A 56,142-nucleotide genomic window follows, 5' to 3' on the forward strand; every position below is an offset into this window, starting at 1 on the left:
CGGCGCCTCGAAATAGCGCAAGAGATTGACGGTCGCGAGCTCCGTCCCTTTCGGTGCGACGCGCACCGCGCGATAGTCGATGTCTCCGTGACCGCGTTCCCCGCGAGCCACGTCGATCCGCCGCGCGTCGCGCTGATAACGCGTGGCGAGAGCCGCGATGCCTTTCGGCATCGTGGCCGAGAACAGTAGCGTGCGCCTTTCCCGGGGCGTGGCCTCGAGAATGAATTCCAGGTCCTCCCTGAAGCCCAAGTCGAGCATCTCGTCGGCTTCGTCGAGAACGACGGCGACGATGCCTGTCATATCCAATCCGCCACGCTCGATGTGATCGCGCAAACGTCCGGGCGTTCCCACGACGATATGGGCTCCCTCCGCCAATTTGCGGCGCTCGAGGCGCGCGTCCATGCCCCCGACGCAAGCGACGACTCGCGCCGCGGCATGCCCGTAGAGCCAACCGAGCTCCCGATCGACCTGCAAGGCGAGCTCGCGCGTCGGCGCGACGACGAGTGCGAGGGGCGCTCGCGGCGCGGCCAGGCGTTCGGCCTCGCCGAGAATCGTCGAAGCGATGGCCAAACCGTACGCGACCGTCTTTCCCGATCCCGTCTGGGCCGAAACGAGAATGTCTCCGCCTTGCGCTTCGGTGGACAGCACCGCCGCTTGAACCGGCGTAGGCCAAATGTAATTGCGCTCCGCCAAGGCTTTGGCGAGCGGGGCTCGGGCGTTCAGGAAGGTCACGGGTGAATTTGCCTGGAGGGTGGGCGAAGCAGAGCGGCAAGAGGATCGACGCGCTCGGTTTGGTCTCGAAGGAGCCATCAGCTCCGCGGAAGATCGGCCGATCGGGGGCTGCCGGAGCGCAGTTTGGTCGAAGCGACGTCACCCCGCTAGATGACGTCGTCGATCTCCTCGATCTCGTCGTCCTCCTCGATCGGTTGAGGGACGCTGTCGTCGGTTTCTGCTTCGTCCGTTTCTGCTTCGTCCGCCTCTGCGTCCGTCTCCGCCGACAAAACGTCGTCGCTCGAAGTTTGGTCGTCGCCGACGCGCGCGTCGCTCTGCATTGGGCGATACGGCCCCCTCCGCGGAGCAGAGCGAGGCAACTCCACGACTTGAAAAACCGTGGCGCACTTCGGACACACGATCGGCTCGCGATTGAGATCGAAAAACGCCGCGCCACAGCTCAGGCATCGGCGCTTTGCGCCAAGATCGGCTTTCGCCACGACCTTCTCCTCATTTGTGATCGCCACATACATTACCGCGCGGCTGATTTGGACCAGCGCCCGTGAGCGATGACGAAAAGTCGCGATGCGGCCCAAATCCGCTTGACGGCTTTGCCCCCGTCCTCAGCCTCGTCCCCGCCGCCGGTACATCCACGGTCGACGGGAACGAGGTGAGAACTCAGGCCTTACGCCTCGACCTGCAGCTGGTCGGCCGAGGATTTTCCGCTGCGTCTGTCGACGACGGTCTCGTAGGAAATCTTCTGGCCTTCCGCGAGTCCGCGAAGCCCCGCGCGCTCCACCGCGCTGATGTGAACGAACACATCCGCCCCGCCGGAATCCGGCTGGATGAAGCCGAAGCCCTTCTGCGAGTTGAACCATTTTACGACACCGCTTTGCATGAGTTTTTCCTTTTCCTCTACGCATGAGGCAGTTTGACGGTCGCGCGCACGCGATCGCATGAAGATCGAAGCTCTGGGGGAAAGTCGCACGCCGACGCGCCTGAAAAGGCGGGAAAGCTCGTCCGTTCGGCCGAAACTCGATGAATATGAGATATAGGGCGTCGAAGCAAAAAAGCAACAGAGCACGAAAACCGAGCTCCTACGGACACTTGTCGCCGCTGCGGGCGTAGAATCGGCGGCGGCTGGCGTTCGCAGTTTTATACCGAAGTGGCGCACCCGGCACGATTCGAACGTGCGGCCTCCACCTTCGGAGGGTGGCGCTCTATCCAGCTGAGCTACGGGTGCAGAAATTCGCCCGCTCTTCAACTACCTCGAGCGCGCGCCGTCCGCAATCGCGACTTCGGCGCGAGCGCTCACAATTCGAGCCGGCGGACGACCAGAACCGCATTGATCCCGCCGAAGGCGAAAGAATTGGACATCGCCGCCCGTATCGGCGTGCGGCGCGCCTCGTGCGGCACGGGGTCGATCGGACATTTGGGGTCCGGCCCCTTGAAGTTGATCGTCGGCGGCGCCGTCTCCTCCCGCAGCGCGAAGATCGTCGAGACCAGCTCCAGCCCGCCGCTCGCCCCGAGCGCATGGCCGTGGATCGGCTTCGTCGACGAGACCGGCAACCGTCGCCCGCGCTCGCCGAACACACGCAAAATCGCCTCCGACTCGGTGATGTCGTTGGCGTAGGTGCCGGTGCCATGCGCGTTGAGATAGTCGATGTCCGCGGGCTCGAGCCCGGCGTCCGCCAGCGCCTGCGCCATGGCGGCGGAGGGCCCGTCGACATTGGGCCGCAGCGCGTCGAAGGCGTCGCTGGTCGTCCCATAGCCGGCGAGCTCGCACAAGGGCGCGTGGCCCCGCGCCTCCGCCGCCGCCAGGGTCTCCAGAACGAACACGGCCGCGCCCTCTCCGAGCGTCATGCCGTTGCGGCCGATCGAGAAAGGCCGGCAGAGGTCCGGCGTCAGCACGCGCAGCACTTCCCAGGAGCGTATGGAGCCGTTGACGACCGCGGCCTCGGCGCCGCCGACGATGGCGCGGTCGGCCGCGCCCGAGCGCACCATCTGCAGGCCGACGCCGATCGCCTGCGTCGCCGAGGAGCAGGCGCTGGCGATGGTGAAGGTCGGCCCGTTGCAGGAATAGCGCATGCCGAGCATGGTCGGCGCGGCGGAGGGGATGAGGCGCGGCACGGTCAGCGGATCGGCGCGCCCGTTCAGCGCATAGGCCTTGTAGGCCTCGTCGTCGATCGTCTTGGAGCCGCCGATGCCGCTGCCGATCACGACCGCCGTGCGCGGCCCGGCGAGGTCCTTGCGGGCGAAGCCGGCCCGCGCCATCGCCTCGTCGGCGGCCGTCACCGCATATTGGGTGAAGGGATCGCAGAAAGGGAGGATCTCCGGCTCGAGATGCGCCGCGGGGTCGAAGTCCGGAACCTGCGCGGCGATCTTGATGCGGCCGCCATAGGGCCGCTCGAGCCGCAGGGGGCGGATCTGGCTGCGTCCATCCCGCGCGGCCTTCCATAACGTTTCGGCGCCGAGACCGGCCGCGGAGACCGCCCCCATTCCCGCTATCACTACGCGCCGTTCGTTCTCCGCCATTGCAACGCTCTCGTTCGTCCGCGCCTGATGATCGGCCGGCCGAGCCGACGACGAACCCGTTTTGACCGCCTCTCGCCGCTCATGCAAGCGTGCGGCCGCCTTTTCCCCGGAAAGGAACGCGTCAATCGGCCGCAGCGGGCGCCGCGGATGACGGCGCCGCGCCGCCGTGCTAAGCGCCCGCCATGCTCGAAGGACTTCCGCCCAACAACGCCAGCCACGGCCTGCGCCTCGTCGCCGACGAGACGCGCGCCCGCGCCATCGCCGATCTCGTCGTCGAGACTTTCGATCCGGCCGAGACCGCCGCCGCCGCCTTCGAGGAGCCGGGCGGCGGCGCCTGGGCCGTGGAGGTCTATTTCGCCGCCGCGCCGAACGAAGAGGGCGTGCGCGCGCTGATCGTCTCGGCGGCGGGCGAGGCGGCGGCGGAGGCGGCGCAATTTTTCGAGATTTCGCAGAAGGACTGGGTCGGCGCGTCGCTCGCCGGGCTGAAGCCGGTGCGCGCCGGGCGCTTTCTCGTGCACGGCGCCCATGATCGCGCCGCCGTCGCCGCCAACGACGTCGGCCTCGAGATCGAGGCGGCGCTCGCCTTCGGCACCGGCCATCACGGCACTACGCTCGGCTGCCTGCGCGCCCTCGCCGGCGTCTGCGGGCGCCGCCGCCCGCGGCATGTTCTCGACGTCGGGACCGGCACCGGCGTGCTCGCCATCGCCGCCGCGCGCCTGCTGCGCACGCCGGTCGCCTGCGGCGACGCCGATCCTGTCGCGGTCGCCGTCGCGCGCGAAAACGCCCGCGCCAATGGCGTCGGGGCCCTCGTGCGCCCGGTCGTCGCCCTCGGCGTGCGGCATGAGAGCCTCTCGCCGGCGCGCTATGATCTGATCCTCGCCAATATTCTGGCGAAGCCCCTGCGCCTGCTCGCCCCCTCGCTCGCCGCCGTGGCGGCGCATGACGCCGAGCTCGTGCTCTCCGGCCTTCTCGCCCGCGACGTCGCCGGCGTGCTGTCCGCCTATCGCGCCCAGGGCTTCGCGCTCGCGCGGCGGCGCGACATCGACGGTTGGGCGACGCTCGTCCTGCGCCGCGGCGGCGCGGCCGCTCGCCCAGCGCGAGCGTAACAGCGAATTAACCACCCCTCGCCATAGTGCCCCTACGCACCGGGAGCTTCGCTTCGCCGCGCGGCCGCCGGACCGGCGTGTGCGCTTTTTCAGGGCCGACATGGACGAGATCATCGAAACGGTCGTCATCGGCGCCGGGCCCGCCGGGCTCACTGGCGCCTATACTCTGGCCAAGCACGGCCGCGACGTTCTCGTCCTCGAACAGGACGCGACCCATGTCGGCGGCATCAGCCGCACGGCGAGCTACAAGGGCTTCCTGTTCGACATCGGCGGCCATCGCTTCTTCTCGAAGTCGAAGGAGATCGTCGATCTCTGGGACGAGCTGCTGCCGCACGACTTTCTGGATCGGCCGCGCCTCTCGCGCATCTATTATCGCGACAAATTCTACGCCTATCCGCTGAAGGCCTTCGAGGCGCTGAAAAATCTCGGCCTCGTCGAGAGCGCGCTCTGCGTCGCGTCCTACGCCTGGGCGAAGGCCTTTCCGGTGAAGGAGCCGCGCTCCTTCCATCAATGGGTGCGCAATCAGTTCGGCGAGCGTCTGTTCGGCATTTTCTTCAAGACCTACACCGAGAAAGTGTGGGGCATGAGCTGCGACGATATCTCCGCCGATTGGGCCGCGCAGCGCATCAAGGGGTTGAGCCTCGGCGCCGCGGTCGTCGACGGGCTGAAGCGCTCGCTGCGCCGCGGCAAGCGCGCCGCTTCGAGCGGAACCGCGAAGACGCTGATCGAGTCCTTCCGCTATCCGCGCCGCGGCCCCGGCATGATGTGGGAGGCGGCCGCGCGCAAGATGCAGAAGCTCGGCGGGCGCTTGGCTATGGGCCGCAAGGTCGAAGAGCTCGCCTATGACGAGAATGCGCGAGTCTGGACCGTCTCGGTCGCCTGCGCCGACGGGACCAGGGAGAGCTTTCGCGCGCGTCACATTCTCTCCTCCGCGCCGCTGCGAGAAGTCATGAACGCGGTGGAGCCGAAACCGCTCTCGCTGTTCAACGCGCGCGCGTTGACCTATCGCGATTTTCTCACCGTGGTGCTGATCGGCCGGCCGCGGCAGGAGCTCCCCGACAATTGGGTCTATATTCACGACCCGTCGGTGAAGGTCGGCCGCGTGCAGAATTTCAAGTCCTGGTCGCCGGAGATGATCGCCGACGGCGTCTCTACTTGCCTCGGCCTCGAATATTTCTGCTTCGAGGGCGACGGCTTGTGGAATGCGGCCGACGGCGATCTCGTCGCTCTCGCCAAGGCGGAGATCGACAAGATCGGGCTCATGAAGGCGGAGGATGTGTTCGACGCCTGCGTCGTGCGCCAGCCGAAGGCCTATCCCGTCTATGACGAAGCCTATGCGGAGAATGTGAAGGCGATCCGCCTCGAGATCGCGACGCGCTTTCCGACGCTGCATCCGATCGGCCGCAACGGCATGCACAAATACAACAACCAGGACCATGCGATGATGACCGGCATGCTGACCGCGCTCAACATCGTCGCCGGCCGCACGGTCTATGACGTGTGGGGCGTGAACGAGGACGCCGAATATACCGAGCAGGGCGTCTCCGGCGCGCAAGAAGCGCTCGCGAGCGAGCGCCTCACGCCGAAGCGGGTCGCCTGAGTGCGTCCGCCCTTCGCGTTTTTCGACGCCGCCCGGCGCCTCGTCGGCGACCTCGTCAAATACGGCCTCGCGAGCGTCGCCGCGCTGGCGCTCGATTACTCGTTGCTGCTGCTCTGCCATCTGGCGCTCGGCCTCTCTTACCCGATCGCCGCGGCGATCGGCTTCTCGAGCGGCCTCGCTCTCGTTTATCTCCTGAGCATCCGGTTCGTGTTCGAGGATCGCCGCAGCGTTCGCCCGGGCCTCGAATTCTCCGCCTTCGTGGCGATCGGCCTCGCCGGCCTCCTTCTCACCGAAGCGCTGATGCATGTGTTCGTCGAGCGGCTCGGCCTGACGCCGGCCGTCGCGAAGATTCCGACCGCCGGCTTCGTCTTCCTGTTCAATTTCGCCGCGCGTCGCGGCCTCTTGTTCTCCGGCCCGTCGCCGCGCGTCAGGGCGCCCGCGTGAGCGCGGCGGCCTTCGAGCGGGCGGCGCGCCCGGCCGCCCGCGCTTTTCCGCTTTGGCCGGCGATCGCCTCGGCCGCGCTCGGCGCGACGCTTCTCGCTCTGCCCCGCGCCCGCGCGGTCTGGGCCACGGGCGAGTTCTTCGATTCCGACGACGCCATGCGCGCCGTGCAATTGCGCGATCTGCTCGCCGGCCAGGGCTGGTTCGACATGAGCGCGCATCGCATCGATCCGCCCGCCGGTCTCTTCATGCATTGGACGCGGATCGTCGACGTTCCGCTCGCCGCGCTCGATCTCTTCTTTCGTCTGTTTCTTTCGCCCGAGGCGGCCGAGCGCACGACGCGTCTCGTCTTCCCGCTCGCCTGTCTCGCCGCTCTGCTCGCGCTCGCGGCATGGGCCGCGCGCATTCTCTGCACGCAAACCAGTCCCCTCGCCCCGAGGAGTCCGCGCAGCAGGCGTCTCGAAGGGCGCCGCGTCCTGGAGCATCCTTCGAGGCTTTTCGCCTTCGGCGAAAAGCGCCTCGGGATGAGGGAGCCGGATGTGGAAGCGGACACGACGGCTTCGCATGATGCGGCGAGCTTCGCCGCCGTCTGGCTGGTCTTTCTCTCGGCGCCGAGCTTCGGCCAATTCGCGCCGGGACGCATCGATCATCACGCGCCGCAGATCGTGCTGCTGATGGCGACGCTCGGCTTCTTCTCGAAGGGCCTCGATTCCGCGACGCCGCGCGCGCTGCTCGCCGCCGCCGCGGCCATGGCGCTCTCCTTCGCCATCAGCCTCGAGAACCTGCCCTTCTTCGTCGCGTCGATCGGCTCGGTCGCACTGCTCTTCGTCCAGAAAGGCGAGATGGCGCGAGAGCGGATCGCCTGCTTCGCGCTCGGCTTGTTCGTCTTCTTTCCACTGTGCTTCGCCGCGGTCGTCGCGCCGTCGCGCTATGCGCTCTCGGCCTGCGACGCCTTCTCCGCCGTTCACCTTTACGCCGTGCTCCTCGGCGCCGCGGGGCTCGGCGCGCTCGCGCTCGCCGCGCCTCGGCTCACGACGGCGAGACGCCGCGCCCTCGGCCTCGCGCTCGCCGGCGCGCTCCCGCTGGCGACGATCCTGCTCATGACGCCGCAATGTCTCGGCGACCCGCTCGGCGGGCTCGATCCGCTGCTGCGCGATCTCTGGCTCTCGCATGTGAACGAGGCGAAGCCGCTCGCGGCCTTCGCCGGCGATCCGGCGACTTTGGGAGCGACCGCGATTCCGGTTCTGCTCGGCCTCGCGGCGGCGCTCGGCTTCGCCCGGCGCGAGCAAGGCGTCGTGCGCCGGCGCTGGGCGACGCTGGCCGCCATGATCGCCATCGGCTTCGCCGGGGGGCTGTGGCAGATTCGCGTCTTCTCCTCGGTGACGCCGCTCGCCATGGTCGCGCTTGCCGGCGCCGTCGCGGCGGCGACGCGGCCGCTCGGCCATTCGACGCTGCTGCGCGCGCTCGCGGCGAGCGTCGCCGCGCTCGCCGTCTCGCCCATGGGCCTCGCCCTCGCTCTGCATTCGAATAGCGGCGTCGCGACGCACCGCAGCGGGCGCGCCTGTCTCGATGCCGCCGCCCTCGCGCCGCTCGCCTCCCTCGCGCCGGCGCGGATCGCCGCGCCGATCGACATGGGCGCGCATCTCCTCGCCTTCACGCCGCATTCGGCGTTCGCCGCGCCCTATCATCGCGACAATCATGGCGGCCGGATCGTCGTCGACGCCTTTCTGGCGCCGCCGCAGCAGGCCGAGCGCCTGCTGCGCGAAGCGGGCGCCGATCTCGTGCTGTGGTGCGGCGAGGGCGAGACGGCCGCCGCGCTGCAATCGCGCGCAGGATTCGCCGCGGCGCTCTCGCACGGCGACGCGCCCCAATGGCTCACGGAAATTCCGCTCCCCGGGACGCCCGTCCGTGTTTTCGCCTTGCGGCCGGCGCAATAATATCGCGCCTCTCGTTCTCGTTTGCCTCTTACAGGACTATCATGCTGTCCCGCTCATTCGACCGCCGCCGGCTGCTCCTCGCCGCGTCGGGCCTTTGTCTTCGAGGAAGCGCCTTCGCTCAAGTCCCGCGCGAGGCGGACGACGATCTGCAGGTGCGCATCGAGAACAGATCTGCGCCGGAGCTCTGCGCCGAGAAGGACAATATCGAGCTCGATTTCGTTTCGCCGCGCCTGCGGGCCATGCGCGTGCAGGCGATCCATCCCTCCTACATCGGCATGATCGGCTCCGACCGCTGGGCGCCCGATTGGACGAGCTGCGATCTCTCGCATGATCCGAAATTCGCCGCGAATGCGCGCCGCCTCACTTTTTGGGAGACGCCGGAATTCTGGCTGGTCGGCTACACATTCCCCACCTTCTGGCGGCCCAACGACGTGCCCGTGCGCATCGGCGAGAGGGTCGAGAAGGGCTTTCATCTCGTGCAGCTGTGGATGCTCTATCGCGAGCGCGCCGAGGAGATTCTCGTCTTCTATCCGCCGGACGGCTATTGGCGCGCGCGGCCTCTGCCCTTCGAGGACATGCGCTGGACGGCCTATGGCTCGTCCTTCCTCATCGGGCCGGTGGAGGCGCAGGAGCGCCCGATCGTCTCCTTGAAGGAGGTCGTCTTCGATCCGCAGACGCGCAGCTTCACATTGCGCTTCAAGCGCGGCGGCGAGGCGCGGCTGCGGCTCGCCTCGATCGATCAGGACCGTATCGTGCTCGATGTCGCCTATAGCGAGGCGATGCCGGACGGCCTGCCCTTCGCGTCGCTGCGCTCGATGTACACGACGCAGTCGATGAGCGATGCGGCTCTGGTCGCGTGGCGCACCAAGCGCGGCCACGGCTGGCAGGAATCGCCGGTGATCGGCTTTCCCGGCGCGCCGGCCACGGAGATCTGGGTCGGCCGGCACATGCCCTCGCGGCACAATCTCTCGGCGCCCGACATGGTGTTCGGCCGCTTCCGCGCCGCGGCGACGAACGGCAAATGACCCGGCGCCTCGTCGCGCTCGACGTCGCGCGCGGTCTCGCCGTCGCGGCGATGTTCGTCTTTCACTTCACCTGGGATCTCGGCCACTTCGACTATATCGATCCGGCCATTCCCTATTCGCCGGCGTTCAAGCTGTTCGGCCACGCCATCGCCGCGACCTTTCTGTTCGTCGCCGGCGTCTCGCTCGCGCTCGCGCATGGCGTCTTCCGCCCCCGCGCTTTTTTTCGGCGACTGGCGCTTATTGCCGGAGCCGCGCTTCTGGTCACGGTCGCGACCTGGCTCGCCTTTCCCTCGGCCTATGTGTTCTTCGGCATTCTGCACTGCATCGCCGCCGCGAGCCTCGTCGCCCTGCCGTTCCTGTTTCTGCCCGCTCCGGCCGCGCTGCTCGCGGGGGCGGCGCTCGTCGCCGCGCCTTTCGTGGCGCGCAGCGCTTTCTTCGATACGCCCCTGTGGTGGTGGACCGGATTGTCCACCTTCGAGCCGCTGACCAACGACTATCGCCCGCTCATGCCCTGGGCCGGCGTTCTGCTCATCGGCGTCGGCGCCGCGAAGCGCGTGCGCTCGAAGACGAGCGCCGCGATCGCCGAAACGCGGCCGGGAGCGGCGACGCGCGGCCTCGCCTTTCTCGGACGCCACAGCCTCGCGCTCTACCTGCTTCATCAGCCCGTGTTTTTCGCCGGTTTTTCTGCGCTCGCGCTCGCGCTGCCGCAGGAGCGCCCGGCGAATTTCGCGCAGGCCTGCGTCGCGCGATGCGTCGCCTCGGGCGCGGAGGAAGCGGCCTGCCGCGCGGCCTGCGATTGCACGGCGCGCGAGATCGAGCGCCGCGACGCTCTCGCCGGCGCGACGAGCGACGCGGAGCGGCGCAGCCGCATCGACGCCGTCGCCCGCGCCTGCGCGGCGCGATAGGCCGCCCGCCTCAAGGGCGCGGGGAAAAATGCGACAGGCGGAAAAAGGCCGAGACGAGCTTCACCAGAAGGCCGACGAAGCCCGATCCGCCGTAGAGAGCGCCCTTGTTGAGCTGGGCATAGACATAGGCCGGCGTATTCGAGCGGTTGGTCATCTCGCAGACGAGGACGCCCTCGCGCGCGCGGACGGACTCGAGCAGAATGCGCGTCGCGGCGATCCACTCTCCCCAGGCCGCGCGCAGTCTGGTTTCGTCGCCGTCCGAGACCGCGCCGCCCGCGACGCATGTCCCGGCGTCGTCGTCGTCCGGATGGCAGCGGCTGGTCGGCCTCAGCTTCGAGTCGATATTGGCGGTCGCGGCGATGACATTGCCCAGGGCGAAATCGCGGCTCTCGCCCGGCTCCAGCCGCTCGCGCCACACCATGGTGCGGCCCGAGAGGCAGAGCACGGCGGAGTCGGCGCGCGCGTCGAGCGCGCCCGTGGCGTAGACATAGGGCGCGCGCGCCCAGCTCATGGTGGCGGCGTCGCAAGGGACGGAGCGGATGGGGACATCGGCCGAGGAACAGAGATAGGCGGGCTGCAGAAACTTCAGCGACGGCGCGCCCTCACGCGCGAGCTCGGAAAGATCGATCTTTTCGACGACATTGCCGTCGCCGGCCGAGAGTAGAATTTGCCGCTGATGGGCGATGGTGGCGACGCGGTTGAGCCGCACGTCGCCGCCCCCGCAGAAGATTTGCAGGAAGGCGCGCAGTTCGTTGGCCAGGACCGAGCGCCTCGGCAAGGGATGCGGGCTCTGGCGCGGGATCGTCTTCACGCCCGGCCAGCGGCAGACGGAGCGATTGGGCCGATCGAAGAAGAAGGCGTTGGGGCCGAGGGTGACGACGAGGCCCTCGCAGCCGTCGAGCGGGCGGAAGTCGCTCTCGCCTTCGGAAAGATGCAGACGGTCCGGGCCGAAGAAGGGGTTATTGGCGATGCTGCGTAGACCGAGATCGAGGAAATAGGTCGGTGAGAGATACATGCGGACTATCCCTTTCCTCTGCGGAGTTGGCCGAAAACGGAAACAGCCGAGGCTTTGCGCGGGACTGACGGCCCGGGATTATGGATAGCGCCGATGACAGGACGATCAAGCTTCGGCGCTCCCTGAGCCGCTCGGGGGCGTAGCGGAGCCGCGCTCTTTCCCTCCATGCGGCTGTGAGGGGCTCCCGCGAGCGTCGGCGATCCCGAGCCGTCTCTCGACGCTGCGGTATGAGAGAATACACCACTTTCGCCCATTTGCTTTGCACGCGCGCGCCTATAGTTTGAGGACCGCTTTCGCCCCGCCGGGCGGCCGATTCGGGCCGTCCGCGACCCAAGGACCCGACATGCGCGTGCTCGGCATCGAAACAACCTGCGACGAGACGGCGGTCGCCGTCGTCGCCTCGCGGATCGGCGGAGACGGCGGCGACATCCTCTCCAATGAGGTGATGAGCCAGATCGCCCAGCACGCGGCCTATGGCGGCGTCGTGCCCGAGATCGCGGCGCGCGCTCACATAGACGTGCTCGGCCGCCTCATCGCCCGCGCCCTCGCCAATGCGGGCGTGGACATCGCCGGCGTCGACGCCGTGGCGGCCTCCGCCGGCCCGGGCCTCATCGGGGGCATTCTGGTCGGCCTCACCGCCGCCAAGGCTCTGGCGCTCGCCGTCGACAAGCCGTTCATCGCCGTCAATCATCTCGAGGCGCATGCGCTCACCGGCCGCCTCGCCGAGCGGCTCGATTTTCCTTATCTCGCCCTGCTCGTCTCCGGCGGCCACACCCAGCTCGTCGCCGTGCAGGGCGTCGGCGATTACCGGCGCCTCGGCTCGACCGTCGACGACGCGGCCGGCGAAGCCTTCGACAAAGTGGCGAAAATGCTGGGGCTTCCTTATCCCGGCGGGCCGCAGGTCGAGCGGGTCGCCGAGACCGGCGACCCGCGGCGCTTCGACTTTCCGCGGCCCATGTTCGGCCGGGAGGGCGCGGACTTCTCGCTGTCCGGCCTCAAGACCGCGGTGCGGCAGGAGATCGCCCGGCTCGGGTCGCTCTCCGAGCGCGACGTCGCCGATCTCGCCGCCTCCTTCCAGGCGGCCATCGTCGACGTGATCGTCGACCGGGTGCGCTCGGGCCTGCGCCTCTTCGCCGAGAGCGGGGCGCGGCCGAACGGTCTCGTCATCGGCGGCGGGGTCGGCGCCAATGGCGCGATCCGCCGCGCGCTGACGCGGCTCTGCTCGGAGGCGGGCCTGCGCTTCGTCTCGCCGCCGCCGGCGCTCTGCTCGGACAATGGCGCCGTGGTCGCCTGGGCCGGGCTCGAGCGTTTCGCCCGCGGCCTCACCAATGACCTCGATTTCGCCGCGCGCCCGCGCTGGCCGCTCGACGCGGAAGCCGGCAAGCTCCATCACGGCAAGGCTTGAGCGCGCCATGATCCGCTCGAGGAAGCTCGCGTGAGGCGGCTCGTCCTCGCGGCGGCGGCGAGCCTGTTCATTCCGCCGCCGCCGGCCGGGCTGCTGGCGCAGGAGCCGCTGGTCGCCGCCGTGCGCGTATTCTACGGGCCGAGCGAGGGCTTCGACACGGTCGACGCGCGGCTCATCGCCGGCGCGAAGACATCGATCGACATGGCGGCCTATGTGCTCACCGACCGCGCTCTGGTCGCTGCGCTCGGGGCGGCGGCCATGCGCGGCGTGCGCTTGCGCATCTATATCGACGGGGAGGAGACGGGCCGCGCCCGCTCCGCCGTCGACGCCATCGCCGCGACGCCCAATGTCGAGATCCGTCGCAAGGGCCGCTCGCGCGATCTGATGCATCTCAAGTCCTATCAGGTCGACGGGCGCGTGCTGCGCTCCGGCTCGGCCAATTTTTCCGTCTCCGGCGCGGAATTCCAGGACAACGACCTCATATTGATCGAGAGCCGGGCGGCGGTCGCGCAATTTACGGCGGCGTTCGAACGGCTGTGGGCGCGCGCCGACAATCGGAAGATCGGATCGAGATGAGCCGGGCGACATGAAAGAAGAGAAGATCGCCGTGCTCGGCGCCGGCGCCTGGGGCACGGCGCTCGCCAATGTCGCCGCCTCCGGGCGCGCGGACGTCGTGCTCTGGGGCCATGACGCAGCGCATGTCGAAGCGCTCGCGCGCGACCGCGAGAATCGCACTTTTCTGCCGGGCCTGCCGCTCGCCGAGGGCGTCGCGCCGTGCGCCGATCTCGAGAGCGTGGCGGACGCCTCGGTCGTGCTCGGCGTCGTGCCGGCCCAGGCGATGCGCGAAGTTGCGAGGCGGCTTCGCCCGCATCTCGCCGCGGGCGCCGTCTTCGTGATCTGCGCCAAGGGAATAGAGCGCGGCACGCGCCGCTTCATGAGCGAGGTCGTCGGCGAGGAGCTGCCGCGGGCGCGCGTCGCCGTGCTGTCCGGTCCGAGCTTCGCCGCCGACGTCTGCCGCGGCCTGCCGACCGCGGTGACGCTCGCGGCTGAGGAGGAGGAACTCGCACGGCGGCTCTGTGAGCTCTTGTCGACGCGAAGCTTCCGGCTCTATCGCTCGACCGACCCGCGCGGCGTGGAGCTCGGCGGCGCGGCCAAGAATGTGCTGGCCATCGCCGCCGGCATGGCCGAGGGGCGCGGGCTCGGCGCGAGCGCGAGGGCCGCGCTGATCGCACGCGGCTTCGCCGAGCTGATGCGCCTCGGCAAGACCTTCGGCGTGCGACAGGAGACCCTGATGGGCCTGTCCGGCCTCGGCGATCTGGTGCTGACCTGCGGCTCGGCGCAGTCGCGCAATTTTGCGCTCGGCGCGGCGCTGGCGAACGGCGAGGCGCCGCTCGCCGCCACGCATGGCAAGCTCGCGGAAGGCGCCTTCACCGCCGCAGCTCTGGTCGAGATGGCGAAGGAGCGCGGCGTCGAGATACCGATCGCGGAAGCGGTCGACGCCATTCTCGCCAAGCGCTCGGATGTCGATCAGGCGATCGAGGCGCTGCTGATGCGCCCGCTGAAGGCGGAGGCGTGAACGAACATCGCACCCGGCGAGGCGCGTCTCGGGCTGGAAGGCCGTCCGAGGCGACGACCGCGAGCCAGGAGACCTTGCCTCGGCTCATCAGGAGGCCTGCCGTGATCGACGTCGGCGCGCAGCCGGTCGTTTCCGCCCACCGTGTCGAGAAAGGGCTCGGCAAATCGTCTTCCGCCATTATTTCCTCGTCGTGCGCTTGGCGGCTCACGACGGGCAATTTCGTCGGCGGACGGCAGGAAACGGCAAACTCCTCCCACCCCGGCAAAAGCCGGGGGGAACTTCTCTTCGTTCGAGCAGCGCATTTCGAAGAGCGAGCCCGAAGGCTCGCTCCCGAGCGCCGTCAGAACAGCAGGTCCTTGCGCATCGAGTTCCAGGTCGAGAAAGCGTCCGGGATTTCCGGCAAGGTCTCGACGCTGAATTGCGCGAATGGCGACGCGTCGCCGACGAGGATCGAGGCGAGCGCCGCCTCGCGCGCCGGCATGATGTGGCGCGGGACGCTCGAGCCGATCACGAAAGCGTCGTCGAAGGGACGCAGCGCTTCGACCGCCTCGGCGACCGGCGCGCCGTCGAACAGCCACGCGACGCGATCGGCGACGCCGAGGCGCTCGAGCGCGTCGGCGCCCGCCGCTTCGTCGGCGACGACGACATGGCGCCAGCCCGCGACCGAGAGCGTCTCCAGAGTATCGAGCGCGCCATCCGCGAGCCGCCAGTCCGGCTCGCGTCGCGCGAGGGCGTCCAGCGCCCAGAACAGCAGCTTGCTCATCGAGCCGCGGCCCGCGTCACTCGGCGGCGGGCCCGGCCTTTTCCTTCGCCTTGGGCTTGGTGTCGATGCGCTCGGCGATGCGGGCCGACTTGCCGCGGCGGTCGCGCAGATAATAGAGCTTGGCGCGGCGCACCTTGCCGCGGCGCACCAGCTTCACCGAATCGACCAGCGGCGAATGGATCGGGAACACGCGCTCCACGCCCTCGCCGTAGGAAATCTTGCGGACGGTGAAACTCTCGTTGAGGCCGCCGCCCTGGCGCGAGATCACGACGCCCTCATAGGCCTGGACGCGCGTGCGGTCGCCTTCCTTGACCTTGACATTGACGACGACGGTGTCGCCGGGACGGAACTCGGGAATGGTCTTGCCGTCGAGGAGGCGGGCGGATTGCTCGGCGTCGAGCTGCTCGATGATGGAGGGCATGAAATCGACTCCTGCCGTTTCGCCTTCGCCGCGTCGAACGGCCAGGCGAGCGTTTCGGGACGCTGTTTTGATTTGGACGCGCCGCCATACACGAGGCGGAGCCGGTTGTCGAGGGACAGAGCGCGGCGCGAGGACCTTCCGGTCAACCGCGTCCGCGGTAGGACGGCACGCCCTGGTCCGGCAGCCACAGGCCCTGCGGCGGCGCGCCCGTCTGCCAGAACACGTCGATCGGAATGCCGCCGCGCGGATACCAATAGCCGCCGATCCGCAGCCAGCGCGGCGCGAGCGCCGCGACGAGATCCTTCGCGATCCTCACGGTGCAATCCTCGTGAAAGGCCCCATGGTTACGAAAGCTGCCGAGATAGAGCTTCAGGGATTTGGATTCGACCAGCCACTCGGCGGGCGCATAGTCGACGACGATATGAGCGAAGTCGGGCTGCCCGGTCACCGGGCAGAGCGAGGTGAACTCGGGCGCGACGAAGCGCACGAGATAAGTCTCGGAAGGGTGCGGATTGGCGACGAGGTCGAGCTCGGCCTCGTCGGGCGAGGCGGGAAGTCGCGCCTCGCGTCCGAGCAGCGCGGCGCCTTTGTGCGTCTTGGTCATGCGCCGGTTCGATCCGAAGGCGGCCGCGCGGTCAAGAAAAATCCGCGCGGCCCGAATTTTGATGCGGCTTCGCGCCGGAGTATAGTTCCGGAACCCAAGCGGAAGAGAAATGGCATGACCGAGAACAAGATCGACGCCCTGCTGGCGCTGCGCCGCGAGGGACGCTTCCTGGTCGGGCGCGATCGAATCAAGCTGCTCGAAGCCGTCGCCGAGCACGGCAGCATCACCAAGGCGGCCAAGGCGGTCGGCTTCAGCTACAAGACCGCCTGGGACGCCGTGAACTCGATCAACAATCTGTTGCCGAGTCCGGCCTTCGTGACCAAGGCCGGCGGCCGCTCGGGCGGCGGCGCCGAGGTGACGGCTGAAGGACGCAGGCTCATCGCCACCTTCCACCGCCTCGAGGAGAGACTGTCGCACATCTCCTCGCTCATCGCCGAGGAGGGGCTCGAGGATCAGGACGACTTTCTGCTCTGGAGCGTCGGCCTGAGGATTTCCGCCCGCAACGTCTTCCAGACCGAGGTGACGCAGGTGAGGCGCTGGCCCGTCGACGTGGAGGTCACGCTGCGCGTGTCGCCCGAGGCCTCCATCCTCGCCATCGTGACCAATGACGCCGCCGACGAACTGGGCCTCGAGCCCGGGCGCAAGGCGCTGGCGCTGATCAAATCCTCCTTCGTCGGCCTCGCGCCGGCCGACCTCGCCGTCGCCGAGCAGCCGAAGAGCAGCATGCGCAACCGCTTCGCGGGCGTCGTTCGGCGGCGCATCGACGCCGAGCGCAACAGCGAGGTTCTGCTCGACATCGGCTCGGGCAAGACGATGAGCGCCGTCGTCCCGCGCCAGACCGCCGAAGATCTGGCCATCGCCGAAGGCGACAAGGTCGTCGCCACCTTCAACCCCACGGATGTGATCCTCGCCGTCGACTGACATGCTCTCGGATGAGCAGTTCGCCGGCATTACGGGCGCCCATGTCGATTGACAGGGCGGCGGCGGTCGCCTTATCTTTTCGTTATGAAGTTCGAACACATAGCGATATTTCCCCGGCCCAGCCGGCGCGCCCTCCTCACCGGGCTGCCCGCCGCGCTCGGCGCCGCTCTGCTCTCCCGCGAGGCGCGCGCCGCCGGCGAGACTTTGGTGGTCGTCACGAGCTTCCCGGAAGAGCTGACCACACGCTACGAAGCCGAATTCGAAAAGGCGAATCCGGGCCTCCATGTCCAATTCGTCTGGAAGCAGTCGCGCGACGCGCTCGCGCTCCTCGGCCGGCCCGACCAGGGCGGAGCCGATGTCTACTGGGCTCCGTCTCTCGGCAATTTCCCTATATTGCGAGACCGCGGCGCCTTCCGCCCGCTGTCGGTCGATCGCGCCGCTCTGCCGGGCCGGCTCGGAGACCAGCCCCTGTCCGATCCGCGGGGCATGTTCGAGGCTTACGACATCGCCGGCTACGGGATCGTCTATGATCCGGCCGCGCTCGCCGCCCTCGGCCTCGCCGCGCCCCGACGCTGGCGCGATCTCGCCGCGCCGGCCTTCGCGGGTCGCATCGCCATGCCCCTCGCCGGCAAGGTCGGCTTCTCGCCGGCGCTCTACGACATCATTCTGCAGGCCGAGGGGTGGGAGCGCGGCTGGGCGCTACTGTGCGAGATCGCCGGCGGCGCGGAGATCGCCGGCTCCGGCCCGGGTCCGACCGGCGCGGTGAAGGAGGGGCGCGCCGCGCTCGGCCTCACCATCGATTTCCTGGCGCTCGGCGCGCAGGCCAATGGCGCGAACATCGGCTTCGTCTATCCCGAGCGCACCGCCTTTCTGCCCGGCCATATCGCGATCACGGCCGGAACGCGCCGCCCCGAGGCGGCGAGGGCCTTCGTCGATTTCGCGCTTTCGACGAAAGGACAGAAGCTGCTGATGGAGGCCGACAGCAGCCGCCATCCGGCGCGGCCGGACGCCTATGCCGGCAAGGCCGAGCGGATCGTCGATCCGTTCTCGCTGCCGCGAGATTCGTTCTTCGGCTATGACGCCGAGATCGGCCGGCGGCGGCCCGGCCTCGTCAGCGTATTGTTCGACCTCGCCATTGCCGAGCGCCACGCCGAGGCCGTGGCGTTCTGGCGCGGCCTCCGCGCCGCCGAGGCCCGTCTCGCCGCGGCGCCCGACTCCGTGGCGGCCGAGATCGTCGCCGAGGCGCGCAAGCTCGCGGGCTTCGTCCCCGTCTCCGCCGGCGAAGCGTCGGACCCCGCTTTGCTCGACCGATTCGGCGGGCGCGAAATCAAAGACGCGGAGCGCGCGTCGCGCTGGCGCGCCGAGATCGCCGCGGCTCGCGCCGAGGCGACGCGGCTTCTCGCTTCCCTCGATGCGCGTCTGTGAGATCTATCCTCGCTCTGGCGGCGCTGGCGCTCCTCTCCGCCGGCGCCCCTTACGAAAACTCCCGGCTCGACGGCGAAGTCTTCTCGCGGCCTCTTCCCGGCCTCGACGACGCTTTCTTGCGTGTCTTCCGCGAGGGGAGCGGCCTCTTCCGCCGAGCCTGGGTCGTCGGCCCGTCGCTCGACTCGTCCGAGCTGACCGGCCTCGGCCCGCTCTACAACCGCCTCTCCTGCATCGCCTGCCACGTGAAGAATGGCCGCGGCCCCGCGCCGGATCCGGAAAACGGGATTGCACGCGCGATGGTCGTGCGCCTCGGCGTCGAAGGCCGTGACGCGCATGGCGGCCCGCCTCCGCATCCGATCTATGGCGCGCAGCTCAATCCCGAAGGGATTCCCGGCGTCCCCGGAGAAGGCCGCGCCATCGTCGATTTCGAAGAATTCGAGACGCGCCTCGACGACGGGGAAACCATGGCGATGCGCCGTCCCCGTTTCTCGTTCCGCGATCTGGCATATGGACCGATCGGCGCGGAGACGAAGACGTCGCTACGCAATGCGCCCCCCGTCTTCGGCCTCGGCCTCTTGGAGGCCGTGCCGGAAGAGGAGATTCTGACCCATGCGGCGGGCCCGGGCGGCGGTCGGCCGAACCATGTCTACGACATGGCGGCCGGCCGCGTCGCGCTCGGCCGCTTCGGCCTCAAGGCCAATCAGCCCGATCTGCGCCAGCAGATCGCCAACGCTTTCGCCGAGGACATCGGGATCGGCTCCGCGCTGTTTCCGGCGGCCGGCTGCGCGCCCGGGCAGACCGCCTGTCGCGCGGCCGCGGGCTCGGATATCGAATTGTCGGCAAAAAGGCTCGATGCGACGCTCGCCTATATGCGCGGTCTCGCCGTCCCGGCGCGGCGCAATGCCGACGATCCCGGCGTGCGGCGCGGCGAGGCGCTGTTCGCCGAGCTCGGATGCTCGTCCTGCCATCGCGAGACGCTGCGGCTCGGCGCGGTGGCTTTCGCGCCGGCCCTGAGCGGCGCCGAGATCCACCCCTATACCGACCTGCTGATCCACGACATGGGCGAAGAACTCTCCGACGGCCGCGAGGATTTCGAGGCCGGCCCGCGCGATTGGCGCACGCCGCCGCTCTGGGGCCTCGGCCTCGCCCGACGATTCATCGCGACAGGCCTTCTGCACGACGGCCGCGCCCGCAACGCCGGCGAGGCGATCCTCTGGCACGGCGGCGAAGCCCGCGAATCGCAGCAGCGCTTCCGCGCCCTGCCGCGCGCGGAACGGGAGGCGCTGCTCGCCTTCCTCGATTCTCTCTAGAAGCTCGACGACCAATCGGGGGGATTGGATGATGACGCACGACACGACTTATATCGCGACCTTGGCCGCTGTGAGCGTCGCCGCAATGGCGACGGGAGCCCGCGCCGCGGAGCAGCCGCAGCCCTTCTATCTCGGCGAGATCCATGTCGGCGCGCAACGGACGAGCGCGCCGGAGAAGAAGACAGACAAGAAGAAGGACGACGGCCCCGCCCCGGCGCAGACGACCGATTCCTTCGGCGGCAATGTGCTGAGCAACCGGCAGATCGAGACATATCAGCGCGACTCGCTCGACCGCGCGATCAATCTCGCGCCCGGCGTCGTCAGCCATTCGACCGGCGGCTCGCGCAACGAGCAGAACATTTATGTGCGCGGCTTCGACCGCTGGCAGGTTCCTCTCACCGTGGACGGCGTCCGCGTCTATCTGCCCGCCGACAACCGGCTCGATTTCGCCCGCTTCCTGACGCCGGACATCGCCGCCGTGCAGATCGCCAAGGGCTATGTCTCGGTTCTCGACGGTCCCGGCGGCATGGGCGGCCAGATCAACCTCGTCTCGCGCAAGCCGACCCGGGAGATCGAAGGAGAATTGCGCACGGGCCTCGAGTTCGGCCGCGACGGGACCTATGAGGGCATAAAGACCTACGGCCTCATCGGAACCAAGCAGGAGAATTACTATCTCCAGGTCAGCGGCGCCTGGCGCGACCTGCGCGGCTGGATGCTGCCGGAGAGCTTCACGCCGACCGCCAATCAGGGCGAAGGACAGCGCGGCAATTCGCAAGCCTATGATTGGAACGTGAACGCCAAGGCGGGCTACACGCCGAATGCGACAGACGAATATTCGCTGAGCTTCATCCGCCAGGACGGCAAGAAGGGCGCGCCTTTCCACATCACCGACCCGATCGCCAGCCAGCGCTATTGGAGCTGGCCCTACTGGCGCGTACAGAACCTCTATTTCCTCTCCAACACCAAGCTCGGCGATGATTTCTATCTGAAGACCAAGGCCTATTGGAGCAAGTTCGACAACGGCCTCTTCTCCTACAACGACACCGATCTCACGATACAGAGGACACAAAGGGCCTTCCGCAGCTATTACCAGGACTATGCGCTCGGCGCCGACGTCGAGGCGGGCGCCGAGATCGAAGGCGTCGACACGCTGAAGATCGCCGGCCATTATCGTTTCGACGAGCATGCGGCCTGGCAGGATTTTTACGGCGTGAACGCCTCCGGCGGATCGGCCGGCTGCGAGACCAATATCGTCTGCTTCACCCAGCCGATGGTCTATGCGCAGGAGGACACCTACTCCCTCGCGATCGAGAACACGTTCCATCCGACCAAGGACATCGACCTCGTGCAGGGCTTCGCCTACGACTGGCGCCATCTGCGCAAGGCGGAGGACTATGTCGTCGGCTCGGGCGTCTTGAACTATCCGCTGAGGGACATGACGGCGCCCAATTTCCAGGGCGCGGCGATCTGGCGCTACAACGACACGGACAAGGTCTATTTCAACGTCTCCGATCGCGCGCGCTTCCCCACGCTGTTCGAGCGTTTCAGCACGCGCTTCGGCGGCGCCACCTCCAATCCGAGCCTCAGGCCGGAGCGCGCGATCAATTTCGATCTCGGCTGGTCGAGCGAGTTCGCGCCGGGCGGCCGCGTGTCGGTGGACATCTTCCACAGCATCGTCAGCGATCTCATTCAGAACGTGCCGGTTCCCCAATATGGCGCCGGCGTCACGCAGAGCCAGAATGTCGGCGACGGCCGCTTCTGGGGCGGCGAAATCTCGGTCGACTACGCGCCCGCGGACAATTTCTCGCTCGGCGGCAATCTCACTTTGATGCGCCGGAGCGTCACTGCGCCCTATATCGCCAATTTCCAGCCGATCGGCGTGCCCGACGGAAAAATGTTCCTGTTCGCGGCCTATCGGCCGATCCAGGAGCTCACTTTCACGCCGAATGTCGAAATGGCGAGCAATCGCTGGACGTCGAACACGAGCGGCTCGATCTATTATCGGACCGGCGCCTTTTTCCTCTTCAACATGCAGGCGGACTATCAGGTCCACGAGAATGTGAAGCTCACCGCCGGCGTGCGCAATCTGTTCGACACGGCCTATACTCTGACCGACGGCTTCCCCGAGCCCGGCCGCAGCTTCTACCTCGGCGCCAAGGCGACATTCTAGCGCGTGGACGACTCCGCGATGGGAGGCCGAGAGTTGCGAATGTCTTCGCGCTCCAACGGCCTCCCTCCGCCTCCGCCGCCTCGGGCTGTCTTGCCAGGACGCGCCGCCCCCTCGATAGTCCGGCTGACCGAGACGGGACCGAAGAGCGTCGGAAAATGTTGGGCAGCAGCAATATCCATGCGTCGGATAGTTTGCGCATCGACTATTTCTGGAACGACGAGAACGGGCGCGACAAGCTCGCCTTCGTGTTCAGCGGGCGCGGCAATCGGATACTCGGCGGCAATAGTTTCGGAGGTGACTTTCTCCTGGTGAACGGCTTCGACGTCATCGCCTTCAAGTCGAGCGCGGACGACTGGTTCCAGGAGACGCCCTTCGAGATTTTCGCGACGATCGACGCGCTCTGCGCCGAGAAGGGATACGAGTCGCGGGTTTCTATGGCGAACTCCATGGGCGCCTATGCCGCGATCGCATTCTCGAAGCTACTGAAGCTCGATAAAGTCGTCGCCTATTGTCCCCAATACAGCGTGCAGTCGTCCTTCGACAAGCGCTTCGCCGCGGACCCGGCCATAGACTGGCGCTATGTCATCTCGGGCGAGACGATCGGCGAGACCTGCAAATTCGTCGTCGTCTACGACAAGCGCGATTTCGACCGCCTTCATGTCCGCCGGCTGAAGGCGATCATTCCTCCGGAGAATTTCGAAGAGCTGCTTCTGCCTTACGTCGGCCATGGGGTGACGACCTATCTCCACGAGATCGGACGGCTCAAGGAGACGACGTTGAGCCTCCTGCAGGGCCGGCGTCCGAGCCTGCGCGATCTGCGCGCGGATCGGCGCCGCTCGGGCCAATATCTCACGATGCTGACCGAACGGCTGGCGCGCCGGAAGAAATACAATGTCTTGGCGGCCCTCGCCCAATATTCCAATCATCGCCTGATGCAGAGAAACCACGAGGCCATCTTGCACGAGGCGGTGGCGCGGCAATATCGCCTGCTCGTCGAACGGATGACGCGGCCGGGCCCCGTGACCGCGTGGGCGCTGTCGAGCCGTCTCTATCCGATCGTAAAACTGTTCGAATGGCTGGAGATCGCCCGCCTGAAACGGCTCGGTTTCGACGAGACCTTCTATTCGCGGAAGAATACGGACGTTCTGCAATATCGGGGCCGGCCGATCCTGCATTTCGTCCGCCATGGCAGACGCGAAGGCCGGCTGATCCAATTTCGCGGATGAGGGGCGAGGCCGCCGATGGTGGGGGAAGGCCGATGGTGGGGGAAGTAGGACTCGAACCTACGAAGGCATAGCCAGCGGATTTACAGTCCGCCCCCTTTGCCGCTCGGGACATTCCCCCAGAGCCGCGCGCGCCCCGACGAAACGGGGCGGACGAGCAGGGCGCATATGGGGAAATTGCCTTCCCGCTGTCAACTCGAAAATGGCTTCGGCCCGGGACGGGCGAGGTCAGAGCGTGCGTTCCGCCAGCAGCCGTTCATAGACGGCGAGCGTCGCGGCGCACATGCGCTCGATGGAGAAATGCGCCTGCACGTGACGCCGCGCCCGCGCCGTCAGGGCGTCGCGCTCGGAGGGCCGCAGCTCGAGCGCGACACGGATCGCCTGCGCCAGAGCCACGCCGTCGCCGGCCGGAACGCGCCAGCCGGTCGCCTCCGCCGCCGGCGCCTGGGGCGGAGCGAGCACCGTCTCGACCGCGGCGCCGCAATCCGAGACGACCGCCGGCGCGCCGAGCGCCTGCGCCTCGATCGCAACGCGGCCGAACGCCTCGGACCTGATGGACGGGGCCACGGCGACGGCGGCGGCGAGATAGGCCGCCGGCATGTCGGCCCAATAGCCAGGCGTCAGGACGACGCCCTCGAGCCCTGCGCGGGAAATCTGCGCCGCGACGCTCTGCGCGAAGCCGGCGTTCGGCGCATCGCCGACGCAGACGAAGCGCACATCCGTCACGCCCTCCGCGACGAGGCGCCGGGCCGCCTCGATCAACACCGGATGGCCTTTGCGCGCCGCGAGCCGCGCCGGCAGCAGCACGACCCGATGATGCGGCGCGACTCCCCAGGCGGCGCGCGCCCGCTCGACGCGGGCGGGCTCGACGGCGGCCGGCGAGAAGGCGCGCAGATCGACGCCGCGGGCGATCACGACCACGCGCTCCGCCGCGCCCGGATAGAGCTCGGCGATGTGGCTCGCGGTGAAAGCCGAATTGGCGATCACCGCGTCGCCCGCCGCCATGATCGAGTTATAGCGCTGCTTGATCGCCGAGGATCCTCCATAGACGCTGTGGTAGGTGGTCACGAAGCGCGCTCTCGCCCGCCTCGCGGCGTAATAGGCGACCCAGGCGCAGGCGCGCGAGCGGGCGTGAACGATGTCTACGCCCTCCTCGCGCAGGATGCGGGCGAGGCGCGCCGAATTGAGCGCCATAGCGAGGGGATTTTTGGTCGCCGCGGGAAAGGGCAGCCAGACGCCGCCCTTGGCCTGCAGCTCGCTCACCATCCGGCCGCCGGCGGTGGCGACGAGCGCGCGCGCGCCGGCCTCGTGCAGCGCCTGCGCGATGTCGATCGCGGCGCGTTCGGCCCCGCCCGACTGCAGGTCGGGGACGATCTGCATCACGGTGCGGCCGGCGAGAGCGCGGCTGCTCGAGGGAAAGGCGGCGATATCCTGTAGCATGCGGCGTTCGAGCTGGATAAACGAGACGGTCGGCGCGAGGAAGGCGAAGTCGGCCCCGTCTTCGACCGAAAATTGGGCCGAGAGTATGGCCCGCGGCGAATCCGTGCGGGTCGCAGGGGTTCGCCCTGTCGCGCGAGCGGGGTCGGAAAGGAGCGGGCCATGCAGGACGCAGAGGACGAATCGCGCTTCTTGGACGTCATCCCCGCGGAGGGCGCTCCGCGCCGCATCGCATTTCGGCGGCGGCTGCCGCACGGCGCGAGCGCGCTGCGGCCGGGAGTCGTGTTTCTCGGTGGTTTCGCCTCCGACATGCAGGGCTCGAAGGCCATGTTCCTGGACGAATGGGCGAAGCGCGAGGGCCGCGCTCTGCTGCGCTTCGATTATTCCGGCCATGGCGAATCGGGCGGGCGCTTCGAGGACGGGACGATCGGCGCCTGGCTCGAGGACAGCCTCGCCGTGTTCGACGTCGCGGCGAAGGGGCCGCAGATCCTCGTCGGGACCTCGATGGGCGGCTGGATCGCGCTGCTGCTGACGCTGAGGCTGGCCGCAACGGGGCGGCGCCCGCACGCGCTCGTGCTGATCGCTCCCGCCGTCGATTTTACCGAGGAGCTCTTGTGGAAATCCGCCGGCGAGACGGCGCGGCGCGCCATTCTCGAGCGGGGCGTCTGGCTGCGGCCCTCGCGCTATGCGCCGGAGCCGACCCCGATCACCCGCGCTCTGATCGAGGACGGGCGCGCGCATCTCCTGCTGGGCGCCCTGATCCGCACCCATGCGCCGGTGCATATTCTGCAGGGAATGCAGGACGAGGACGTCCCTTATGCCCATGCGCTGCGCCTCGTCGACCGCCTGTCCGCCGACCCCGTCACGCTGTCGCTGATCGTCGACGGCGATCATCGGCTGTCGCGGCCTCGGGATCTCGACCATCTCGCCGCGACGCTCGACGCGCTCGGCTGACCCGCCGGGCCTTCGGCGATTGACGAACGCGCGGCCGGCGCGCTACCGCCCTGCCTTCGATCCCCGCCAGAGCCGCCCGATGTTTTTCATTCTCTCGAAGATCGCCGCCTTCTTCTTCTCTCCTTCCAACGCCGTCGTGTTCCTGTTGGCGATCGGCGTCGCGCTGCTGTTCACGCGCTACGCGAAGATCGGGCGGAGGCTGGCGACGCTCGGCGTCGTCGCCCTGCTGGTCGCGGCGCTCTCGCCGATAGGCGGCGTTCTGATGATCACGCTCGAAAATCGCTTCCCTCCGCCGCCGGAGGACGCGCCGGCGCCCGACGGCATCATCGTGCTCGGCGGCGCAATGGACGAAGACGTCACCTTCTCGCGCGGACGCGCCGCCTTGAACGACGCCGGCGAGCGGCTCGTCGCTTTCGTCGAACTCGCTCGCCGCTATCCGCAGGCGCGCCTCGTCTTCACCGGCGGCTCGGCCGCGCTGACGGACGCGAGCCACACGGAAGCGGAGGCCGCGGAGATCTTCTTTCGCGAGATCGGCTTCGATCCCGAACGCGTCATCTATGATAACCGCTCGCGCAACACTTGGGAAAATGCGCTGTTCACGCGCGAACTGGTGAAGCCGGCGCCGTCCGAGCGCTGGCTGATCGTCACCTCGGCCTCGCATATGCCGCGCGCCATGGGCATATTTCGCCGCACCGGCTTTCCGGCGACCGCCTTTCCGGTGGATTATCGCACGGTCGGGAGCCGAGGCTGGAGCCTGCGCCCCGACCGGCGCATCGGCGACGCGCTCGCGTTCTTCGACGCGGCCATGCACGAATGGATCGGTCTCGCCGTCTATCATTGGACCGGCAAGACCGACGCTCTGTTTCCCGCGCCCTGATCAGTCGCGCGGTGTCTTCTTGGAGCGGCTGGGACCCGGCGCGTCGACGGCGCGGCCCGTCGGCGACGCGGCCGTCCAGGAACCGTGCTTCATCTCCAGGAAGAGGGAGATCGCCTGGGCGCGATTGCGCACCTCGAGCTTCTCGAACAAGTTCCGCAAATGGAATTTGATCGTATTGATCGAGACGCCGAAATCCTTGGCGAGCTGATTGTTGGTGTGGCCGGAGCCGAGCGCGGAGAGGAGGCTGCGCTCCCGCAGGGTCAGATTCTCCAGGGGATCGGCGCGCATCTTGCGGATGTCGACGAAGGGGAACACCATGTCGCCGGCGGCCACCGAAGCCAGCACGTCGAGCAGCCGCTCCGGCGGGGCGCGCTTGCTGACGAAGCCGGCGCCGCCGAGCTGCAGCGTCTCGGCCGGAGCGGCGGGGTCGTTGGTGCCGCTGTAGACGACGATCTTGGGCGCGGAGGGCTGGCGCGAGAGGGCCCGCAAAACCTCGCGCGCGTGCAGCGTCGGCAATTGCCAGCCGATGATCGCGATCTGGAACTGATGGAGCTTGGCCGCGTCCAGGAACTCCTCGCCGTCGGTCACCTTCAGCACGAGGTTGAAGCGGCGGTCGGCGGCCAGCAGCGTCTCGAGCCCGGCGAGAATCAGCGGGCTCTTGTCGGCGATGGCCACGTCGATCGGAAAGGCGCCGCCCGACTCCCTGCGATCCGCCCCTTCGGACGGGGCGTCCGCCGCCTTCTGTCGCAGGGCGGGCCTGGGACTGTCGACGCTCGATTGGGCGGCGGGGCCGGCACGACCGGCGACTCGCGTTCTTTCATCTCCGAGCTTCGTCGAAGACGTCGAGGCCATGGACCACTCCAAAGAAAACGCTGCGCCGGCAGTCGGGACCGCCCTCGGTCCAACGCATGCGGGCGGCCCGCCACCGAGCCCGAGGGCGAGACCTCGAATATATATGTTGTGATTCCGGTTGGAAAGCCTGGCTGCCGACCGATTCCGGGCAATCGGTGGAAAGGCCACAGCGCTCGCTCTCATGCCGAGGCGCGCGGTTGCGAGCCGCATCCTCGAAGCACGAGGGCGAACTCCCGGGTCGCCGGGTAATTCCCGTGCTTCGAGACGGCTCCTTCGGAGCCTTCTCGGCATGAGGGAAACCTTCACCCGATCACACTGGCCGACCGATGGGGTGGAGGATATCCGCCGGCGGAGCGCCGCTTGCGGGACCCTTTGAGGTCGTGCAGGCGGGGAAACGCCGCCCGAAAAGCCGGCGCGGCGCATCGACCGTCGCCGACACGCCGCGCAGATGCACGGATCCGTGACCGCTGGTCAGTCGCTGAGGACCCAACGGGCCGCGAAATAAGCCGCCGCGCCGATCGCAATGATCGCGACCATGCCGACCGGGGTCGCCGCATAGCTCGTCAACTCGAGAATAGCTCCCATAACGCTTCCTCCTCCTGTCACGCCCGAGGTTGGTCGGGCCACCAGCCGCGCTACGATATCACTGATGACAAGCGGAGTCTCGCCGTCACACGCGAATCGCCCGGTGGATGTCGATCGCCGGCTCATGCGGACGACCCGAACGGCTGAGGCGCGCCGGCTTTCGACGTCGGCCTTGCCCTACGCGTCGGTCCACCGGTCTGAAGCCCAATGTCGGACGAGCCGATCGGCGCCGCGATCCACGGTTGCGGCGCTGGGTGGGCATTATTGTAGGCGCCCTTCCTTGTCAAGAAGCCCCCGCGCCGCCTCCAGGCCGTCGGCTACCGCAAGAGCCTGTTTTCGCGGCCGCCGCCGCGGTCGCGCAGCGACGCGATGCTGGCGCGATCCAGAACGAGGGCGATCGATTCGCGAACGTCGAGCATGATGTCGCGGATCGCGCAAGCGTCCTCGTCGGGGCAATCGGCGCAGCGCTGATAGGCCGTCTTGCTGGCGCAGGCGATGGGGGCGAGAGGGCCGTCGAGAATGCGGATGATCTGCCCGACCGTGATCTTCTCCGCCGGCCTCGCCAGCAGATAGCCGCCGTTTTTCCCCTTCTTGCTATTGAGAACGCCGGCGTTCCTGAGCTCCACCAGAATGGCGTCGAGAAACTTGCGCGGAATATTGTTGTCTCGCGCTATGTCGCCCGCCAGGCACTGCCCTTCGGCGCTCGCCAGATGGATCAGCGCCTTCAACCCATATTTGGCCTTGTTCGACAGCATGACGGAAGATCATTCCCCTCGGCGACGTCAGGACGAGAAATCGGCGCCTCGATCTTATCTCCATTCGCCGATATTTCCTACCGGTCCTCTGGAGCGCCCGCCTCCGCGGCGGTCCTCCACCAGCAAGATTCCATCGGCGCCGTTCCCCTGCTCCAGCCCGCGCTACGGCGCGGGCCTCCGGCTTGCGCCGCCGCTCTTTTCATCGCCGGGGAAAGAAGGCGAGCGGCCGAACGGCAGGGCGCGGCGGCGAGAGCGGCGCCGCGCCGCCAGGCGCAGGACGCGTCGGCGCTCTCACCAGAAGCTCTGAGGATCGACATCCACCGTCACCCGCACGCCGCCGCGCTCCTTCGGCGCGGCGGCGAGCATGGCGCGCAGAAAGGCCTGGAGGTCGGCGCTGCGCGGCGCCTTCGCCAGCAGACGGAAGCGATAGCGGCCGCGGATCAGCGCGATCGGCGCCTCGGCCGGGCCGAGCACGACGATCTCGCCCTCCTCCGGCAAGCCGCCTGCCGGTGCGACGCGATAGCGCTCGGTCGCCGGCAAGCCGTGCGCCGCCTGGACCAGCGCCCGCGCATGGGCCTCGGCGGCACCGGCGTCCTTGGCCGACACGATCAGCGCCGCGAGCCGGCCGAAGGGCGGGAGCCCTGCGCGCTCGCGCAACGCCGTCTCTTCCTCGTAGAAGCGCTCCGCCTCGCCCGAGAGGAGCGCGCGAACGACCGGATGATCGGCCTGCCAGCTCTGAATCAGCGCCCTGCCCGGCTTGTCGCCGCGCCCGGCGCGGCCGGTCACCTGGTTCAAGAGCTGAAATGTGCGCTCGGCGGCGCGCGGATCGGAGCTGCCGAGCCCCGAATCCGCGTCGATGACGCCGACCAGCGTGAGATAAGGAAAATTATGCCCCTTGGCGACGAGTTGCGTGCCGATGACGATGTCGAAGGCGCCGGCCGCGATCTCGGCGAGCTCGCCCCGCAGCCGCTCCTGCCCGCCGGGAAAATCCGAGGACAGCACCAGCACGCGCGCTTCTGGAAATAGGACCGCCGCCTCCTCCGCGAGGCGCTCGACGCCCGGCCCGCAGGCGGCGAGCGAATCCTCCGCCTCGCATTCGGGGCAGACGCTCGGGCGCCGCTCGACATGGCCGCAATGATGGCAGACCAGCGCGCGGCGGAAGCGGTGCTCGACGAGCCAGGCGTCGCAATTGGGACAGCGGAAGCGATGTCCGCAGCTGCGGCAGAGGGTCAAGGGCGCATAGCCGCGCCGATTGAGGAAGAAGAGGACCTGCTCGCCGCGCGCGATGGTCTCGGCCGCCTCCTGTACGAGGCGCGGCGCGATCCAGCGGCCGCGCTCCGGCCCGGCCGAGCGCATGTCGATCGCTTCGATCCGCGGCATGGGACGGGCGCCGGCGCGGGCGGCGAGGCGCAGATGGCCGTACCGCCCGCTCCGGGCGTTGACGCGCGTCTCGATCGAGGGCGTCGCCGAAGCGAGCGCGATCGTCGCCCCCTCGAGCCGCGCGCGCACCACCGCCATGTCGCGGGCGTGATAGGCGACGCCGTCCTCCTGCTTATAGGCGGCCTCGTGCTCCTCGTCGACGACGATGAGCCGCAGATCGGAAAAGGGCAGGAACAGCGCCGAGCGCGCGCCGGCGACGACCCGCGCCTCGCCCAGAGCGACGCCGCGCCAGAGCCGCGCGCGCTTGCGCTGCGAGACGCCGGAATGCCATTCGGCGGGCCTCGCGCCGAATCGGGCGGAAAAGCGCTCGAGAAATTGCGCCGTGAGCGCGATCTCGGGCATCAGCACCAGCGCCTGTCCGCCCGCGCGCAGGGCGGCGGCGACGGCCTCGAAATAGACCTCGGTCTTGCCGGCGCCGGTGACGCCCTCGAGCAAGAAAGGCCGATAGCCGCCCGCCGCCACTGCCCCGGCGAGCGCGTCGGCGGCGGCGCATTGCTCGGGCTCCAGCGAAAAAGGCGCGAAATCGGGATCGAGCGCAGGGGCGACCGGCTCGGACGGCAGGGCCACCGCCTCCAGCGTCCCTTCGTCGACCAGCGCGTCGACGACGCCGGCCGAGCAGGCGGCGGCGCGGGCGAGTTCGCCCTTGGCGAAGACGAGGCCGCCTTCCGCGGCGGCGATCACGCGCGCGCGGGCCAGCGTGATCCGCTCGGGGGGCGGCCCTGTGAGACGATAGCCGACGCGCGGCGTCTCGGGCGCCGCCTCCTCGACGGCGCGGGTGGCGAGGCGCAGCGCCATGCCGCGCGGCGCCAGCGTCCAGCGCGCCACCCAATCGACGAAGGCGCGCAGCTCTTCGCGCAACGGGGGCCGGTCGAGCTTCGCGAGAACGGTCTTGAGGCCGGCGGGAGCGGCGTGAGGATCGGCGAAGCGCCAGACCACGCCGAAGGCCTTGCGCGTCGCGAGCGGAACTTCGACGCAATCGCCCACCGCGAGGCGCAGCCCGGCGGGCGCGCGATAGGAATAGGCGATGTCGACGGCGACCGGGAGAAGCACCTCGACGATGCGCTCGCCCTCTTCTGTCTCCGTCTCGCCGCTCATGCGCGCCGTCATAGAGCGCTTTCCGCTCGAACGGAATCGTTCGAGCGATCGGAATTCGCTCCGAACGAAAAGCCGGCGCGCTTTTGCGGGCCGCGAAATTCTCGGCCGCCCGGCTCAGCGCGCCGCGACGCGCTCTCCCGTGCCGGAACGGGCGAGGGCCCTGCTCCGCGGCCCGTCGGCGGCGGCGGACTTCTGGCTCTCGCGCTTTTCCGTCCCTTTCCGGAACTCCGCGTCGAAGCCGCGGTGGAAAAAGCGGGAAATCTCCGAGACGATCAGCGATTTCACGTCATAGCCGTCGTCGGTCAGCTCCATCTGATAGCAAGCGAGGGCCCGCCCCAGGTCCGGCTCGCGCCCGCTCTTGTCGACGAGATCGCGTCGCGGAACGATGTTGACGAGCGCCCGTTCGGCGAGCCCGTGATCGACCGCCGAGAAATAGCGCATGGGAGCCGTCGAGCGCTCGAACTCGCAATGAAGAAATCGATCTCCCTGGCTCTCCTGGGCGAGTTCGGGAAGATGCAGAAGACGGTCGACCTCGCGCGGGCCGAGATCGGCGGCGAGCTTCGCCAGCTTCGACTGCGCCTCGCGGCTGAATTGCCGGGCTTGCAAGGCGGGATTGATCTTGAAGGCCTGCTCGCCGAGAGCGATCTTGAGATCGCCGACCTCGACGGTCTGCACGCGCGACAGGAGCCTGTCGATCACATCCGCATGGAGGCATGCGAAGGCCGAGGCGCCGGCGACCAAGAGGACGATCGCGAGCGAGAGGGGTCGGCTCAACGCCGTCGCCGGGGGATTTTTCAGAGAATCGGTCATCGTCGTCATCCTTTTTCAATATCGGGTTCGGTCGAGAGAATCGGGTTCAACGCCGGCACCATGCGCCGTTCCCGCGCAGCGGGCAGTGCGGCGGCGCACAGGGTGAACGAGAGGTGAAGCCGGCGTTTCGGGGACCGTCCGCCCCTTCCCGCCCGCGGCCGATTCGCGCCCTTGCCGAATCTCCCGGCTTGTCGAGCCTCGTGGCCGAGCCCGAGGCCGCTTTCCCCCGCAATCCACGACATTTTCAACATGTTGTCAGACCGTAAATTAGGCACACTATATATTGATTGCGTCTTGACGGCGTTCGCGGAGTGACGCAGTGTGAGGAGGTCAAGAGCTGACGCAGCGGCGGATGATCTGAAGAGGCTTGCAAGCGCGCCCGACGGGCCGCGTGCATTTCCTCGCTCGCCTTCGCTGCGCCCGTCGCGCAGGCGATCCGCCACGCGCGGCCGGGCAGTATCTGCGTTTCTTTCAGACGTGGAGTCCCCACAGCACGAAATCCGGCGCGGCCGCCATCGCGGCCGAGCGCGGCGCCGCGCGCGCCCATTGCGAGGATCACGAGACGATGAAGATCGAGCGACGCTACACGAGAGCCGGCCAGTCGCCTTACGCGGATATCGAGTTTCGCGCCGCGCGCAGCGAGATTCGCAATCCCGACGGCTCCGTCGTGTTCCGGCTCGACGACATCGACGCGCCCGCCGATTGGAGCCAGGTGGCGATCGACGTGCTGGCGCAGAAATATTTCCGCAAGGCCGGCGTGCCGGCGAAGCTGAAGTGCGTCGAGGAGCACGACGTTCCGAGCTTCCTCTGGCGCTCGGCGCCCGATTCGGAGGCGCTCGCCCATCTGCCCAAGGACCGGCGCAGCTGCTCGGAGACCTCGGCGCGGCAGGTTTTCGATCGCTTGGCCGGCGCCTGGACCTATTGGGGCTGGAAAGGCGGCTATTTCGACACGGAGGAGGACGCCTCGGCCTTTCAGGACGAATTGCGCTACATGCTGGCGCGTCAGATGGCGGCGCCCAATTCGCCGCAATGGTTCAACACCGGCCTGCACTGGGCCTATGGCATAGACGGGCCGAGCCAGGGCCATTTCTATGTCGACTTCCACACCGGCCGGCTCACCAAGTCGAAGACGGCCTATGAGCATCCGCAGCCGCACGCCTGCTTCATCCAGTCGGTCGAGGACGATCTCGTCAACGACGGCGGCATCATGGACCTGTGGGTGCGCGAGGCGCGCCTGTTCAAATACGGCTCCGGCACCGGCTCGAATTTTTCGAAGCTCCGCGGCGAGAAGGAGAAGCTCTCGGGCGGCGGCTCCTCCTCGGGCCTCATGTCCTTCCTGAAGATCGGCGACCGCGCCGCCGGCGCGATCAAATCCGGCGGCACGACGCGCCGCGCCGCGAAGATGGTGGTGGTCGACGTCGACCATCCCGACATCGAGGCATTCATCGACTGGAAGGTGAAGGAGGAGGAGAAGGTCGCCGCGCTCGTCGCCGGCTCCAGAATCGTCAAGAAGCATTTGAAGGCGGTGATGCGCGCCTGCGTCAATTGCGACGGGCCGGGCTTCGACTGCTTCGATCCCGAGAAGAATCCGGCGCTGAAGCGCGAGATCCGCGCCGCGCGCCGCGCCGAAGTGCCGGAGAACTATATCAAGCGCGTCATTCAATTCGCGCGTCAGGGCTATAAGGACATTTCCTTCGAGACCTATGACACGGATTGGGACAGCGAGGCCTATCTCACCGTCTCCGGCCAGAACTCCAACAATACGGTGCGCGTGTCCGACGAGTTTCTGCGCGCGGTGGAGAATGGCGGCGACTGGAGCCTGACGCGCCGTCTCGACGGCAAGGTCTCGAAGACGCTGAAGGCGCGCGATCTGTGGGAGAAGATCGGCTACGCCGCCTGGGCCTCGGCCGATCCGGGCGTTCAATTCCACACGACGATCAACGACTGGCACACTTGTCCGGCGGGCGGGCCCATTCGCGCGTCGAACCCGTGCTCGGAATATATGTTCCTCGACGACACCGCCTGCAATCTCGCCTCGCTGAACCTGCTGCAGTTCCGCGATTCCGAGAGCAAGCGAATCGACGCCGATTCCTACGAGCACGCCGCGCGGCTCTGGACCATCGTTCTGGAAATCTCCGTGCTGATGGCGCAATTCCCTTCGCGGGAGATCGCCCAGCTCTCCTATGATTATCGCACGCTCGGCCTCGGCTACGCCAATGTCGGCGGCCTGTTGATGTCCTCCGGCATCGCCTATGACAGCGACGCCGCCCGCGCCCTCTGCGGCGCGCTCTCGGCGATCATGACCGGCGTCGCCTATCGCACCTCGGCGGAAATGGCCAAGGAGCGCGGCGCTTTCGAATGCTTCCCGCAGAATCGCGAAGCCATGCTGCGCGTCATCCGCAATCATCGCCGCGCCGCGCATGGCCAGCGCGCCGGTTACGAAGGCCTCTCGACGACGCCCGTTCCGCTCGATCACGCGGCCTGCCCCGATGCGACGCTCGTCTCCCGCGCCATGCGCGCCTGGGACGAGGCGCTCTCGCTCGGCGGGCAATATGGCTATCGCAACGCGCAAGTGTCCGTCGTCGCGCCGACCGGCACCATCGGCCTCGTAATGGATTGCGACACCACCGGCATCGAGCCCGATTTCGCTCTGGTGAAGTTCAAGAAGCTCGCCGGCGGCGGCTATCTGAAGATCGTCAACCGCGCCGTGCCGGAGGCGCTGCGCGCGCTCGGCTATGGCGAGGCGCAGATCGCCGAGATCGAGGCCTATGCCGTCGGCCATGCTTCGCTCTCCAATGCGCCGGCGATCAACACGGCGACGCTGCGCGCGCGCGGCTTCACCGAGGAGAAGATCGCGACGGTGGAGAAGGCGCTCGCCGCCGCCTTCGACATCAAATTCGTCTTCAACAAATGGACGCTCGGCCCCGACTTCCTGACCTCGGCGCTGAAAGTCCCGCAGAACGCGCTCGACGACGCCGATTTCGATCTGCTGACCCATATCGGCTTCTCTCGCCAAGAGATCGAGGCGGCCAATATCCACATCTGCGGCGCCATGACTCTCGAGGGCGCGCCGCATCTCTCGCCCGAGCATTATCCCGTGTTCGATTGCGCCAATCCCTGCGGGCGCCTCGGCAAGCGCTATCTCTCGGTCGAGAGCCACATCCGCATGATGGCGGCGGCGCAGCCCTTCATCTCGGGCGCGATCTCCAAGACGATCAACATGCCGAACGAGGCGACGATCGAGGATTGCGAAGCCGCCTATCTCCTCTCCTGGCGCCTCGCGCTCAAGGCCAACGCCCTCTATCGCGACGGCTCGAAGCTCTCGCAGCCGCTCTCGACCCATCTCGTGTCGGACGCCGAGGACGAAGCGGAGGAGATCGCCGACGAGATCATCTCCGCCAACGCTCCCGCGCGCGCGGCGGCGGTGGCCGAGCGCATCGTCGAGCGCGTGGTGCATCATGTGGTGCGCGAGCGCGAGAAGCTGCCGAACCGGCGCAAGAGCTATATTCAGAAGGCGACGGTCGGCGGCCACAAGGTCTATCTGCACACAGGCGAATACGCCGATGGGCGCCTCGGCGAGATATTCATCGACATGCACAAGGAGGGCGCGGCCTTCCGCAGCCTGATGAATAATTTCGCCATCGCCATCTCGCTCGGCCTGCAATATGGCGTGCCGCTCGAAGAGTTCGTCGACGCCTTTACTTTCACGCGCTTCGAGCCGGCGGGCCCCGTGCAGGGCAATGACGCGATCAAATACGCTACCTCGATCATCGATTATGTGTTCCGCGAATTGGCCGTCTCCTATCTCGGCCGCACCGATCTCGCCCATGTGACGCCGGACGACATCGGCCATGACGCGCTCGGCAAGGGCGAGCATGAGGGCAAGGCGTCGGAGAACGCCTCCTCGATCGTCTCCAAGGGCCTGCTGCGCTCGAAGACGGACCGGCTGATGCTGGTGCGCGGCGGCGCGACGGCGCTGCGCGAGAGCGTGACGGACGAAACAGAGCCGCTGTCGCAGCTCGGCTGGACGGCGCCGACCAAGCATGTGGAGAGCGCCGCCGAGAAGCGCGCCGAAGCGCGGATGAAGGGCTATGTGGGCGAGGCCTGTCCCGAATGCGCGAATTTCACGCTGGTGCGCAATGGGACGTGCTTGAAGTGCGAGACGTGTGGGAGCACGACGGGGTGCTCTTGACCGCGGGAGCTTCCTCCTCAGTTCTACCGTGTCAGAAGAACTCACGACGATCAGAGCGGCGTCATTGCGAGGAGCGCAGCGACGAAGCAATCCAGGAGTCGCCCCGCGGCTCTGGATTGCTTCACTACGCTCGCAATGACGAGCCCCGCTTAAGGACAATCGGTTAAAAGTTCCCTCAGCCGAGGAGGCTCCGAAGGAGCCGTCTCGAAGCACGCGGGGACCTTGCATTCCGCCGTCTGAAGCTCGCCCTCGTGCTTTAAAGAGCCCGCTTCGCGGGCTCCTCGGCATGAGGGCGAGGACGCTGGCGCTTCACCCGATTTTGCCCTCGCCCCCGCCCATATCGGCGTCGCGCGCGCCGTCGCGATGCGCTAAAATCCTGCCGCATCGCAGCACGGGCCCGGGTCATGCCGCTCTATTTCGCCTATGGCGCCAATATGGACACGACCACCATGGCGGCGCGCTGCCCGCGCTCGCGGCCGCTCGGACGCGCGCGCCTCGCGCGCCATCGCTTCGTGGTGCTGGAGACCGGCTTCGCGAGCGTCGCGCGCCACAATCGCGCCCATGTCCATGGCCTGCTGTGGGATCTCGCCCTCGCCGACGCGCCCGCGCTCGACCGTTTCGAGGATGTCGCACGCGGGCTCTACCGTAAGCTCGTGTTTCCCGTCCTGCGTGAGGAGGCGGCCGGCGCGGTCCATGCGCTCGTCTATGTCGGCGCCGCGGCGCTCGAAGGCGCGCCCGCGCCCGGCTATATGGAGAGCGTCGCCGCCGCCGCCCGCGCCGCGGCGCTGCCCGCCGCCTATGTCGCTTTTCTCGACAGCCTGATCCCCACGCCCGGACGCCGCGCGCCCTCGTGAGCCCTCCCATGACCAGCCCCACCCGCACTGTCCCCCTCGCCGAATTGCGCCGCCGCGTCGCGGAATGGCGCGCGCGCGGCGAGCGCATCGGCTTCGTCCCCACCATGGGCGCGCTGCACGACGGCCATCTCTCGCTGGTCGAGGAGGCGCGGCGGCGCGCTAAGCGCGTCGTCGTCTCCATCTTCGTCAATCCGGCCCAATTCGCGGCGAATGAGGATTTCGGCCGCTATCCGCGCACGCTCGAGGCGGATCTCGACCGCCTCGCGCGGGCGAGCGCGGACCTCTGCTATGCGCCCGCGGTCGAGGAGATCTATCCGCCGGGCTTTTGCACCGGCGTCACCGTGGGCGGTCCGGCCGCGGCCGATCTCGAGGACCGCTTCCGGCCGGCGCATTTCGCCGGCGTCGCCGTCGTCGTGGCCAAGCTGCTGAACCAGGCGGAGCCGGACGTCGCCGTGTTCGGCGAGAAGGACTATCAGCAATTGCTGGTGATCCGGCGCATGGCGCGCGACCTCGACCTGCGCGCCGAGATCGTCGGCGCGCCGACGCTGCGCGAAACCGACGGGCTCGCCATGTCCTCGCGCAACATCTATCTCTCGGAGGAGGAACGGCGCGTCGCGCCCGCGCTCTATCGCGCGCTCGTCGCCGCCGCGCGGCGGATCGCCGCGGGCGAGCCGATCGGCCATGTGATGGGCGAGGCGCGCGAGGAGGTCGCGACGGCGGGCTTTGCGATCGACTATCTCGAGGCGCGCCATGCGCAGACGCTCGCGCGCGTCGCACGGCGGCACGATGGTCCCGCGCGTCTGCTCGCCGCCGCCCGCCTCGGCGCGACGCGGCTCATCGACAATATCGCCGTCGAGGGGACGTGATGGATTTCGAGGATCGCCGCATCCTGCGCATCATCGTCGAGGGCCGCGTGCAGGGCGTCGGCTTTCGGGCCTTCGTCGCGCGCGAGGCCGGCCGGCTCGGGCTCGAGGGCTGGGCGCGCAATCGCCGCGACGGCGCGGTCGAGATCGTGGCGTCCGGCCCCGCCGTCGCGGTCGAGGCGCTCGTCGCCGCGTCGCGTCGCGGCCCGCCGGCCTCGCGGGTCGACGCGCTGCGCCTCGACGACGCCGACGAGGCGGCGCTGCGCGAGAGCGCCGCCGACATCGGGTTTTCGCCGAGATGAGCGTCGCGGACGCCGAGCGCGACCGCCTGGCGCGGGCTTTCGCCGATCTCGCGACGCGCGCCGGCGCCATCGCCATGGAGATTCTGGCGGCGCCCGACATCGCAGCGCGGCTGAAGAACGATTCGAGCCCGGTCTGCGAAGCCGACGAGCGGATCGAAGCCCTGCTGATCGCAGAGCTCGCCGCGATCGCTCCGGGCCTGCCGATCATCGCCGAGGAGGCCGCGGCGCGCGGCGCGAGCCCCTGCCCCGCCGATGTCTTTCTGCTCGTCGATCCGCTCGACGGGACGCGCGAATTTCTGGCGCGGCGCGGCGAGTTCACCGTCAATATCGCGCTCGTTTCCGACGGCGCGCCCTGCGCCGGCGCCGTCTTCGCGCCGGCGCTCGGCGAATTATGGTTCGCGGGCTCCGTCGCCCATGGCGCGAAGGCCGCACCCGGCGCGCCGGCGCCCCCGCCCGGCGAGTGGCGTCGGCTGGCGGCGCGGAAAATTCCGCCGCAGGGACCGACCGCGCTCGTCAGCCGCTCGCATCTCGACGACGAGACGCGAGCCTTTCTAAGGGCGCGCGGCGTGACGGATATTCGCGAGACCGGCTCCTCGGTCAAATTCTGCCGGCTGGCCGAGGGCGCCGCCGATCTCTATCCCCGTTTCGGGCCGACCATGGAATGGGACACGGCCGCAGGCGACGCCGTGCTGCGCGCGGCGGGCGGCGCCGTGCTCGATCCGTCCGGCCGCCCGCTACGCTACGGCAAGACCGAAGCCGGCTATCGCAACGGCCCCTTCGTCGCGCTGGGCGACCCGGCCGCGGCAAGATTTTGTTAAGCTTCGCGCGGGATTCTTCGCGTCCAGCGCGGGGCGCGGCGCCGTCGGCGTTCGCGACCGCAGCGACGGGGAGTCTTCCGCATGAGCGCTGCGTCTCTATCCTCCCGCCGGGAGATTCTCGCTCTCGCCGGCGCTGGCGCGCTGGCGCCGGCCCTTCCCGCCCTCGCGGCCTATGAAGAGCGGCCCGAAGACCTGTCGGGCGACGAGATCGTGCGCAGCGGCCATCGCTTTTTCGGCGCGATCGCCCGTCATCTGGCGCTCGCCGTGGAGGAGGCCGCGCGCCGATGGGGCCGCCCCAACGCCTATGTGCTCGGCCAGGAGGCGTCCGGCGCCTTCGTCGGCGGCCTGCGCTACGGCGAAGGCATGATGTTCACGCGCAACGCCGGCAAGAAGCGCGTGTTCTGGCAGGGCCCGACGCTCGGCTTCGACGCGGGCGCCGACGGCGACCGCACCATGATGCTCGTCTATAATCTGCCCTCGGTCGAGGCGATCTACACGCGCTTCGGCGGCGTCGACGGCTCCGCCTATCTGATCGGCGGGCTCGGCCTCACTGAGCTGATGGCCGGCGACATCGTGCTCGCGCCGATCCGTTCCGGCGTCGGCGCGCGGCTCGGCGTCAGCTTCGGCTATCTGAAGTTCACGCGCGAAGCGACATGGAATCCCTTCTGACCGAAGGCCGCGGCGCATCGCGCCGTCTCCCTTTCGGCCTTGCGACAGATCGCCGCGCCGTTCGCGCTCGTCTCGGCGGCCGCGCGCGCGTAAGCTGTCCGACATGCAGGCTGGAATTTCGATGCGGGCGGCCCATCGCGGCGCCCCACACTCCTGCGCATCAATCGCGAGACGCCGGTCGAGAGGAGGACAATGCGGAACGCCGATGACAGCAGAGAAATGGTGCGGCTCGCCGCTATCATCGCGATCGTGGCCGTCGTCTCCATGGCCGTCGCGGTCGGTCTGCGCATGTGGCGGTGAGCGCGTGTGAAACGTCGCGCCGCCGACCCCAGAAACACAAAGCCGGGAGCCGCCCTCTCGGACGCCCCCCGGATTTTGTCGAAACCCGTCGCCCGAACTCAGAAGCCGCCATGCGAAATGATCGGGGCGTAATGGATGATCGCGAAGATCACGCCGATAGCGCCGAGAAACCAGGCGAGCGACTTGATCAGATCCTTTCCGGATCTCTTGAACGGATCATTGGACATCGATTCTGTCTCCACTGACGCCTCTGCTCACAACAGGAGAAATGCCGAGCGCAGAAGCGTCGAGACGCCGCAGCATGTTTCATCGCATTACGATTCATCATTGCGAGATGCAAGCCCGAATTTGGGCGAGACACAAATCTTTCAGATGGTTCCGATAAACCCCGGCATCCCCCCATATCCCCCGCGGCTCGAAGACGCTCCCGGTCCGCGATTCTGTCGAAGGCTCGCGCGTGGAACGCCGTGGCCGACTACTCGGATTTCGGCGGCGGCGCAGGCTCGCCCTCCCGGCCCGTCGGATGCTGGTCCGTATGGTCGTGGCCCGTGTGATCGCTCGGCGTTTCTTGTCCGGGCGACGATTCATCGCGGGCCTTTCGCCAACGCTCCATCGCCTCGGCGTCATGCGCATGCGTCGCATCCGGCGCTTCGATCGAGGCGTCGATCGCGATCTCTCCCGCTTTCTCGAATACGAGCGTCATCCCGTATCCCGAGCCGACCGGATCGATCTTCGATATGTCGACGAGCTGAATATAGGAACCGCCCGGCGCAAGCGTCACTTTGGACAGGGGCGGCAGATAGATCGCATCCTCGCGCACGGCGAAATGCGGCGCGACGTGAAATTCGGCCGAGCCGAAATCGGCGGATTTGACGCCGATCAGCCGATCGGGCCGATCGCCATTGTTGTTGAAGATGGACATATAGAGCTGGGCGCGCGTCTCGCCGTCCTGCGGCGCACGCAGCCAGGGATGCTCGACCTTGATCTTTCCCGCTTCATATTCCTGTGCGCTCACCCCGGCCAGGAGGGCCGCGAACGCCACGCCGGCCGATAGCGCGCACGAAAAAACACGACGTCGATCGATCGTCATTTCCGCTCCTCCGTCATGGCCGGGCGCCGGGGCGAGCGGGAGCGCGAGAGCCGCGGTCTCGCGCCTCTTCGCGCCGCTCACGCTTTGGCGGACGGCTTCCTATTGAAGGAGTTCTTGTACCAGAGACCGAATCCGACCAGCCCCAGCGCCACGAAAAATGCAATGACGGTGATGTCGCGCGTCGCGGTCTCGCCGACCGAAAACGGAAAACGCGAGACATAGACCTTCGTTCCGTCGTCGCTCGACGCCTTCACGAGGCCGATGAACTTGCCCTTCTGCGCGAAATCGTATTCGAAGTTGAGCGTGCCCGTCCTGTACTTCTTCGGCGGCACATAAGTCTCGGTGTTCTGCTCGAGATTCTCGTCGTCGCTCGTCTGGCCGACATCGCGGAGAATACGAATTTCGAGATTCATGTCGCGCAACTCGTCCTGCACGGCGTCGAGAACGATGATCGTCGGGCCGACGTCCGGAATGTCGTCGCAGAACTGCTCGCGGGACTTCAGCGGCTGATAGCCCGTGAAGTTCATCTGATCGGGGCCGATCTTCATCTTGCACTGGCCTTCGTCGATGCTGACGCCGCCATGCGCATGCGCTTGTGACATAGACCAAGCGGTCGCCAACAGGGTGACGACGAGAAATCTGACGACCATTTACGCTCTCTCCCGGCTCGTGGCGCTCTGCGCGCCCGTTCATCCGAGCGCCCCGCGCCGTTCGCGCGCTCGGTCCGCTGTTTTTATAAATCGTGCTACGATGTATCGGCAAGAGTCGCGGCCGAGCCCTATTGTCGCAGGGGTGGGCCTCGCCCCGGCGCGCCTTGACCGTCCGGGACGCGGAGGCCATCATTCCCGCTCCGGCGACGAGCATTGCGAGCGCGAGGAGAAAGCGTGAACCCGACGGCAGAACGCCAGACCGCCGAGAACGCGGCCGAGGCCGGCCCGACCGAGGAGGAACTGCTCGCTCTCGCCAATTTCCGTCATGCGCTGCGCCGGTTTCTCGCCTTCAGCGAGCAGGCCGCGGCCGATGTGGGGCTCACCATGCAGCGCTACCAGGCGCTGCTCGTCATCAAGACGTTTCGCGGCGGCGAGCACATCAGCGTCGGAGAGCTGGCCGAACAATTGATCGTTCGCGATCACAGCGCGGCCGAGCTCGTCTCCCGCCTGGTGCAGGCGAAGCTGGTGAGGCGCAAGATCGATCCCGGCGACCGTCGCCGCTCTCTCGTGGTGATCACGCCCTCGGGCGACCGCCGGCTCGAGCAGCTGGCGGCCGCTCATTTGAAGAGGCTGCGCGCCGACAGGAGCGCCTTTCTCGATCTCTTCGACGGACGTGAGCCGGCGGCGCCGCTTCACATCGGTGGCGCCGATCCGTCCGCCCGATCGCGCGAGACGTGAGCCCTTCTCCCGAGGTCGACGCGACGACCTCGGGAGAACGGGAGAGAGCCGGGTCACGCCTGGGACGACCACGGCCGCATGAAGCTCAGCACCGTCGTGCTCAGCGTGCTGCCCGTGAGAACGAGCGTCGCGCCGAGAGCGAGAAGAGCGACGAGGTTGAGAACCACGTCGTTCGTGGCGCCCGCGACCGCGAGCACGCCGAGCACGATCGCGCCGAGGCCCGCGAGCGACTGAATGCCCGCCGAGCCCGACGCCATCTCGCTCGCCAGGAACTCGCCGCCGAAGCTCTGAGACTGGGTCGCCTCGCTCTTGGCGGCCGCATGACGGAGCACATAGAGCTGCCAGACGGCGTTGCTGCTGAGAACGAGCGCCGTTCCGAACGCGATCGCCGCGATCTGGGTCAGCGCGCCGGGGCTGATGCCGAGCAGCGCCAGCACGCCGAGCACGATTCCGGCGGCCCCGACGAGGAACACCGCGGACAGGCTGCCGCCGCCGAAATGCTCGACCGAGGACGACTGGGCGCCCGATGGAAAGATGATCTGCGCATATTCGGACAGCATCGTTCCGCCCTGGATGAGCAGTGCGACGCCGAACACGATCGTGGCGATCGACGCGAACAGTTGCGGATTGACGCCGGCGAGACCGACGACCGCGAGGACGATCGTCGCGATGCCTCCCACGGCGTCGACGAGGCCGCCATAGACTGCGGCGTTCTCCTGAGCAGTTGCCTCTCGGAAGGACAGGGACATCGAAGGACACTCCATTGCCAGCAGCCCCGCGCTCCAAATAGGCGAAGCGCCAGCCCCGGCAAGCGTGCCCGTCCGCTCCGAATGACCGGCTCGTCGCGCGCGACGGCCGCGTTCGCGTCGAGGCGTGCATTTCCGCCGGAACCAATCGCAGCGAAGCGTGTTCAAAGGTCGGGGATAGGAATTCTCGGGCGGAGCGGCCCATTGGCGACGGAGGGCGTGATGAAGCACAGAACTCTGGAAGAAGTGACGAAAATTGCCGCGATCGAGCCTGTTGCGAAAAAAGAAGAGTCGCCGCGCCGCGCGCGGCTGGAGCATCTCGCGCAGATACTCTCGGCATACTCCGGACGCATTCGCCTGTTCTCGATGATGGAATATGTTCCGGTGCGCGAGCGCGTGAAACTGCGTCAGGACGAGTCGCCTCTCTCGATCGCCTATCGCGATCCGCAGTTCCGCCAGGAAGGGCTGGCTGGCGACCGGCTCGGCGACGCGATCGACTTCTTCGGCCTGTCGATGCGCGAAGCCCATCATCTCTTCTGCGACTGCAATTATTCCGGCGCGATCACGCCCAGCGCCGTCGCCTCGCGCGCACGCTCGCTCGCGCAGAAGCGAACGCTCGCGCAGATATGGCAGGACCTGCGTCAGCGCTTCGGCTGGGGGCGCTGAAGCCTCAGGCGGCGACGCGCCGGCCGGCGTTCATCAAGGCGAAGGGCGCGCCCGACAGCAGAATGTCGAGCGCCTCAACGCTTTGATAATTTCCGTTGACGGAGAGACGCGGCAGAGCCAGCAGCCGCCCGAGATGGGCAGGGAAAATCACGCCCGGCCGCGTCGTCACGGCGCTCTCGAAGCCGATCGCCGCCGCGAGCGCGAATTCCCGCGCGCCCGCGGCTGCGCGCCCTCCGTAGGGATAGCAGAAATGCGCCGCCGCGACGCCGAGTTCGTCGCGCAGCCGTCGGCGGCTCGCCGCCATCTCGACGATGGCGGATGCGCGCGGGAGCCGCGCGAGGCGCGGATGGGTGAGCGTGTGCGCGCCGATCGTCGCCAGCGGATGGCGCGCCAGCGCGCGCAATTCGTCCCATCCGAGACAGAGCTCGCGCGTCAGCGCGCCTGCGTCGACGCCGGCCTGCGCATCCAGCGCGGCCACGATGCGCAGGCGTTCGTCGTCCTCGCCCGCTGCGAGCCGAGCATAGAGATCGGAGAACGCCGCCTGCTTCGCCGCCGCGGTCGCCGTCGCGCGCGCGACGCGCAGACCGCCGGCGACGATGTCGATGCGATCGAGCCGGCGGATCGCCTCCTCGAGCTCCGCCCACCACAGGCGCGCGGAGCCGTCGGCGAAGCCCGCCGTCACATAGGCGACGAAGGGCGCCGCATGGCGCTCGAGGATCGGCAGCGCATGGTCGACGAGATCGCGATAGCCGTCGTCGAAGCCGAGCACGGCGAAAGGCGGGCGGTCGACGTCCCCCTCGCGCAGACGCGCGAGCGCCGCGTCGAGCGAGACGATATCGACGCCGCGCCGGCGCAGATGCGTCAGCAGGGCGTCGAAGAATTCCGGCGTGATCTCGATCGGCCGGTTGGGCTCGAAGGAGTCCCGGCGCCGCGGCCGGACGCTGTGGAAGGCCAGTATGGCCCCCATGCCGCGCGTAAAAGGCTCGGCGAGGCGGTGGGCGCCGCTCGCGCGAAAGAAAGCCATGCCTGCGTCGATCGCCAGCCGGCGCCAGTCCGTCACGGGCTCTCTCCTCTCGCGCTCTACAGCTCTCGTTGACCTTTGCCTGCTAGCTTGAACCAAAGCGGCAGATCGGCAACGGGACCGTCGAGTCATGGTAAATGCGATCGATTGCGGCGCGACGGATCTCGCCGGCGAGTCCGCGAAGGCGCGGGTCGCGCTGAATGTGTTCACGCGGCTCGAGGACGCGCGCGCCGATTGGGACGAGCTGTTCGCCCGCGCGCCGGCGAGCGCCTATCAGTCCTATGGCTTCTGCCGCGACTGGATGGCGACGCTCGGCCGCGCGCAGGGCCTTTCGCCGATGATCGTCGTCGCCCGAGCCGAGGGCGGCCGGCCTCTCCTCCTGCTGCCTCTCGCGCTGGGGCGCATCGGCCCGCTCGGCGTCGCGCGCTTCGTCGGCGGACGCGAGAGCAATCTCAATTGCGCGCTGGTCGCCCGCGACGCCGCGCTCGGCGACATGCGCGCGCTGCTGCGGCGCGCGGCGCGGACGGCGCGGGAGCGCGTCGATCTCTTCGTCCTTCGCAACCAGCCGCCGGCCGTCGCCGGCGCCCCGAACCCGATCGCCTTGCCCGGCTCCTCTCCCAGTCCGAGCTTCGCTCATGCGACCGGCCTGCCGGCTTCCGCCGCCGATCTGGACGCGCGGCTCTCGGGCGACGCGCGCAAGAAATTGCGCAAGAAGACGGCACGCCTCGAGACGCTCGGCGCCCTCGCCTTCGAACATGCCGCGACCGGCGCCCGCGCGCGGGACATCGCGCAGGCGCTGCTCGCGCAGAAGGCCGAGCGGCTGCGCGGCGTCGACGCGTGCTTCGAGCGGGAGGAGATGCGCGACTTCGTTCTGCGGCTCGTCGAGACGGGCGCGCTCGAGACTCATGCGCTGTCCCTCGACGGCCGGATCATCGCCGCTTACGCCGGCCTCGCGCATGAGCGGAGCTTTTCGGCGATGCTCAACTCTTTCGTTTCGGACGAGGAGATCGCGCGCTCCTCGCCCGGCGACCTGCTGCTGCACGCGGTGATGCGCGATCTCGTCGCGCGCGGCTTCGCGCGCTTCGATCTCGGCGTCGGGGAGGCGCGCTACAAGAACGCCGTCTGCGGGGAGACCATCGCGCTCGTCGACACGATCGTCCCGGCGAGCCCGCTCGGCGCGCTCGCCGCGCCGCTCTTCGTCGCGGCGACGCACGCCAAGCGCGAGATCAAGCAGACGCCCTGGATGTTCGCATGGGCCGCGCGCCTGCGCGGCGCGCTCACGCCGCCGACGCGCTCATGAATTCGCCGTCCTCGAGCAGGACGACGTCATCGACGCCGGCCTGCCGCAGCTCGTCACGGACGAGTTCGGCGACCTCGTCTCCGCCGCCGACCAGCACGAAGTCGAAAGACGGCGCGAGCGCCAGCGCGCGCTCGTAGCGGCGCGTCGCGACGACGACGAAATCATAGGCGCGCGCCAGCGCCTCCAGCACGAAGGACGCGTCCTCGTCGGGCCGGGCCTCGGCGCAGCCGCCCGGCATCACATGCAGCCGCGAGCCGAAGTCGCGGTGAATCGCGCTGGCGAAGGTCGTCTCGCGCGCGGCGAGATCGGCGAAGCCGAGCGGCGGCTCGGGATCGTCGCCGGCGACGAGCCGGTCATAGGCGTCGTCGTCATCGACGCAGACGAGGATCGCGGCGCCGCGCCGCGCCAGGGAGCGGGCGAGCGTCGCCGCGGTTTCGCAGCTCTCGCGCCCATCGGCGCAGCCGACGAAGAGCACGGCGACCGAGGCCCCGTCCCGCGCCGCGATCCGGCCGACGATCTCGCGCATGTCTTCGGCCCGATTCTCCGCGCGCGCGCTCTGCGCCTCCTGCTCGGACATCGACTCCGCTTCGCCGGGCTCGACACGAACGGCCGCGCGCCGAAAGAGCGCCGGCCCGGTCTCCCCCGTATCCTCGTCGCCGACGTCATCGTCGTCGTCGCATTCTAAATTCTCGCGATCCTCCTCCGCTTCGTCGCGCTCTTCCTCCGCGTCGATCAGCGTCGGCTCGATGCGCGAGGCGGGAGCGGCCGGCGCCCGGCTCGCCGGCGAATGCGGACGCCCGGTCAGCAGCTCGGCGGCCACGACGCCGCCAGCCGACAGCACGAAAGCGGCGATCGTGGCGAAAGCCGTGATCGGCAGCTTCTTCGGAAAGGACGGATTGGACGGCGCCACGGCCGCCTGGATGACGCGTGCGTCGGCGGGCGAAGATTTCGATCCCTCGCGTGCGAGCGCCTCCTGATATTTCGCCGAATCCGCTTCGAACTGCTCCTTCAGCACGCGGGCGGCGCGCTCGAGCTCGCGCAGCTGCACCTCCTCGGCGCCGGCCTCGCCCGCGATCTTCTTCTGCTGCTCCATCACGCGCGTCAAATTTTCGACGCGCGCGGCGGCGATATGCGCCTCGTTCTCCAGCGTGCGCGCCGTGCGGTCGGCGACCCGGCGCAGATCGCCCTCGAGATCGGCGAGCTGCGCGTTCAGCTCCTTTATGCGCGGATGGGCGGGCAACAGCGTGCGCGATTCGAGCGCGAGCTGCGAACGCAACGCGACGCGCTGTTCGCCGATGCGCCGGATCATTTCATTGTTGGCGACGTCGGGAATCTCGCCGACGCGGTTCTGGCGTAGCATGTCGCGCACGAGCTTCGCCTTGGCCTCGGCGTCGGCCTGGGCGGTGCGGGAGAGCGAGAGCTGATTGGTGAGGTCGCCGAGCTGCTGCGTGGCGATCGACATATTATTGCTGCCGGTGAGCAGGCCGGATTTGATGCGGAAGATCTCGACCTTCGCCTCGGCCTCGGCGACGCGCACGCGCAGATCCGCGACGAGCGGGCTCAGCGCCCGCGCCGCCGCGCGCGCGTTCTCGCGCTTGGCCTCGCGCTGAATGTCGATGTAATGCGCGGCGACGGCGTTGGCGGCGCGCGCCGCGAGATCGGGATCGCGCGATGAGAATTCGATCTGCAGCACGCGCGTCTTGGTGGGCGAGAGAATGGTCAGCCGGTCGAAATAGGCGTCGAGCATGCGCTCCTCGGGCGAGAGCCGCGAGGGATCGCGCGCGACGCCCAGCGCGACGCCGACGCGGGTGAGGAGGCCCGGCCCGCCGGCGAGCGGATCGAATTCGGCATTGCCCTCGAGCTCGAGCGATTTCAGCGCGCGGCGGGCGAGATCGCGCGAGGTGAGCAGCTGGATCTGGCTCTGCACCGCCTCCGCGTCGGGAGCGGCGGCGGAATCGGAGCGCTCGCCCTTGTCGGCGCGGGTGAGATAGCTCTCCTGGTTCTCGAGCAGGACGCGCGCCTCGGCCGTATAGCGCGGCTTCACGACATTGACGTAGACCAGCGCGCCGAGGAAGGCCGCGAGCGTCGCGCCGATCACGATGCGGCGATGGCGCGACAGGGCCGCCGCGATTTGGGCCAGATCGATCTCGCCCTGAGCCATCGGCTCCACGTCCCGCGAATCGCCGGCGCCCATCGTCCTCTCCCCGTCCGCTCCGATTGATAGCGACATCATGGTTTCCGCCCGGTTAATCGCGCGATCAACCTTTGTTAACCATAACGGCCTAAAAATTCCCGCGCCGACGACGGTGATAAGCCGTTCCTCGAGATCAAGGTCCGAAATGCCGAGATATGGCTTCCTCCTTCTCTGCCTGATCATGAGCGCGACGATGGCCGGCTGCGCCCTGCCGGGCGCCCATGTCCCGGAATTGCTGGCGACCGCGCCGGACGAGCCCTATCTGCTCGGCGCCGGCGATCGGCTGCGCGTCATCGTCTTCGGGCAGGACGCGCTCTCCAACAGCTATACGGTGGACGGCTCGGGCCATATTTCCATGCCGCTCATCGGCCTGGTTCCGGCCGCGGGACGAACGACGCAGGAGATGCAGCACGACATCGCCGCGCGCCTGCGCAACGGCTTCGTCCGCGATCCGCACGTCTCCGTGGAGGTCGAAGCCTATCGGCCGTTCTACGTGCTCGGAGAAGTGATCAACGCCGGCCAATATCCTTATGTCGAAGGCCTGACCGCACAGAAGGCCATCGCCATCGCCGGCGGCTTCAGCCCGCGCGGCTATCAGGATGCGGTGGATCTGACCCGCGACATGGGCGGAGTGTCCGTGACGGGCCGCGTGCCGTTGCTGCAGGCCATCCGGCCCGGCGACACGATCACCGCCCGCGAACGGATTTTCTGACACGATGGCGGCGCGGCGCGACACGGGCGACGGCGTGCTGCGCATCGCGCATGTGATGCGTGCGCCGATCGGCGGCCTGTTCCGCCATGTCGTCGATCTCGCCGGCGAGCAGGCCGCGCGCGGCCATGCGGTCGGGCTGATCGTCGATCAGACCACCGGCGGCGAGCGCGCGGAGAGCGTGCTGCGCCGGCTCGAGCCCGCTCTCGCTCTCGGCGTCACGCGCATCGGAATGCGCCGCGAGCCGCATTGGAGCGACGCCTATGTCGCCTGCCGCATCGCCGCCGTCCTGCGCCGGCTGGAGCCGGACGTCGCGCACGGCCATGGCGCCAAGGGCGGACTCTATGCGCGCCTGCCGGCGCTGCTGCCCTTTTTTCCCGCGCCGCGGCGTCCGCTGATCCGCGTCTACACGCCGCATGGCGGCAGTCTGCACTACGATCCCGACACTCCGGCGCACCGGCTCTATCTCGCCGTCGAGACCGCGCTCGAGCGCGTGACCGATTTCATTCCCTTCGAGAGCGCTTTCGCGCAGGCGCGCTTCGGCGAGACGGTCGGCTTTTCGCGCGCGCTTTCGCGCGTCGTGCCGAACGGTCTGCGGCCGGACGAATTCGCGCCGGTCGCATCCGCCGAGAACGCCTCCGATTTTCTCTATGTCGGCGAGTGGCGCAGCTGCAAAGGCGTCGACACGCTGATCGAGGCGCTCGCGCTCGCCGGAGCGAAGACCGGCGAAGCGCCGCGGCTCGCGCTCGTCGGCTCGGGTCCGGACGAAGCCGCCTTGCGCGCGCTCGCCCTGCGGCGCGGAGTCTTCGCGCAACTGTCCTTCCTGCCGCCGACGCCCGCGCGCGAGGCGCTGCGGCTCGGACGCATTCTGGTCGTGCCGAGCCGCGCCGAGTCTCTTCCCTACATCGTGCTCGAGGCGATCGCCGCGGGCGCGCCGCTCGTCGCCACGCGCGTCGGCGGCGTCCCCGAGATTTTCGGCCCCTATGCCGACAGGCTCGTCCCCCGCGACGATCCGTGCGCGCTGGCCGACGCGATGATCCGCGCCCGCGGCGCCGAGCCGCAGGCGCAAAGAGACGATTGCGCCGCGCTCGCGACGCGCGTCGCGGAGAATTTCAGTCTCGAGGCGATGACGGATGCGGTGCTGCGCGGCTATCGCGACGCGCTCGCTACGGCGACGCGTCGAGGCCGCGACACGGCCGCCGCCGCGCCGCAGAAGGCTTGAATGGAGGGAACAATGTGCGCTTTCGCGCTGCGCGACATGAAATCCGTCGATGACGCCGCCGGCGCGCCGGCGCCACGTGGCGCGCTCCTCGCCGAGATCGCCGCCGATGCGACGCCGACCCGCGCCTATTCGCCGATCGTTCTGTCGGGACTCGTGCGTCTCTTCGAGTTCACGCTCATCGTCGCCTCCGGCTTCGGCGTGCATCATCTCCATGTCGCGCCGGCCTGGGGATATCGGGCGGAATATTTCATCGTGATCCCGGGCATGGCGCTGCTCGCCGTGGTCGCGTTGCAGGCGCTCGATCTCTATACGACGCAGGCGCTCCGCACGCCGATCGATCATGGGACTAGGCTCGTCTGCGGCTGGACCTCGGTGTTTCTCGCGGCGCTCACGGCGATCTTTTTCCTGAAGCTCGACAGCGCGCTGTCGCGCGTCTGGCTCGCGGGCTGGTATGCGGCGGGGCTCGGTCTGCTCGCAGCCGAGCGTTTCGCCGTCGCCGCTCTGGTGCGCGCGCTGACGCAGCAGGGACGGCTCGACCGGCGCACCGTGATCGTCGGCGGCGGCCCCGCCGCCGAGCCCGTGCTGCGCGAGCTCGCCGCCGCCCAGCAGGACAGCGACCTGCGCATCCTCGGCATTTTCGACGATCGCGGCGACAGCCGTTCTCCGGATGTCGTCGCCGGCTATCCGAAGCTCGGCGCGGTGGACGATCTCGTCGAATTCGCGCGCCACACGCGCCTCGATCTCGTGATCTTCACCCTGCCGATCTCCGCCGAGGCGCGGCTCCTGCAGATGCTGCGCAAGCTCTGGGTGCTGCCGGTCGACATTCGCCTCGCCGCCCACACCAACAAGCTGCGTTTCCGGCCTCGCTCTTATTCCTACATCGGCAATGTTCCGGTGCTCGACGTGTTCGACAAGCCGATCGCCGATTGGGACGTGCTGATCAAGACGGCCTTCGACAAGATCGTCGGATCGATCTGCCTCGTGCTGCTCGCGCCGGTGATGGCGGCGGCAGCGCTCGCCGTGAAGCTCGATTCGCGCGGACCCGTACTGTTCAAGCAGGACCGCTACGGCTTCAACAACGAGAAGATCGAAGTCTATAAATTCCGCTCCATGTATGTCGACCAGCTCGATCCGACGGCGGCGAAGCAGGTGACGCGCGGCGATCCGCGCGTGACGCGCGTCGGGCGCTTCATCCGCAAGACCTCGCTCGACGAATTGCCGCAGCTGTTCAATGTGGTGTTCAAGGGCAATCTCTCGCTCGTCGGTCCCCGCCCGCACGCCGTGCATGCGCGCGCGGCCGAACGCCTCTACGACGAGGTGGTCGACGGCTATTTCGCGCGCCATCGGGTGAAGCCCGGCCTCACCGGCTGGGCGCAGATCAACGGCTGGCGCGGCGAGACCGACACGCCGGAGAAGATTCAGAAGCGCGTCGAATGCGATCTCTACTACATCGAGAACTGGTCGATCCTGCTCGACGTCTATATTCTGGCCCTGACGCCGATCGCTCTGGCGAAGGCGGAGAACGCCTATTGACGTCCCGTCGGCGCCCGCATGCCGGACCGACGCTTCAGAGTCCCGAGGCTCCATGCTAGAGTCTGAGCAGGCGCCGATGGGAGTCGGGTTGCGCCGGGGACGTCGATGGCGGGGATCGCCGAGTGACTTACAGGAGAACGCTGGCGAGCGCGGTCGTCGCGGCGGCGGTCGCGGCGGCGGCGCATTTCGCCCCTCGGCTCTGGACCTCGCTCGATGAAGAGACCGGGGACTCCAGGACATCGGATCTGTGCAGCCGGACGCAATGGGAGAACCTCCATGGCGTGTCGGTTCCATCCGGGTTGCCGGAAGGCCTGTCGTATCGGGACGTGATGCGCTGCGATCCCGATCTCTTACGCCTCCGCGAACAGCGGCCTGCGCCCTTTGCCGCCGACGCTCCCGATTTATGCGATCGCGTGCGCTGGAAGCGCGTCCTCGGATTGGCGGTTCCGGAAGGGCTTCCCGACGGCGTATCGACGCGAGACGTCCTGCATTGCGATCCCGACCTCGCGCGCTTTCGAACCATGCCTCCGGAGCGGCTCGCGGCGGAGACGGCCAGATACAGCGAAGGCGCCCGGCGCGCTATCGCCGAATCCGAATGGCGGCAGAGCCAGGACGAGGCGAACCATCGCCGGTTCATGCAACAGCAGTTGGATTTTGCGCGTGACGACGCCGCGCGGGCCGACCGCCTCGCCGCAGAGGCGGGCAGGCGCGCGCAATCGACGCTCGATCGAGGCATCAGGACCGCGCAGGACAAGTCCGACTATTTGAACGCGATCGAGCAGATGGCCAGGCGCTCGTCGGACGCGAAAGAGCATCGCGCCCGGGCGGCCGAGATCGAGAAGTCGTTGCGATTCGACTAGTCGCCGAGGTCGGGCGCGTCGAGCGTTGCGATAATGAGCTGCTCGATCGTGGAAAACGACACCCGGAAACTGGGCTATAATTCCAGCCCGAATGTTATCCAAAAGAGCCGAGTCGTGCCTAACAATATCATTTTCAACGTGAATGGCATCGGGACGGACATGCTCGCGGAGGCTCTAGCACTCGCCTTGGGAAAGGACGCGCGCATCAGAGGCGCCCATTCCAGCGACAGAAATGCGCCATCGAAGTCCAGGGTCGAACTTCGAGGATGCCGGCGCTCGACCAGGGTCTGAAAACATTCATGATCTGAAGGGCTGAACAGTCGATTCAGAGCCCTGTGCGCTTTCGACGCCGCCATTGACGTATAGCCGCATCGACAATAACTTGGCCGCGCGCGCTGAACGTGTCGTCTTCGAGAATGAGCGCGCCGCCGTTGCCGGGCAGTGGCTGCCGCCCGGCCTCCTGCCATGTGAGCGTTCGGATGGCGCTGATCAGTTCGCGAGCCTATCGGCTGGAGGACGTCCTCGTCCAATGGCTCTCGGCCTCCGAGGAGGCGCGGCGCGGGGCGGCGGCTCGCATCGCCGCGCGCGTTCGACTGGGAACGCCCGCCGTCATCATGACGTCGGGCGGGCGGATCGACCCCGCGACGGCCGGCGCGATCCAGGCGACGATCCGCGGCGCGCTTCGCGAGGAGCTGCTGCCCGCCTGCGCCGACTGGCTGCGCGACGCCGGCCTCTGGCCGGGAGACGTCTCCGAGGCGGTCCGAGACGATGTCGGGCGAGCGCTCGACAAATTGCCTCCGACGCCGATGCCGGTCCAGGCGGGGCCGCAATCCATCGCGCCGAACGCATGGGCTCTCGCGGCGCTGGCGGGAGGCGCGCTGGGCGGCGTGCTGCTGCCATGGCCTTTTACCGTCGCGGGACTGGGCGCCACGCTCGGCGGCGCCGGGCTGGTCTGGGGCCTCGGCCGCTTCGCCGGCCGAGCGCCGGCGCCCGATCCCTCCTCCATGGAGAAAGGGTCGGACCTTTCACTTCGGTCCTGGCGGACGCTGCTGGTCCGACTGGCCGCGGCCGGTCTGTCGCGCGGCGTGGCGCGATCCGGCCAGTCGAGCCTTTCCGCCGCGGATGTCGCCCAGGCTCTGCATCCGTCGATCGAGGACCGCATCGTGATCGCGGGCGAACTGATCCTCGCCGGCTTCTGGAGCCACCCGGCCCGCTCGCCCAAGACGGAAACCGACGAAAGCCGCTCGCGGCCGAAAGAGCCGACCAATTTGTGGTCGACGATCCGCAGGCTCGAAGCGGCTTTGAAGGATCACGAGCGAAACCCGGCCGACGCCGCCACGATGCGCGAGGTCGTCGACACGGGCGACGAGGTCGTCCAGCGCTTCGCCGACGAGGGATACGAATGGCGCAGGCTCGCTCCGGGAGAGCGATATGCAGGAGAGGCGACCAGCCTCTTCCAGCCTTTCGGACTCGTCTCGCCCGAGGACGATCTCGTGCTTCTGGAGCCCGCGCTCATGAAGAACGGCAAGCTCGTCCAGTCCGGACGCGTGCGGGCGGCGAAGAGTTCATCCCTATCCTCGGGGAGGAGTCGAGACGATGTCTCCGCCTGACGACGCCCTCGAATATCTGGGCATAGATTTCGGCACCAGCAGCTCGTATTTCGCGATCGGCCAGCTCGGATCCGACGGAAAGGTGGGGGACGCGCGCGAGCTCTTTTTCCGCGACGAGAGCTCGCTCACGACCTGCGTTCTGTGGGATCCGGCCGAAGGCGCCGGCGCGCGGGTCGATTACATCGGCGAGCAGGCCGAAGAGATATGGATGGAAAGCGGCGAGGCGAAGCGGAAGACGCTCCGTCTCGGAGTGAGCTTCAAGCCCGACATCGCGGCCTCGCCCCTCGCCCAGGCCGATGCGACCGCGTTTCTGCGGAGGGCCTGCGAGATGCTGCGCGCCAACAACCAGGTGCGCCGGATCGGCCGCGCTGAAGGCGTCCCGGTGGTGATCGGCGTGCCGGCGAAAGTCGGCGATCTGTTCAAGAGCCGGCTCCAGGCGGTCGCCGCCGATGCGGGATTGGGAACGGTCGAGTGCATCGAAGAGCCCAAGGGCGCCCTCGCTTATTGCCTGCACAAGAACCGCATCACCGAGGAGGAGGCGCGACAGGGCGTCGTCGTCGTGGATTTCGGCGGCGGCACGCTCGACATGGCTCTCGTCAACGAGAACGGCGTCGGCGAGCCCTGGGGCAATCCCATCGTCGGCGGCCGGCTGTTCGACGATTTGTTCTATCAATGGGCGCTGGATCGAAATCCCGGCGCCGCCGACGCCTTCGCGCCGGAGGATCTGATCGTCGCCAACCGCCTCGGCGCGCGCAAGATGAAGGAAGCCTTTTCCAAGTCCTGGGAGCGCGGCACGCTCGACGGCTTCAAGTTTGCGTTGCAGATCAGCGAGAGCGAGAAGCTCGGCCGCCTGAGAGACGTCTCGAAGGAAGAGTTCCTGGAGCGGGCGCGACGCTATCGGCCGAGCGAGGTCGCCGCCGCCTATTTCGCCTCGCTCGGCGGCCCGCTGGCCGCGCTCGCCGGCGCCGAGCGCACGGATCTCCTGGCGCTGGTGCGGGACACGGTGATCGGTCCCGATGGCGAGGGCAGAAAAGCGGTCGGAACGGCCGGAGCGTCCCGGGTGATCCTCACCGGCGGCAGCTGCGGCTGGCCGTTCATGAAGTCGCTGGTGGCCGAGGCGCTGGGCGTCGAAGAGGATCGGATCATCGTCCCCGAGCGGCCGATGCGGGTGATCGGCGAAGGGCTCGCGCTCTACCCCGCCATGCGCGAACGAGATCGCCGCCGAAGCGGCAAGATCAGCGCCGATATCCCCGAGCTCAAGCGCGAGCTCGAAGAACATCTGGACAAAATGTCGGCGGCGCTGTCGCAACAATTCGCCGACGAGACGCTCGGCCCTCTGGTCGCCTATGCCGGAACCTGCTTCCGCGCCTGGTACCATGAAGGCGGACGGCTCCAGGACGCCCAGAAGGCGGTGGTCGAGAGGGCGAGGCTCCATGCCGCGCAGCCCATCGCCGCCGAATGGAAAAGTCATTGGGACCACCTCGCCGAGTTCACGGTGGACGCGACGGTCCTCTGGGCGCGCAATCATGGCGTTCAGGTCGCGAAGGTGCAGCGACCCGTCGTCGAAGCCAGGGATCCGCCGCCGCTTCCCGACATCGTGCTGGACTTGAGCGAGTCGATGACGACGGTCGCGAGCGTGATGGTGGCGGGCGTCGCGCTGGCCATCGGGCTCGTGGCCAAGACGGCGATCTTCGCCTTCCTCGCCGCCAATTCCTGGCACCCGGGAGGATGGATCACGCTGGCCGTCATCGGAATCACCGCCGCCACGGCCTATGAGGCGATGAACGAGAAAATTCAGGCCTGGATCAACGAATACGAGTTCGGCGCCACGTCCCTCCTGGTTCTCCATCGGTTCGTGTCCGAGGAGAAATTCGAGGCGAATCTGGCGGGAGAGGCCGACAAGGCGA

The 56,142-nt window shown here is 68.2% G+C and carries 50 protein-coding genes and 2 tRNA genes (2 of these 52 only partly in view); 31 read left to right on the top strand and 21 right to left on the bottom strand.

From position 1 onward, the window contains the following. The 5 genes from AC6IW9_RS00605 to AC6IW9_RS00625 form a co-directional block, all read right to left on the bottom strand. Positions 1–732, bottom strand: partial view of a DEAD/DEAH box helicase gene (locus AC6IW9_RS00605; RefSeq protein ID WP_497767826.1) — the beginning only. 987 nt of this gene lie to the left of the window's left edge; the window shows 732 of its 1,719 coding nt (coding positions 1–732); its start codon is at positions 730–732; the stop codon falls past the left edge of the window. A 146-nt stretch (positions 733–878) separates the two neighbouring features. After that, positions 879–1,211 (bottom strand): TIGR02300 family protein, encoded by a 333-nt coding sequence (locus tag AC6IW9_RS00610; protein ID WP_497767829.1) that lies wholly within the window; start codon positions 1,209–1,211, stop codon positions 879–881. Positions 1,212–1,396: 185 nt separating this feature from the next. After that, the gene (locus AC6IW9_RS00615; protein ID WP_497767832.1) at positions 1,397–1,609 is read right to left on the bottom strand and encodes a cold-shock protein; all 213 of its coding nucleotides are present in this window, start codon (positions 1,607–1,609) and stop codon (positions 1,397–1,399) included. 268 nt (positions 1,610–1,877) lie between these two features. Beyond that, positions 1,878–1,954: transfer RNA gene (locus AC6IW9_RS00620), tRNA-Arg, on the bottom strand. Positions 1,955–2,022: 68 nt separating this feature from the next. Then, positions 2,023–3,246, bottom strand: a complete 1,224-nt coding sequence (locus AC6IW9_RS00625; protein ID WP_497767835.1) for a beta-ketoacyl-[acyl-carrier-protein] synthase family protein — start codon at positions 3,244–3,246, stop codon at positions 2,023–2,025. A 182-nt stretch (positions 3,247–3,428) separates the two neighbouring features. On the opposite strand from AC6IW9_RS00625, the gene AC6IW9_RS00630 reads away from it, so the two are divergent. The 6 genes from AC6IW9_RS00630 (at position 3,429) to AC6IW9_RS00655 (ending at position 10,260) form a co-directional block, all read left to right on the top strand. Continuing rightward, a complete protein-coding gene (locus AC6IW9_RS00630) occupies positions 3,429–4,352 on the top strand; it encodes a 50S ribosomal protein L11 methyltransferase (RefSeq protein ID WP_497767838.1) in 924 nt (307 codons plus the stop codon). A gap of 100 nt (positions 4,353–4,452) precedes the next feature. After that, complete coding sequence (locus AC6IW9_RS00635; protein ID WP_497772584.1) at positions 4,453–5,952, top strand: NAD(P)/FAD-dependent oxidoreductase; 1,500 nt, start codon at positions 4,453–4,455, stop codon at positions 5,950–5,952. After that, positions 5,953–6,396, top strand: coding sequence for a GtrA family protein (locus AC6IW9_RS00640; RefSeq protein ID WP_497767840.1), 444 nt, complete (start codon positions 5,953–5,955; stop codon positions 6,394–6,396). It abuts the gene before it with no gap. Beyond that, positions 6,393–8,330: a hypothetical protein gene (locus tag AC6IW9_RS00645; protein ID WP_497767844.1), complete on the top strand. Its 1,938-nt coding sequence runs from the start codon at positions 6,393–6,395 to the stop codon at positions 8,328–8,330. Before AC6IW9_RS00640 ends, AC6IW9_RS00645 begins: the two co-directional genes overlap by 4 nt. A gap of 41 nt (positions 8,331–8,371) precedes the next feature. Beyond that, entirely contained in the window at positions 8,372–9,355 is a 984-nt protein-coding gene (locus AC6IW9_RS00650) for a hypothetical protein (protein ID WP_497767848.1), read from the top strand. Beyond that, positions 9,352–10,260, top strand: a complete 909-nt coding sequence (locus tag AC6IW9_RS00655) for a heparan-alpha-glucosaminide N-acetyltransferase (RefSeq protein ID WP_497767852.1) — start codon at positions 9,352–9,354, stop codon at positions 10,258–10,260. The genes AC6IW9_RS00650 and AC6IW9_RS00655 overlap by 4 nt, the downstream gene beginning before the upstream one ends. A 10-nt stretch (positions 10,261–10,270) precedes the next feature. Here the strand turns inward: AC6IW9_RS00655 and AC6IW9_RS00660 are convergent, their stop codons facing one another. Continuing rightward, complete coding sequence (locus AC6IW9_RS00660) at positions 10,271–11,275, bottom strand: hypothetical protein (protein ID WP_497767854.1); 1,005 nt, start codon at positions 11,273–11,275, stop codon at positions 10,271–10,273. Between the two features lie 343 nt (positions 11,276–11,618). On the opposite strand from AC6IW9_RS00660, the gene tsaD reads away from it, so the two are divergent. From tsaD to AC6IW9_RS00675, 3 genes are read left to right on the top strand one after another with little or no spacing between them, the layout of a single operon-like run. After that, on the top strand, positions 11,619–12,680 hold the full coding sequence (tsaD, locus tag AC6IW9_RS00665; protein ID WP_497767857.1) for a tRNA (adenosine(37)-N6)-threonylcarbamoyltransferase complex transferase subunit TsaD: 1,062 nt from the start codon (positions 11,619–11,621) through the stop codon (positions 12,678–12,680). 30 nt (positions 12,681–12,710) lie between these two features. Next, on the top strand, positions 12,711–13,256 hold the full coding sequence (locus AC6IW9_RS00670; RefSeq protein WP_497767860.1) for a phospholipase D-like domain-containing protein: 546 nt from the start codon (positions 12,711–12,713) through the stop codon (positions 13,254–13,256). A 10-nt stretch (positions 13,257–13,266) separates the two neighbouring features. After that, positions 13,267–14,256, top strand: a complete 990-nt coding sequence (locus tag AC6IW9_RS00675; protein WP_497767863.1) for an NAD(P)H-dependent glycerol-3-phosphate dehydrogenase — start codon at positions 13,267–13,269, stop codon at positions 14,254–14,256. A 340-nt stretch (positions 14,257–14,596) separates the two neighbouring features. Here AC6IW9_RS00675 and AC6IW9_RS00680 read toward each other — a convergent pair whose 3' ends face one another. The 3 genes from AC6IW9_RS00680 to queF all read right to left on the bottom strand — a co-directional run bounded on the left by AC6IW9_RS00680 (position 14,597) and on the right by queF (position 16,044). Continuing rightward, positions 14,597–15,019 (bottom strand): HAD family hydrolase, encoded by a 423-nt coding sequence (locus AC6IW9_RS00680; RefSeq protein ID WP_497767866.1) that lies wholly within the window; start codon positions 15,017–15,019, stop codon positions 14,597–14,599. Positions 15,020–15,035: 16 nt separating this feature from the next. After that, the gene (rplS, locus tag AC6IW9_RS00685; protein WP_497767869.1) at positions 15,036–15,440 is read right to left on the bottom strand and encodes a 50S ribosomal protein L19; all 405 of its coding nucleotides are present in this window, start codon (positions 15,438–15,440) and stop codon (positions 15,036–15,038) included. 142 nt (positions 15,441–15,582) lie between these two features. Further along, positions 15,583–16,044, bottom strand: coding sequence for a preQ(1) synthase (gene queF, locus AC6IW9_RS00690; RefSeq protein WP_497767872.1), 462 nt, complete (start codon positions 16,042–16,044; stop codon positions 15,583–15,585). 114 nt (positions 16,045–16,158) lie between these two features. On the opposite strand from queF, the gene AC6IW9_RS00695 reads away from it, so the two are divergent. The 5 genes from AC6IW9_RS00695 (at position 16,159) to AC6IW9_RS00715 (ending at position 23,096) form a co-directional block, all read left to right on the top strand. Beyond that, positions 16,159–16,965 (top strand): TOBE domain-containing protein, encoded by an 807-nt coding sequence (locus tag AC6IW9_RS00695; RefSeq protein ID WP_497767875.1) that lies wholly within the window; start codon positions 16,159–16,161, stop codon positions 16,963–16,965. Between the two features lie 84 nt (positions 16,966–17,049). After that, positions 17,050–18,390 carry an ABC transporter substrate-binding protein gene (locus AC6IW9_RS00700; RefSeq protein WP_497767878.1) on the top strand — a complete coding sequence of 447 codons (1,341 nt, stop codon included), beginning with the start codon at positions 17,050–17,052 and terminating at the stop codon, positions 18,388–18,390. Beyond that, complete coding sequence (locus AC6IW9_RS00705; RefSeq protein WP_497767879.1) at positions 18,387–19,700, top strand: di-heme oxidoreductase family protein; 1,314 nt, start codon at positions 18,387–18,389, stop codon at positions 19,698–19,700. The genes AC6IW9_RS00700 and AC6IW9_RS00705 overlap by 4 nt, the downstream gene beginning before the upstream one ends. 31 nt (positions 19,701–19,731) lie before the next feature. After that, positions 19,732–21,870, top strand: coding sequence for a TonB-dependent receptor (locus AC6IW9_RS00710; RefSeq protein ID WP_497767882.1), 2,139 nt, complete (start codon positions 19,732–19,734; stop codon positions 21,868–21,870). A gap of 155 nt (positions 21,871–22,025) precedes the next feature. Then, positions 22,026–23,096 (top strand): hypothetical protein, encoded by a 1,071-nt coding sequence (locus tag AC6IW9_RS00715; protein ID WP_497767885.1) that lies wholly within the window; start codon positions 22,026–22,028, stop codon positions 23,094–23,096. Positions 23,097–23,129: 33 nt separating this feature from the next. Here AC6IW9_RS00715 and AC6IW9_RS00720 read toward each other — a convergent pair. Together AC6IW9_RS00720 and AC6IW9_RS00725 are read right to left on the bottom strand one after the other, a co-directional pair. Beyond that, a tRNA-Tyr gene (locus AC6IW9_RS00720) sits at positions 23,130–23,214 on the bottom strand. Between the two features lie 107 nt (positions 23,215–23,321). Further along, the gene (locus AC6IW9_RS00725) at positions 23,322–24,533 is read right to left on the bottom strand and encodes a glycosyltransferase family 4 protein (RefSeq protein WP_497767888.1); all 1,212 of its coding nucleotides are present in this window, start codon (positions 24,531–24,533) and stop codon (positions 23,322–23,324) included. Between the two features lie 159 nt (positions 24,534–24,692). Here AC6IW9_RS00725 and AC6IW9_RS00730 point away from each other — a divergent pair, with 159 nt between their 5' ends. Continuing rightward, positions 24,693–25,484, top strand: a complete 792-nt coding sequence (locus AC6IW9_RS00730; protein WP_497767891.1) for an alpha/beta hydrolase — start codon at positions 24,693–24,695, stop codon at positions 25,482–25,484. 79 nt (positions 25,485–25,563) lie between these two features. Next, entirely contained in the window at positions 25,564–26,361 is a 798-nt protein-coding gene (locus AC6IW9_RS00735) for a YdcF family protein (protein ID WP_497767894.1), read from the top strand. On the opposite strand, the gene AC6IW9_RS00740 is transcribed toward AC6IW9_RS00735, so the two are convergent. The 4 genes from AC6IW9_RS00740 to AC6IW9_RS00755 form a co-directional block, all read right to left on the bottom strand. After that, the gene (locus AC6IW9_RS00740) at positions 26,362–27,213 is read right to left on the bottom strand and encodes a LuxR C-terminal-related transcriptional regulator (RefSeq protein ID WP_497767897.1); all 852 of its coding nucleotides are present in this window, start codon (positions 27,211–27,213) and stop codon (positions 26,362–26,364) included. 902 nt (positions 27,214–28,115) lie between these two features. Continuing rightward, on the bottom strand, positions 28,116–28,553 hold the full coding sequence (locus tag AC6IW9_RS00745; RefSeq protein WP_497767899.1) for an RrF2 family transcriptional regulator: 438 nt from the start codon (positions 28,551–28,553) through the stop codon (positions 28,116–28,118). Positions 28,554–28,844: 291 nt separating this feature from the next. Further along, on the bottom strand, positions 28,845–31,100 hold the full coding sequence (locus tag AC6IW9_RS00750; RefSeq protein WP_497767902.1) for a primosomal protein N': 2,256 nt from the start codon (positions 31,098–31,100) through the stop codon (positions 28,845–28,847). Between the two features lie 102 nt (positions 31,101–31,202). Next, the gene (locus tag AC6IW9_RS00755) at positions 31,203–31,898 is read right to left on the bottom strand and encodes a hypothetical protein (protein WP_497767905.1); all 696 of its coding nucleotides are present in this window, start codon (positions 31,896–31,898) and stop codon (positions 31,203–31,205) included. Between the two features lie 565 nt (positions 31,899–32,463). Here AC6IW9_RS00755 and AC6IW9_RS00760 point away from each other — a divergent pair. From AC6IW9_RS00760 to AC6IW9_RS00785, 6 genes are all read left to right on the top strand, one after another. Beyond that, the gene (locus AC6IW9_RS00760) at positions 32,464–36,090 is read left to right on the top strand and encodes a vitamin B12-dependent ribonucleotide reductase (protein WP_497767908.1); all 3,627 of its coding nucleotides are present in this window, start codon (positions 32,464–32,466) and stop codon (positions 36,088–36,090) included. A gap of 404 nt (positions 36,091–36,494) precedes the next feature. After that, positions 36,495–36,944 (top strand): gamma-glutamylcyclotransferase family protein, encoded by a 450-nt coding sequence (locus tag AC6IW9_RS00765; protein ID WP_497767911.1) that lies wholly within the window; start codon positions 36,495–36,497, stop codon positions 36,942–36,944. 8 nt (positions 36,945–36,952) lie between these two features. Continuing rightward, on the top strand, positions 36,953–37,810 hold the full coding sequence (gene panC, locus AC6IW9_RS00770; protein ID WP_497767913.1) for a pantoate--beta-alanine ligase: 858 nt from the start codon (positions 36,953–36,955) through the stop codon (positions 37,808–37,810). Beyond that, a complete protein-coding gene (locus AC6IW9_RS00775) occupies positions 37,810–38,109 on the top strand; it encodes an acylphosphatase (protein WP_497772585.1) in 300 nt (99 codons plus the stop codon). Before panC ends, AC6IW9_RS00775 begins: the two co-directional genes overlap by 1 nt. Further along, positions 38,106–38,927, top strand: a complete 822-nt coding sequence (cysQ, locus tag AC6IW9_RS00780) for a 3'(2'),5'-bisphosphate nucleotidase CysQ (RefSeq protein ID WP_497767916.1) — start codon at positions 38,106–38,108, stop codon at positions 38,925–38,927. Before AC6IW9_RS00775 ends, cysQ begins: the two co-directional genes overlap by 4 nt. An 81-nt stretch (positions 38,928–39,008) precedes the next feature. Further along, a complete protein-coding gene (locus AC6IW9_RS00785) occupies positions 39,009–39,596 on the top strand; it encodes a DUF1134 domain-containing protein (RefSeq protein WP_497767920.1) in 588 nt (195 codons plus the stop codon). A gap of 398 nt (positions 39,597–39,994) precedes the next feature. On the opposite strand, the gene AC6IW9_RS00790 is transcribed toward AC6IW9_RS00785, so the two are convergent. From AC6IW9_RS00790 to AC6IW9_RS00800, 3 genes are all read right to left on the bottom strand, one after another. Further along, the gene (locus AC6IW9_RS00790) at positions 39,995–40,123 is read right to left on the bottom strand and encodes a hypothetical protein (protein ID WP_497767924.1); all 129 of its coding nucleotides are present in this window, start codon (positions 40,121–40,123) and stop codon (positions 39,995–39,997) included. Positions 40,124–40,371: 248 nt separating this feature from the next. Then, complete coding sequence (locus AC6IW9_RS00795; protein ID WP_497767928.1) at positions 40,372–40,986, bottom strand: copper chaperone PCu(A)C; 615 nt, start codon at positions 40,984–40,986, stop codon at positions 40,372–40,374. 77 nt (positions 40,987–41,063) lie between these two features. Beyond that, positions 41,064–41,636, bottom strand: a complete 573-nt coding sequence (locus AC6IW9_RS00800; protein WP_497767931.1) for a hypothetical protein — start codon at positions 41,634–41,636, stop codon at positions 41,064–41,066. 234 nt (positions 41,637–41,870) lie between these two features. On the opposite strand from AC6IW9_RS00800, the gene AC6IW9_RS00805 reads away from it, so the two are divergent. Continuing rightward, positions 41,871–42,374, top strand: a complete 504-nt coding sequence (locus tag AC6IW9_RS00805) for a MarR family winged helix-turn-helix transcriptional regulator (protein WP_497767934.1) — start codon at positions 41,871–41,873, stop codon at positions 42,372–42,374. Between the two features lie 53 nt (positions 42,375–42,427). Here the strand turns inward: AC6IW9_RS00805 and AC6IW9_RS00810 are convergent, their stop codons facing one another. Next, positions 42,428–43,123, bottom strand: coding sequence for a hypothetical protein (locus AC6IW9_RS00810; protein WP_497767937.1), 696 nt, complete (start codon positions 43,121–43,123; stop codon positions 42,428–42,430). Between the two features lie 219 nt (positions 43,124–43,342). On the opposite strand from AC6IW9_RS00810, the gene AC6IW9_RS00815 reads away from it, so the two are divergent. Further along, a complete protein-coding gene (locus tag AC6IW9_RS00815; protein WP_497767940.1) occupies positions 43,343–43,786 on the top strand; it encodes a hypothetical protein in 444 nt (147 codons plus the stop codon). Between the two features lie 4 nt (positions 43,787–43,790). Here AC6IW9_RS00815 and AC6IW9_RS00820 read toward each other — a convergent pair whose 3' ends face one another. Beyond that, entirely contained in the window at positions 43,791–44,846 is a 1,056-nt protein-coding gene (locus tag AC6IW9_RS00820; protein WP_497767943.1) for a polysaccharide deacetylase family protein, read from the bottom strand. Positions 44,847–44,937: 91 nt separating this feature from the next. Between AC6IW9_RS00820 and AC6IW9_RS00825 the strand changes: the two genes are divergently transcribed. Next, a complete protein-coding gene (locus AC6IW9_RS00825; RefSeq protein ID WP_497767946.1) occupies positions 44,938–46,107 on the top strand; it encodes a GNAT family N-acetyltransferase in 1,170 nt (389 codons plus the stop codon). Here AC6IW9_RS00825 and AC6IW9_RS00830 read toward each other — a convergent pair. Next, positions 46,085–48,484 carry a GumC family protein gene (locus AC6IW9_RS00830; protein ID WP_497767950.1) on the bottom strand — a complete coding sequence of 800 codons (2,400 nt, stop codon included), beginning with the start codon at positions 48,482–48,484 and terminating at the stop codon, positions 46,085–46,087. The two genes, AC6IW9_RS00825 and AC6IW9_RS00830, sit on opposite strands and share 23 nt — an antisense overlap. Here AC6IW9_RS00830 and AC6IW9_RS00835 point away from each other — a divergent pair. The 6 genes from AC6IW9_RS00835 to AC6IW9_RS00860 form a co-directional block, all read left to right on the top strand. Further along, positions 48,447–49,013: a polysaccharide biosynthesis/export family protein gene (locus AC6IW9_RS00835; protein WP_497767953.1), complete on the top strand. Its 567-nt coding sequence runs from the start codon at positions 48,447–48,449 to the stop codon at positions 49,011–49,013. The genes AC6IW9_RS00830 and AC6IW9_RS00835 overlap by 38 nt on opposite strands. 4 nt (positions 49,014–49,017) lie before the next feature. After that, positions 49,018–50,232 (top strand): glycosyltransferase family 4 protein, encoded by a 1,215-nt coding sequence (locus AC6IW9_RS00840; protein WP_497767956.1) that lies wholly within the window; start codon positions 49,018–49,020, stop codon positions 50,230–50,232. A 12-nt stretch (positions 50,233–50,244) separates the two neighbouring features. Continuing rightward, entirely contained in the window at positions 50,245–51,765 is a 1,521-nt protein-coding gene (locus AC6IW9_RS00845) for an undecaprenyl-phosphate glucose phosphotransferase (RefSeq protein WP_497767958.1), read from the top strand. Between the two features lie 122 nt (positions 51,766–51,887). Continuing rightward, the gene (locus AC6IW9_RS00850) at positions 51,888–52,625 is read left to right on the top strand and encodes a hypothetical protein (RefSeq protein ID WP_497767961.1); all 738 of its coding nucleotides are present in this window, start codon (positions 51,888–51,890) and stop codon (positions 52,623–52,625) included. Positions 52,626–53,104: 479 nt separating this feature from the next. Further along, positions 53,105–54,235 (top strand): hypothetical protein, encoded by a 1,131-nt coding sequence (locus AC6IW9_RS00855; RefSeq protein ID WP_497767964.1) that lies wholly within the window; start codon positions 53,105–53,107, stop codon positions 54,233–54,235. Further along, positions 54,222–56,142 carry the 5' portion of an Hsp70 family protein gene (locus tag AC6IW9_RS00860; RefSeq protein ID WP_497767967.1) on the top strand. It continues 131 nt past the right edge of the window, so only the first 1,921 of its 2,052 coding nucleotides appear in the window; the start codon lies at positions 54,222–54,224; its stop codon lies off the right edge, out of view. Before AC6IW9_RS00855 ends, AC6IW9_RS00860 begins: the two co-directional genes overlap by 14 nt.

The sequence above is a fragment of the Methylosinus sp. shoA genome, from assembly GCF_059718125.1.

Excerpts from the sequence above, each read along its gene's own strand:
- AC6IW9_RS00615 (WP_497767832.1), bottom strand. The coding sequence starts at position 1,609 with ATGCAAAGCGGTGTCGTAAAATGGTTCAACTCGCAGAAGGGCTTCGGC.
- AC6IW9_RS00625 (WP_497767835.1), bottom strand. The coding sequence starts at position 3,246 with ATGGCGGAGAACGAACGGCGCGTAGTGATAGCGGGAATGGGGGCGGTC.
- AC6IW9_RS00630 (WP_497767838.1), top strand. The coding sequence starts at position 3,429 with ATGCTCGAAGGACTTCCGCCCAACAACGCCAGCCACGGCCTGCGCCTC.
- AC6IW9_RS00635 (WP_497772584.1), top strand. The coding sequence starts at position 4,453 with ATGGACGAGATCATCGAAACGGTCGTCATCGGCGCCGGGCCCGCCGGG.
- AC6IW9_RS00650 (WP_497767848.1), top strand. The coding sequence starts at position 8,372 with ATGCTGTCCCGCTCATTCGACCGCCGCCGGCTGCTCCTCGCCGCGTCG.
- AC6IW9_RS00655 (WP_497767852.1), top strand. The coding sequence starts at position 9,352 with ATGACCCGGCGCCTCGTCGCGCTCGACGTCGCGCGCGGTCTCGCCGTC.
- AC6IW9_RS00660 (WP_497767854.1), bottom strand. The coding sequence starts at position 11,275 with ATGTATCTCTCACCGACCTATTTCCTCGATCTCGGTCTACGCAGCATC.
- tsaD (WP_497767857.1), top strand. The coding sequence starts at position 11,619 with ATGCGCGTGCTCGGCATCGAAACAACCTGCGACGAGACGGCGGTCGCC.
- AC6IW9_RS00675 (WP_497767863.1), top strand. The coding sequence starts at position 13,267 with ATGAAAGAAGAGAAGATCGCCGTGCTCGGCGCCGGCGCCTGGGGCACG.
- AC6IW9_RS00680 (WP_497767866.1), bottom strand. The coding sequence starts at position 15,019 with ATGAGCAAGCTGCTGTTCTGGGCGCTGGACGCCCTCGCGCGACGCGAG.
- rplS (WP_497767869.1), bottom strand. The coding sequence starts at position 15,440 with ATGCCCTCCATCATCGAGCAGCTCGACGCCGAGCAATCCGCCCGCCTC.
- queF (WP_497767872.1), bottom strand. The coding sequence starts at position 16,044 with ATGACCAAGACGCACAAAGGCGCCGCGCTGCTCGGACGCGAGGCGCGA.
- AC6IW9_RS00695 (WP_497767875.1), top strand. The coding sequence starts at position 16,159 with ATGACCGAGAACAAGATCGACGCCCTGCTGGCGCTGCGCCGCGAGGGA.
- AC6IW9_RS00700 (WP_497767878.1), top strand. The coding sequence starts at position 17,050 with ATGAAGTTCGAACACATAGCGATATTTCCCCGGCCCAGCCGGCGCGCC.
- AC6IW9_RS00710 (WP_497767882.1), top strand. The coding sequence starts at position 19,732 with ATGACGCACGACACGACTTATATCGCGACCTTGGCCGCTGTGAGCGTC.
- AC6IW9_RS00715 (WP_497767885.1), top strand. The coding sequence starts at position 22,026 with ATGTTGGGCAGCAGCAATATCCATGCGTCGGATAGTTTGCGCATCGAC.
- AC6IW9_RS00725 (WP_497767888.1), bottom strand. The coding sequence starts at position 24,533 with ATGCTACAGGATATCGCCGCCTTTCCCTCGAGCAGCCGCGCTCTCGCC.
- AC6IW9_RS00730 (WP_497767891.1), top strand. The coding sequence starts at position 24,693 with ATGCAGGACGCAGAGGACGAATCGCGCTTCTTGGACGTCATCCCCGCG.
- AC6IW9_RS00735 (WP_497767894.1), top strand. The coding sequence starts at position 25,564 with ATGTTTTTCATTCTCTCGAAGATCGCCGCCTTCTTCTTCTCTCCTTCC.
- AC6IW9_RS00740 (WP_497767897.1), bottom strand. The coding sequence starts at position 27,213 with ATGGCCTCGACGTCTTCGACGAAGCTCGGAGATGAAAGAACGCGAGTC.
- AC6IW9_RS00745 (WP_497767899.1), bottom strand. The coding sequence starts at position 28,553 with ATGCTGTCGAACAAGGCCAAATATGGGTTGAAGGCGCTGATCCATCTG.
- AC6IW9_RS00750 (WP_497767902.1), bottom strand. The coding sequence starts at position 31,100 with ATGACGGCGCGCATGAGCGGCGAGACGGAGACAGAAGAGGGCGAGCGC.
- AC6IW9_RS00755 (WP_497767905.1), bottom strand. The coding sequence starts at position 31,898 with ATGACCGATTCTCTGAAAAATCCCCCGGCGACGGCGTTGAGCCGACCC.
- AC6IW9_RS00760 (WP_497767908.1), top strand. The coding sequence starts at position 32,464 with ATGAAGATCGAGCGACGCTACACGAGAGCCGGCCAGTCGCCTTACGCG.
- AC6IW9_RS00765 (WP_497767911.1), top strand. The coding sequence starts at position 36,495 with ATGCCGCTCTATTTCGCCTATGGCGCCAATATGGACACGACCACCATG.
- panC (WP_497767913.1), top strand. The coding sequence starts at position 36,953 with ATGACCAGCCCCACCCGCACTGTCCCCCTCGCCGAATTGCGCCGCCGC.
- AC6IW9_RS00775 (WP_497772585.1), top strand. The coding sequence starts at position 37,810 with ATGGATTTCGAGGATCGCCGCATCCTGCGCATCATCGTCGAGGGCCGC.
- cysQ (WP_497767916.1), top strand. The coding sequence starts at position 38,106 with ATGAGCGTCGCGGACGCCGAGCGCGACCGCCTGGCGCGGGCTTTCGCC.
- AC6IW9_RS00785 (WP_497767920.1), top strand. The coding sequence starts at position 39,009 with ATGAGCGCTGCGTCTCTATCCTCCCGCCGGGAGATTCTCGCTCTCGCC.
- AC6IW9_RS00790 (WP_497767924.1), bottom strand. The coding sequence starts at position 40,123 with ATGTCCAATGATCCGTTCAAGAGATCCGGAAAGGATCTGATCAAGTCG.
- AC6IW9_RS00795 (WP_497767928.1), bottom strand. The coding sequence starts at position 40,986 with ATGACGATCGATCGACGTCGTGTTTTTTCGTGCGCGCTATCGGCCGGC.
- AC6IW9_RS00800 (WP_497767931.1), bottom strand. The coding sequence starts at position 41,636 with ATGGTCGTCAGATTTCTCGTCGTCACCCTGTTGGCGACCGCTTGGTCT.
- AC6IW9_RS00810 (WP_497767937.1), bottom strand. The coding sequence starts at position 43,123 with ATGTCCCTGTCCTTCCGAGAGGCAACTGCTCAGGAGAACGCCGCAGTC.
- AC6IW9_RS00815 (WP_497767940.1), top strand. The coding sequence starts at position 43,343 with ATGAAGCACAGAACTCTGGAAGAAGTGACGAAAATTGCCGCGATCGAG.
- AC6IW9_RS00825 (WP_497767946.1), top strand. The coding sequence starts at position 44,938 with ATGGTAAATGCGATCGATTGCGGCGCGACGGATCTCGCCGGCGAGTCC.
- AC6IW9_RS00835 (WP_497767953.1), top strand. The coding sequence starts at position 48,447 with ATGCCGAGATATGGCTTCCTCCTTCTCTGCCTGATCATGAGCGCGACG.
- AC6IW9_RS00830 (WP_497767950.1), bottom strand. The coding sequence starts at position 48,484 with ATGATCAGGCAGAGAAGGAGGAAGCCATATCTCGGCATTTCGGACCTT.
- AC6IW9_RS00840 (WP_497767956.1), top strand. The coding sequence starts at position 49,018 with ATGGCGGCGCGGCGCGACACGGGCGACGGCGTGCTGCGCATCGCGCAT.
- AC6IW9_RS00845 (WP_497767958.1), top strand. The coding sequence starts at position 50,245 with ATGTGCGCTTTCGCGCTGCGCGACATGAAATCCGTCGATGACGCCGCC.
- AC6IW9_RS00855 (WP_497767964.1), top strand. The coding sequence starts at position 53,105 with ATGGCGCTGATCAGTTCGCGAGCCTATCGGCTGGAGGACGTCCTCGTC.